Source organism: Photobacterium phosphoreum, assembly GCF_002954725.1.
Lineage (GTDB): Bacteria > Pseudomonadota > Gammaproteobacteria > Enterobacterales > Vibrionaceae > Photobacterium > Photobacterium phosphoreum.
On sequence record NZ_MSCQ01000002.1, the window covers coordinates 248,106 to 305,776 of the forward strand.

A 57,671-nucleotide genomic window follows, 5' to 3' on the forward strand; every position below is an offset into this window, starting at 1 on the left:
CCTTTAGTTTTCTCATTAAGTTTGACTCGTAATGCACGAATCACCTGAAATAATGAGGCTTCGGTAACAATACGATCAGGCCAACCAACTTTGAGTAAGTCATCTTTGGTTACAGGAGTACTATGATTTTCAATAAGATAGCTAAGAATATATTGTTCTGACAAATTTAACTTGAGCGTAGATTCGGGTGTTTTAAGTACTCCTTGGCTTGCGATAAAGCATACTTTTGTCCGAAATCTTATTTGCTCAATATTTGACATTTATAATCCTCGAGTATTATTTATTAGTTTGTCAATTTTATCATGAAAAAGATATAAAATAACTTATCGGTGTTAGAAATAAGCTCTAATACTATTTACATTATGAATTTTTGACATAAAAGACAATATATTCGGTGATGATTAACCGATTACAGATAAAACAATATGCTAATAAATGATTTTTCATATTATTAGATATTGTATTTATCAAGAAAGGATGATATTTACATTTATATATGTTAATACGGAACTTATAAATAAAAGAAAGAGTGTGAATGCTCTTTCTTTAAATTTAAATATTATCGTGACAATAAGAGATATTACTTTTGAAAAATCTCAGTAAACTCACGCTTCATTGGTGGGTTACGACGAGCTTTTTTCAATTGCTTACACATGTCTTTAACACAGTTAACCAGTACTTTATCAAGCATTGATGCTTTATATTCTGCTTGCTCTTCAGCACCCATGTCTTCTGGGAATTTTGTATCTTGCATCTCACCAAGGAAGTCAACGCCAGAGTAGCTTTGGCTTAATGCAACTAAAGAGTGAAATTGCTCAAAATTATCCAAAACATTTTGTGCGCTAGCAGGTAATGCGTTCCATGCCTCACGTGAAGTTGGCTCTGATACCTTATAAACGTTGACAAGCATATCAATCAACTCTGCTGGCACTTCTTCAAATTTTACGACTTGACGAAGTTCTGGAGAACAGTCATCTAATGTGTACACTGTTTCTTCGATGATTTGATCTTCGTTGCTATTAATTTCAGACATAGTTTTTCCTAACACATTATGTTTTTAGAAGAGGAATCCTATATTCCTACTGATAAATGTCAATATATGATTATAAAAGTCATAATAAAATTTATTTTAGTAAATAGTCATGATGTAATCACGTTGTTAAGGTTTTTTTTTTCAAAGAGGCATGTATGGCACGAACAATGCAATGTGTTTTATATTATATGCTTGCTATCATAAAGGATTTAATATGGGCGTGATGCGGATTTTAATTGCCGATGATGTCGTCAGTGAGCGATTATATTTAACGGCGTGTTTAACAAACCTTGGCCATCATGTTAAGTCAGTATCATCAGCGGCTGAACTTTTAAAATGTTACTCAGAATTTCAGCCGGATCTGTTATTAGTTGATATTGAAATGCCAGAACAAAATGGAATTGAATTGGTTCATACTATTCGACATCGATACCCAGAGTGGGTACCAATTATCTTTTTAAGTGGTCTTAATGATCCTCATATTATAGCCAAAGCTATTGATGTTGGCGGCGATGATTATTTAGTTAAGCCGATTAATCCGATTATTTTAGCAGCAAAAATGCAAGCAATGAGTCGTATTTCAATTATGCGACAACGGTTAGAACACACCACTGCACAATTACAAAAAGTAAATAAGTTGCTATTAGAGCAAGCAAATGAAGACCCATTGACCAAACTCGCTAATCGTCGTTATCTTGATCAAAAGTTGAAGGAGTTTATCGCGTTACATGGACGTAATAATTTACCATTAACAATTATCCTCCTTGATGTTGATTTCTTTAAATTATTTAATGATTTCAAAGGGCATATTGAAGGGGATAATTGCCTTAAATTATTGTCATCAAATTTGAAAAATATCTTTAATCGAGCGGGTGAGGTTTGTGGCCGTTATGGCGGTGAGGAGTTTATTGTATTAATTTGTAATTGTGATGAAAAACAAGTAATTAAAGAATGTCAGCGCTTAAAGGATGCGATCCAACGGTTAGCCATACCGCATGAAAATTCATTAATTAGTGATCAACTAACCGTGAGTCAAGGTGCTATTTCATGGGTACCGACAGGATTGGAATTGGTTGAAAATTTATATCAGGCGGTTGATACTTTATTATATCAAGCAAAAGAAAATGGCCGCGACCAATTTGTAACAGCAGAATATCCACATTCTTTAGTAAGCCATAATGAAAACTAACTTTTACTTGTCCATGGTCATAATTTGCGCATTTGAGCAGCTAACTACTTGCTGGTAAAGATAAACGTGCTAGTCTGGATAGAGCATTTTGACACTGTCTTGTATTAATGGTTTTTTGATTGATAAGTGTCGAGATCTTACGTTTACAAGAAAGCCATTGGGTGAGATGAATAGGATGATCATGGATATGCAATTAACAGAACAACAGGCTCGAGTAATTGGTTGCTTACTTGAGAAAGAAATTACTACTCCAGATCAATACCCTTTAACGCTTAATCTATTGACGACAGCATGTAATCAAAAATCAAGTCGTGAACCTGTTATGGCGCTAGATGAAGCAACGGTACTTGATACAATTGAAGAGCTTAAAGAAAAACGTATGGTGAGCGATGTATCCAGTTTTGGTAGTCGCGTTTCTAAGTTTCAGCATCGTTTTTGTAATACTGAATTTGGCTCATTACAATTTACTAAGCAAGAGCTTGCTGCAATGATTGTATTGTTATTACGAGGCCCACAAAGTGCAGGTGAAATTCGTACTCGCACTAACCGTCTTTGTGATTTTGCTGATACACAAGAAGCGGAAGCCGTACTTGAACAATTAGCCTCTGCCGAAAAAGGGCCTTATGTTGTTAAGTTGCCAAAAGAATCAGGAAAACGTGATTGTCGTTATATGCATTTACTGAGTGGTGAGATCGATCTTGATAATTATGTTCCCGTTAAGTCTGCTACTACGAGTAGTACAATTAATGAAGAGCGAATCATTGCGTTAGAGCAAGACGTTGAGCAATTAAAGTTACAACTGACTGAATTACAAGCAATGCTAGAATCATTGACAGAATAGTTTCTATTATTTACGAATACTGGTAGATTACTCAACCTGTATTCGTACAGCATTATCGTTTATATAGGCTCAGCATTATATGTTGAGCCTGTTTGTTTTATGGCTTGTTATCATGTCTACCATACCTTGGTTTGTTTATCTTATACGTACTCGTCAAGGGACACTCTATTGTGGTGTTACCACAGATGTTGGTCGTCGTTTTGAAGAACATCAACACAGTAAAAAAGGGTCTAAATATCTTAAAGGTAAAGGCCCTTTAACGTTAATGTGGTCACAACAGGTAAAATCTAAACGCGATGCAATGCAGTTTGAGTATCGAATTAAAAAACGTTTAACCAAAGCGCAAAAAGAAGATCTGATTCAGCAGAATACTTCTTTATATATGCTGTTTAGTGATTAAAACGTCAGCAGTATTTTTGTGTTTGTGTGTGCCATAAATAATCTATGGCCTGCGAACATTATTATTTAGAAATGATCACATTCATTAAGGTTTTTCCATGGCGATCAGTGCCACTATATATAAAGTAAACATGAACGTAGCAGACATGGATCGTCATGTTTATCTTGATGGTCAGCATACCGTTGCTTGTCATCCATCAGAAACATTACAGCGCTTTATGCTGCGTGTGCTTGCTTGGGGATTAAATGCAGACACCGACTTACAATTTACTAAAGGTGTAAGCTCTGCAGAAGAACCTGATTTATGGGCTAAAAATTTAGTTGATGAAATTGAATTATGGGTTGAGTTGGGTTTACCTGATGAAAAACGTATCCGTAAAGCATCACATCGCGCTAAGAAAGTGATTGTTTATGCTTATGGCGATCATGCTGCTCCAGTATGGTGGCAGGCGAATAAAACCAAAATCAGTGCATTAAAGAATGTTTCAGTGGTCTTTATTCGTGATGAAGAATTAAAAAGCCTAGAGCAATTAGTTGAGCGTTCAATGCAGCTACAGCTAACCATTGAAAGTGAGCAAGCATGGCTAAGTGATCAACATGGAACGAGTATTGCGATTTTACCTGAATGGTGGCAACGTTAACGAATACTCAATATAGTTTGGGTTATTAAAAATGATGGAATAAGTGCAGGCTTGTTCCATTTTTTTATGCTTATTTTAAGCGACTAGGCTTAATGAGTATTGTTATTATTCATTTATAGTCTGTTGAGTTAGCTCATGGTAGCGTGAGTATGACGCTGGTGATCAGAGAGAGAAGTAAAATACTACTTATTATGGGAGTTGGACGTTGAATATTAGCAATATACAACTATACGCTTTTGTCAGTAGGTATTTCTGACTATATGTTGGTGCATGATATTGTTAATAAGTGTCACGATTATTGAGATAAAATTGATATTACAAAAGGACTGTTTATGCCATCAGGAATTTATCGTTCAGCTAAAATTGTTTGGGATTATCATTTACTGCATCAGCCATTAGTTAAAAGTGATTGCTTGTTCGTACTGTGTAGCAATGACATTCGTGTCGCAGAACATGCCGCGCAACTTTTTTTACAAGGTTATGCGCCCTATATTGTCTTCTCTGGTAATGTCGGTGATATCACACAAGGATTATTTCCGTGCTCTGAAGCAGAACATTTTGCCAATATTGCTCGTGGAATGGGTGTGCCTAATGATTGTATTTATATTGAGCCTTTAGCAACCAATACTGGTGATAATATAATAAAAACTCGATTATTATTGGATGCAAAGCAACTAAATCCACAGCGATTTATTTTGGTACAAAAAACGTTTATGGAACGTCGTACATTAGCGACATTTGAAAAGCAATGGCCGAATAAGTCGGCGTTGGTTACCTCTCCACCGTTAATGTTTGATGAGTTTGCGAATGATGTCATTAGTTATGGAGATCTGGTGAATGTGATGGTAGGGGATTTACAGCGAATTCGTTATTATCCAGCATTAGGTTTTTCAACGGAGCAAACTATGCCTCAATCAGTGTGGCAAGCATATCAACATTTAGTTGCAGTAGGGTTTGATGATCATTTATCACCAGATCTTCCAAGAGATTAATCGCAAGTTAATAAAAAGGTGTGCTTCTTCATATTAAGAAACACACCTTTTTTATACGTTATAATCAGAGTTTATCTTAACCTGCAGCAACATTATCTTCTGGGTAACTTAATAAGGTTGGTTTTGGACGAGCCAACATATAAGCCAATGTTAATGGACCAAGACGACCAATGATCATCACGACAATTAATATGTATTTACCCGGTTCTGAGAGGGTAGCCGTTAAGCCAGCTGTAACACCCACAGTTGCAAAGGCTGAAATGGTTTCAAACATTACCTCATAGAACGGTGCTTTTTCCGTTAGCATTAAAGCAAACATTGCGATCAATAATACAATGCCACTCACCACAATAATCGCTAATGATTTAGTGACGGTTTGATTTGAAATGGTGCGCTTAAAAAGTACCACTCGGTCACGTTGTTTTAAGAATGACCATGTTGCTAAAATAGCCACAACAAAGGTCGAGACTTTAATACCACCACCGGTTGAGGTTGAGCCCGCACCAATCAGCATTAATAACATCAGCACTAATAACCCAGGTTCTGTGAAAGCACCAATGTTGACGCTATTAAAACCAGCAGTACGTACTGTCGCTGATTGGAAAAATGCAGCAAGCCATTGACCTGACGTATTTAAGCTTCCCAGCGTTTGCATATTATTGTGCTCAAGGAGCCAGATCATCACAGTACCGACAAATAATAATATCGGTGTTGCTATGATCATTATTTTTGAATGCAGTGATAAAAAATGAAAACCACGATGTATATTGCGTTGTAAATCGGAAATAACCGTAAAGCCTAAACCACCTAAAATAAACAACATCGCAATAGTAATGATCACCAAAGGATCATCTACATATTGGGTTAAATTATTCGAAAACAGCGAAAAACCGGCATTATTAAAGGCTGATATTGAGTGGAAAACAGCAGTAAAAAGCCCTTTATCCCATCCCATCATGGGTACCCAGCGTAGGGATAAGAAAAAGGTGCCGATGACTTCACATACAATCACAAAAATAATAATGTGCTTAACCAGTAAACGGATATTGGTGAATTTTTCTTGCCCGAGTTGCTCTTTTGTTAGCGATTGTTGGCGTAGACTAACGCGTAAGCCAAACATATATAACAAAACAGCAGATAAGGTCATTTGTCCAAGACCACCAATCTGCATCAGAATCATTAATAACACTTTACCACTGGTGGAAAAGTGGGTGCCAGTATCGACAACCCCAAGCCCTGTTACACTAATCGCAGACGTTGCGGTAAAAAGGGCATCAACAAAACTTAAACCTGAGACAGAAAAAACGGGAAGTGTTAATAAAATAGCACCAGGGATCAAAATTGCCAAAAAACTAAAAATAATGATTTTTGGTTCAGACCACCGCTTATTACGTTTGTCTGTTTTTATTGGGACATACATTGCTCGGTTAGGGATAAAACTCATAACTTTCTTAATGTTTCTGATAATACGTTTTCAGGGCCAGTAATAATTAAAATATCACCAACTTGCATTTCCATATCCATATCAGGCGCTTTACGTACCTCTGGGCCACGTTTAAGTGCTAACACTTGGGTTTCATCATTACTTGCACACGGATGTTGAGAGATAGGTTTACCCATATTGCGTGCTGATACAACGACTTCAGCTAATGAGATACCACTCCCAAGCTCTGAAAATTCAAATACGCGTTTATCTAACATGTTACGAGCAATACGAATACCCATATCACGTTCTGGTCTTATGATTTTATCTGCGCCAATTTTTGAAAGGATTTTACAATGGGGAGTATCTTTGGCCTTGACCCAGACCGTTTTTACACCAGCATCTTTTAATAATAATGTGGTTAATATATTAGCATTGATATTATCACCGATAGCAACCATAACGAGATCGTAGTCATCCAGTTTAAGTTCTGCAATAGTAGCCTCGTTTGAACAGTCAGCAACGACAGCCTGAGTGGCGATATTTGCGGCTTGACGGACACACGTTTCATTAACATCAATAGCCAAGACTTGCGCGCCTTGTTCGCTAAGTTCTTCACACAGAGCCATACCAAAGCGACCGAGACCAATAACAGCAAACTGTTTATCTTCAGGATTCATTCTTTTTCCCCACATTGCTTTCGTATAGTTTTTGAGTTGTTTTGTTGTCGATTGTAAAAACATGAAATTAACAAATTAGTCATTACTATGTTATCTGCGAATTATTGTCGCATTGTCATTGTGTACCATGATGACGATAGACATAGAAAATTCAAATTCCGGTTAGGTATGATTTTCGGATATTGCTCGTATTTTTTATGTAATTCAAGTTAATGAATTATAGCTGCTGTGTTTCTCTTTCTATCACAGAATGAGAAAGAAGTTATAACTCATTGATTAAAATTGTTTTTACATTGTTTTAATAAATTATTATTAATAATAGCATTGAAAATAGTAATCTTATATTTAGATCTGATTATGTTATTCACTCAATAGTTGCTGAATAATTAGTCGATATTGGCAGCTTTTACTCTTTTGAGGATCTTAAAAGCAGCATTATTAAGATATACATTTAGGTATAGGTAAAATAAATTCAAACCACCATCTTTTTTGATAAAAATTAACGTTATAAGGTATTTAGATGTATCTTTAGGTTCAAAGGACTAAGGTTTTTTTTTGCAAATATAAGCCATTATTCGAGCAATAATAAAACCACTGATTAATCCTCCCGTATTTGCTGCAAGATCCAACCATTCACCATAGCGATTAACGTAAGGTTGAATTAATTCAATTGCACCACTCCAGCAAAAGAAAAAAACAGCAATCCATAACCATTTTTTAGGTTTAACAAAAGCAACTGCAAATATTAACGTGGCATAAGCAATAAAGTGATGCGTTTTATCTGTTCCGGCGACTACTGGTAAATCGGCTTGAGGTGTTAAGGATAAGAAGGTGATTAGAACGAGTATTAGTAGGCTGATTATTTTCCAGTAGGCATGAAAAAATTGGCTAAAACGTGACATTATCAGTGAGTCTCTTAACTAAAGGTAGCCATAAATTATATCTGTGTCGATCAATGATAACAACAGTAATACAAACAGATAATTGCTTGGTGGAAAATTGGATAATGATAATGTCAGCCTTATTGATACAGGCGTTAATTATAATTGAATAGAGAGTCGTGAGAATAACATTCTATGATAGGTTATTGTCTTTAATATTATTAATTATTAGTAAAACTGGAACAGTAATGGCCAAAGTTCATATATCTCAATTGCACCATACCTTTCAGAGAGCACTGACTGATATGGTTGCAGGTGAGGCGATAGAAGCAAGAACATATAAAAAAGACCGTGGTATTGTGGTTTTAAAGCAAGATGCTGATCATTTTATCTTTAAGCAGTTTGGCTTTGATAGTAAAACACTTACTTTAGATAATACAAGTGTATTAAAGCAACTAAAAAAGTCTATTCCAAAAGAGTTCCCTCGTAGCAATATGGCGTGGATTGTTCATTTCGAGAGAATATCATCAATAGAGGCTTTGAGTGCAGATCATCATTCACAGCCAAGTTTGTTTTAGTTAAATGGCACTTAGTTGCTTGAACTAAGTGCCTTTATTTACTTAGCTGTAAATACAAACGATCTTATAAAGTCGCTTTTATCCATACCATACGGTGATCTGATGATACGTCTTTTCCAGCCCCTTTCTTGCCAATGCGGACATCATTAACAAGCAATCGACCTTGCTCATCATTTGCTGGCCAATATACGCCAGAAGCGGTGACATTAAGGTTATTTGATGGAATAACATGGTCGACTTGTAAACCGAAGTTACTGGTTAATCGGTTTGGATAAGGGTTATCTTGACGACATTCGCCATCACTGAAGCAGGTTTCAGCACCTAAACTAATAGGAGTCAGTTCACCATCCGTTGCTGTTTGGTTAACACGATGATGGTTTAGCAAACTTTCAATTGTTTGGCGGTAACCGTCACCTGCATAAGGATCTGCATTTAAATCACCCACAATCACAAACTTTTCACTTTCTGCAAGGCCACCCGTTGCGCCTTTATCATCGTAAATGAAATCGCCATTGGTAATGTAGTTATTCCAAAATTGAATTTCATCACGGTTTTGCATCTTATTTTTTTGAGTTACCGTATCAAATACCGGTGGTGTTGGATGCGACATCAAAATATGAATGGTCTGTTCACCATTAGCCGTTGGAATAATAATGGGAGCATCAACATGATTTTTTGATGATAAACGCAGATTTTCCCATTCGGTTGGGGTATACCAGTCTTCACCACACGCCATACCGTCAGGAATTGGATTTTTCGTATCATTGCAATTGGTGATTTTGGGCATTTCTGCTGAAGGCAGATCTTTCCACTTAAAGGTTTGGAAGGTACGAGTGTTAGCAGTGTCAATCTTATATTGTGACATGAGGGAGAAGCCATATTGGCCGTGATACACACCAAATCCCCATGCGTCATTTGGGCCTGAATTTATTTTCCCATCGTTATTAAGATCTAATCCACTCATTAAGCCGGTATTAGTAGCATAGCTCTCAAAGAAAGGGTATTTAATCGGCTCTAGCGTATCGCCACCATCAATACTATTTAGACTTTGACCAATAGAGAGATAATTATTCTGGAAACCTACTAGTGCAGCAGTGTTTTCACCACTACCATCATTATTAAACTCGGCCAATAAAATCACGTTAGGACGCTTTGTTTGAATAATTGCAGCAACATTACGGATTTGAATAATTTTAAGGGCTTTTTCTTTTTCAGTCGGAGTAAGAGTCTGGTTATTGAAGCCATTAATTAATGCTTGTTGCTCAGCGGGAGAAGTTTGCATTTCCTCTACGAGTTGTTCAAAACTGCTGCGATCAAACGAAAGGTTAAATGTAGCGATAGTGACATCATTTGTCGTGGGTTTAATGTCATTCGTATTATGACTATTACATCCGCTTAATAGTGCTGAAGTAATGGCAATAGCAGCAAGACTTTTAATTAATTTCATCCGTAATCTCAGTAAATTAGCAACAACGATCATTAGTTGACTCGAATTATACTGATAGATGTATTATTAATGGTGATCTCGGCAGCGTTTCTCTGCAACTAATACTGCTACTGCATCATGTTATTTGTCATTTTGGAACTAGGATCTATTATTGATTGATGGCTGTTTATTCTAGGTTAAGCTATTAACCGTAGCAATTAATGCGGTTAATAGTTTCGCATTTGTTACTTTTCCTGTAACAACGTCAAAATTATCATAAAAGCTAGGTATTGAGAGCGAGGCTTTTACATTTCCAGCAAAGTAAGGGGCAGAGTTAACTGCTGCTGTTAATACCGTATTTGCGCCACCAGGACCTGGTGACGTTGCGAGTAATACCATTGGTTTGTTTTGATAAACTTTAGGGTTAATGCGTGATGCCCAATCAAATAGGTTTTTATATGCGGCAGTATATGAACCATTATGTTCTGCAAAAGAGATGATTATTGCATCAGCTTGAGCGATACGATCTAAAAATTCTTGTGCTAATGATGGAATACCTGATTCGTTTTCACGATCACTACTATAAAGTGGCATCTCAAAATCATTAATATCTAAAACGTCAATATCAGCATAAGTTACCAATGATGCGGCATATGTTGCAAGGTGCTTATTAATTGATTGGCTGCTACTGCTTGCTGCAAAAGTAAGTAATTTCATGCTTTATTCCTAATTATAATGAATGTGTCATTATTTCGATGGTTAATAACGATACCTTGTTAATGTCGTTCCAGTGTATATTGATAGTTAAGATTAATTAATAGGATGAAAGTGTTTTAACTATTTCCATATGACTAATAATAAATTATTTGATGGCATCATCATTTTTGTTCAGGTTGTTAAAAGTGGTGCTTTTAGCTCAGCAGCTGAAGTGCTTGGGCATTCAAATTCACACATCAGTAAAGAAATTAATAAATTAGAAGCACGCTTGGGTGTACGGTTACTCAATCGCACTACGCGCTCGTTAGCATTAACTCCTGAAGGGGAGGCCTATTACCAAGAATGTACTCAATTAATTATAGATGCAGAACAGGCGTTAGGACTGATTTCACAAGATACTTTGAACCCCAAAGGAACGCTTAAAATAAGTTGCCCAGTATGGTTAGGTTCTCAATATTTACAGCAAGTCTTTAGTGAATATTTAACGTGTTACCCAGACATGCAATTAGATATTGATTTAAGTGATAAAACCGTAGATGTTGTTGCTGATGGGTACGATCTTGTTATTCGAGCTTCCGCAACGTTAGCGGAATCGAGCTTGATTTGTAAGCGGTTATTTAGCTGTAAAATTCATACTGTAGCTGCGCCTAAGTATTTACAACAGCATGGAACACCACAGCATCCTTCTGACTTACATCAACATAATTGTCTTTGTTATAGTAACTTAAAACATGCTAATCGGTGGCAATACACAGATGTTGAAGGTAAAGCATTTAATGTTGAGGTACAGCAAAAGTTACGATGTAATAATACACCAATGACAGTCGCTATGGCTGTTAATGGGATGGGGATTTGTCATGTCCCTGCATTTTATATCGAACCACAATTGCAAAGTGGAGAGTTGACAGTATTGCTATCAGAGTTTGATAGTACGATGGTGAATGTGTACGTTGTATATCCAAGTCGAAAACATTTATCCGCAAAAGTAAGGCGATTCATTGACTTATTAGAACTCAGAATAAACAAGTAGATGTTTTTTAAATCTATTGTCGTAAAGTTTTACATTTTTAGTCTTTTGTTTTTACGTTTTAGTGATATTTTCTAGAAGAATAATTTTTAGGAAAGGGATAACCACTATGAATAATGAAATTCGTCTTCGTGCTTTAGAGCAAACTGATTTACGTTTTATTCACCAGCTAAACAATAACCGCGCTATTATGTCATATTGGTTTGAAGAACCGTATGAGTCATTTTACGAGCTTGAAGAACTATACCGCAAGCATATCCATGACAGCACTGAGCGACGTTTTATTGCTGAAAATAATGATAAAGAATCAATTGGTCTTGTAGAACTGGTTGAGATAAATAGCATTCACCGGAGTGCTGAGTTCCAGATTATCATTGCGCCTGATTTCCAAGGTTGCGGATATGCTCGCGCATTAATTAACCGCGCATTGAATTATGCTTTTACGATATTGAACCTACATAAAGTGTATTTGCATGTTGCAACGGCAAACGAAAAAGCGATTCACTTATATGAAGAGTGTGGCTTTATTGAAGAAGGTCATTTAGTGAAGGAAATCTTCATTAATGGTCAATACACTGACGTTAAGCGAATGTATATGCTGCAAGACGAGTACCTTACGAGTCGCAGTAAGTAATTTTGATCACCCTGACAGTGCAATACTGTCAGGGTGATGACTGTTAACCAATATTGTATAAAACCACGTTACTTCCACTTATTATTATACGATTTCTTTGTGATGACTCTTAATCAATGATGAAGGTTGCCAAAAAGGTCTTTTTTCCATGACTTTTGAAAAAATAGGATCTTGATAATGCTGTTCTAGCCAAGCCTGTAATCGAGGGTAGGGAGCATGACGAAACCATTGGCGTTCAACATGAGAAAATTGACGAATAAAAGGTAAAATAGCATAGTCAGCGACACTGGGGCTATCACACATAAAAAAGCGGTGTTTGTTAAGACGAGCTTCTAGATCATCGAGAAAAGAACGACATAAATTACGATAAATAGCGACGTCAGGGTTGTGGTAACGGGTATTGGCTTTGTAGTGCTCGAGGGCTGCAATATACTTACAGTCATTACGAGCAATAAGGTTGATCATATCGGTAAATAAATGACAATTATCCGATAAGAGTAGGTTTTGTGGATCATGCTGACTAAGTGCCCAAATCATAATGTTGAGGCTTTCATCAATATAATCGCCATTATTTAAAACTAAAAGAGGGACGGTACCTTTTGGAGTAACCGTAAGCATTTCTGCAGGCTTATCTTTTAGTGAAATATCACGTATTTCTACATCTAACTCTGCCAAACGCAAACCTAAACGTGCTCGAATAGCATAGGGGCACTGACGCAGAGTGTAGAGTATTGGTAGTGTCATCTTGTCCCTCCTAAAAATGCTGTCCTTTAATGTAGCTAAGTTTAGTACAGATTCTTAATAATAAGATACCCTCCTCGATATTAACGCTACAGCGATCAAAAATAATGAAAAATAATCCTGTTAGAGACAGTAATGCTATGAGTATATTAACCATATAGTTTGATTACATATTATAACGGAATATAACAATGACAATAGTTGCTACGTTGGAACACTATCGATTACGTCAATACAATGCTTTCATGCAACAGCCCATGCCTACAGCAGAAGAACGTATTGCGGTTCTAAATCAATTAAAACAATTAATTACTCAGCATCAGTCACAAATTTGCCAAGCGATTGCCGCTGATTTTGGCTGTCGCTCTGCGAGTGAAACGGCACTATTAGAAATATTTACCTCTTTAGAATCTATTCATGATGCCATCAAGCGGTTGAAAGGGTGGATGAAACCTCAGCATCGACATACTTCTTTATGGTTTAAACCCGCTAAAAATACGGTAACTCCGCAGCCGTTAGGGGTTGTGGGTATTATTGTGCCGTGGAATTATCCGTTATTTTTAACTATTGCACCTATGGTTGCTGCGCTTGCTGCCGGTAATAGAGTGATGGTCAAAATGTCAGAAAATTCTCAACATTTATGCCAATTATTACAGTTATTATTTAAAGATGTATTTAGTGACGATCAGATTTGTATTATTGCTGAAGAGGGGCAAACGGGGATCGCTTTTTCACAGTTAAGGTTCGATCACCTAATTTTTACTGGCTCGACCACCACAGGTAAAGCGGTAATGGCTGTGGCTGCAACGAACTTAGTTCCTGTTACGCTAGAATTAGGCGGTAAATCACCCGTTATCTTGGCGGATGATTATGATGTGAATACAGCTTTATCGCGTATCTTAGGCGGTAAAATGTATAACAGCGGCCAAACGTGTGTTGCTCCTGATTATCTGTTGATTCCAGAAGCGTTAGAAAGTGAGGTTATTCGCCAAGCTCAAGCGATTATGGCGCAGCGGTTTACTGATATTGCCCACCCTGATTATACCTCGATTATTGATGACGGTTCTTTTACGCGTTTATGTAACACTGCTCAAGATGCTGTTCAACTAGGGGCAAAGGTAGTCAATTTGATTCCTAATTCGGTACCAGACCCACAACAACGTAAATTTCCATTACAGCTTATCTGTCAAACTACTGATTCAATGGTTGCCATGCAACGTGAAATCTTTGGGCCATTACTGCCAATAGTGACTTATAAAACACTTCAGCAAGCCTTGGATTATATTAATGCTAGAGAGCGACCACTGGCATTGTATTTATTCAGTAATGATAAAACAGTGCAGCAGCAAGTATTAGACCAAACACGTTCAGGTGGGGTTGCAATCAATGATGTTATGTTACATGTCGCGCAGGATGATTTACCTTTCGGTGGTATTGGCCACAGTGGTATGGGGCATTATCACGGTCGTGAAGGTTTTGAGCGTTTATCAATAATGCGTCCGGTGATGCATCAAGCCGCTTTAAGTTCAACTAAGTACCTTTATGCGCCTTATGGAAAAATCGGTAAACGATTAATTAACTTTATTATAAATAGAAAGCTGTCTCGTTATGAATAATGAAATAACAATAGCGTATGTTGGGTTTTGGCAACGAGTATTAGCCAGTTTGGTGGATACTGCACTTGTCGTTTTGATAACAGTACCACTTATGTATTTCGCTTATGGTGAAATATATCCACAAACTGATACCTTTGTGATGGGGCCGATGGATGTGTTGATTAATTACGCATTGCCCTTTATTGGCGTGATTTTATTTTGGGTATATAAGTCAGCGACTCCCGGGAAAATGGTGATTAAGGCGCAGATAGTGGATGCGCAAACAGGGTGTAAGCCTAGTGCGAAACAATCGGTGATACGTTATTTAGGCTATTTTGTGTCAACTATTCCATTGGGGTTAGGCTTAATGTGGGTTGGGTGGGACAAGAGAAAGCAAGGTTGGCACGATAAACTGGCTGGAACCGTTGTTATAAAAAAGAATGTTAATGTTTGAACAAGAAAGCCCCTGTTGATGTGATCAACAGGGGCTTTCTTTATTCGGATTTACAATAAAAAATTACTTCTTAGTGTAAGCCGAGATAATAACCATTTGCACACCGTCAGCACGGCCTTGGATGTGAAGTGGGTTATCCGTTAAGCTAATGTTACGTACAGGCGTACCACGCTTGATGATCATGCTTGAACCTTTAACTGGAAGATCTTTAATGATAGTTACACTATCGCCAGCTTGAAGGATTGCACCATTCGCATCACGGGTAGGGATTGAAGCTTGTTCTTCTTCAACAAGACCTTTTTCAGCCCACTCTTTAACATCATCTTCTACGTACATCATGTCAACGAGATCCATTGCCCAATCAGTTTTAGTGGAAAGACGTTTAAGTTGACGATACACCATAACTTGAACAGCAGGAACTTGACTCCACATGGTGTCGTTCAGACAACGCCAATGGTTTTCGTCAGTTGTTTCTGGATTCTCAAGCTGACCACGGCAAGTATCACAAAGTAGTACGCAACAACCTGCACTCTTGTCTTCAGAAGCAGGAACAGCGTATACCGCTAGATTATTTTCAGAAGAACATAGCTCACATTTTGATTCACTACGCGTTTTTAATGCTTGTTCGATAGTCATGGGAATTGTCCATTGATTTATTGTGCCGATATTATGCCGCTCTATTGTACAGAAGAAAAGCAAACATGTCCCTGATCACGAAATTTATAGTACAACAGACTGTTTAATATCCAGTGGGCTTTATTTCATTAACGCTGCAGTATCAGTTAATCATCACTTTTAACGATTGAGTTACGTATGTTGTGATTATTGAGATGATTTTCGGTGTAATAACGGTAATTTAAAACTGCTTATTATGCTGGTGGCGTTTTCATTTACATAAAAAAATGAAGCTTATCGCAGTGTGCTAGTTTCGATCAGCACATAAACAATGATAAAGGTAAGCTATAGCGATTATTATTAAGTCAAAGGAAAACAAGGATGTTTCAATATAAATACAGTGCGTTAATGTTAGCCATTACGGCAAGTGTCACTGCGCCCGTCTATGCATCCACCGATGCAGTAATATCGTCAAATATCGTTTCACCGTATGTTATCGGTGGCGATGATGTTGATAGTAATACTCCCGCCACTGAAAATTTTATGGCGTCACTGCGCAATAATAAGGCGGGTGAAACCCCTTTTTGTGGTGCGACTATCATTAGTGATCAATGGGTATTAACCGCCGCTCACTGTGTGGTAAAGGGAAGTGATAAAAATGCTGAGGTAATACCACCCTCTGATATTACGATTACCGCAGGATTAATAGATAATAGTGAGCCATTAGAAGATCATATTTTTTCTGCAACGCATGTAGTAGTTCATCCTGATTTTAGTCCTGTGGCTGTAGTAAAAAAAGATTCAGTTAGAGCCGAAGTTATAAGTACCGAATTAGATAATGATGTAGCACTGATTCGTGTTAATCGTAAATTTAAAGATGTTGCTCAAGTTAATTTACCAACACGGGAACAGTCTAGTGATATAGAAACCGAGTTAAAAAAACAATGGAATGATAGTGATTATCAAGGTTCGACAAGACATGATAAAAATCTCAAAGTACTCGGTTGGGGAGTCACCGATCCGTCTGGAGGTAGTGACTCAGGCTCTGATAATTTGCAGCAAGCGATGTTGAGTTTATTCCCGATAGATTTATGTTATAAGCGTATTGAATCGAATGATAATCCAGGATTAATTATTGATAGCCCTGCTAACACAACTAAATTATGTGCATTACCGTCTGAAATTACAGATCATATAGACGGTACTCCTTATGGTGTAGATGCTTGTTTTGGAGATAGCGGTGGTCCTATTTTAGCTCAAGATGATAATGATGAATGGTTACAAGTGGGTATTGTCAGTGGTGGTACTGTTGGAGATCTTGCTTGTGGTTCAATGACACGTCCTGGTTTTTACGCTCGTGTCGGTAATTATACTGATTGGATTGTTGAGAACAGCAGTAAAAAACCAATGCATCCAATTACCCCACCTGATTTTCTTTCGGATAAGTATAACGATCAAGATGGTGATGGCTGCAATGACAGCATTTCAGCGAACAATTGCAATATAGGTAAAGATCGCGACGGTGGCGGTAGTTTTGGATTTATTGGCTTATTATTACTTTGTAGCGGTGCGTTTTTTAGACGTTTAAAAGTTTAAATAACATAAAAACAGATACAGAAATACAATTAAATACTTATTAATGCTTCATATTATGATGATTTAAGTGGAAGTTAGCTTTATAAGCAAGCTTCCATTTTTTTTGGCTATTAAACATGAGCTTATTTTAAAAATATTGTATTTATAATACTTAGTAAATTGATTGTTATATTTTTCAAAAAGATGAGATTTATTACTGATGTGTTTATTCGTTATATAATAATCCAATGTATAAGTAGCATTTATTTAACAAAGAAAGTGTTTTGAATAGTGAAATAAACTAATAAACGTATTGATTGTTCTCGTGTTTATATTTTTAAAACACAAGGAGTTGGGGTGTTTTTGATATTTATCAATTGGTTATATTTATTTGTTATTGTTAAAAAAATATTATTAATTAATGATATGGTGTTTTATTATTTTACCCACAAAAATAGGGTTATCCACAGAAGCTGTGCATAACTCTGTGGGAAATGCGTTAAAGCTAGATTTGGTGCTGTCTCTGGCAAAGTCAATAGATAGTTAATTGAAATTTATTAATAACTATAAATTTATTGATTTAGTTCAATGATTAAACAGAAAGCTTGTTTTATGTTTCTTGTCTTAAAAAAAAGTTTAATATTTAAAATTTGAAATAATCATTTAACGGTTATTTATATTTAAATGTTGATATTGTGTTTCTCATTCTATAACACCAACATTTGTTAATGGAATGAATGTTTATTGAGTAAGTAATGATATTCCACATTGGAATTTAGAAGTAAAATAATGTGATCTATGTATTGAAATGGCGGATATTTTTTTATTTTGAGTGCTGAAATAATTATATTGAGCAGCTATCCATTATTGATGTAGTTATTGGTAATGGTTTTATTTCTTTACAATAGAGCGCGGTATGTCATTCTCAATTGTTCAACGTACTATTGCCGGATTTACGTTAATGCTGGCGCTTATTCTCATTATTGGTGGAATAAGTTACGGTAATACCAATAGAATCCATAGTCGATTACAACATGTTACTGAAGTATCAACACCGATGGTTATCTCTGCAAGCCAGTTATTAGCCAGTTTGCGAGAAAATCAATTAAAGGTGATTGATTATCAAACAACCACTAATCTGCACTTATTAGCCTTAAAAAAGGTTGATGTTAAAAAAGCAGAACACCGTTTTCGAGTCCTTGAACAACAAGCTCAGATCTATGCTGTTGATGCGAGAGCACAAACTGAATTAGCAACGGCATTATTAGCAGCCAATACTTTTTTTGCTTCATCAAATACAGCGATGGAACGTTATAACCAATGGCTTACTGTTAAAGCCCAGCATCAACGATTAAACCTTGAATTTATTCATCTTGAAGATACCTATCAATCAGCCGCTAATTTACTTATTCAAAGTGCCTCGCATAAGCGATCTTTACGCAACCGTGCCGAGTTAATTACTAGTGGCATCAGTCGTGATTTAAAAAATGTTCGTCGTGCAACGCCACAAACAGATCTCAAGATATTATCCGCAGTGTTAACCAAAGACATTGAAATGGCAAAACAAGGAATCGCACGAATTGACGTGGCTAAAGATGTTAAGGCACGTTACAGCAAAAACTTAAACCGTGTTTACGAACTCACGCTAGGGGCAAATAGTATGCTGGTCGTAATGGAAAAACAGCATCGTTTAGGTTCTCAATTGGTGGCGTTAAATGAAAAATCAAATCAACAAGTAACAGCGACTCAGCAAGCGTTAACAGCTTATATGGAATATGCTCAAGCGAATGCTAAAGCAAGTCAACAAGCAGCGGATGAAGCTGCAAATCAAGCAACATTGAGTATTATTCTTGCCGCCATTATTTCAGCTGTCATTGCTTTATTTGTTGCAGTGACGACGGCAAAAAGTATTCATACGCCATTAGCACGTATTAATTCAGTGCTCAAGAAAATGACTGCTGGTGATATGACCGAACGTACTAATTATCGTTCACGGTGTGAGTTTGGAGCGTTATCTGGTTCAATTGATCAGCTTTCAGCAAGCATGGCTGATATTTTAACTCAGATAAACGTTGGCTCAGCGCATTTAGTCTCAGAAGCAACAAAAACAGCAACGACCAGCGAAAAAGCCATGAATCGGGTTGAAGATCAAAAATCCCGAACAGATCAAGTTGCAGCTGCAATCTTCGAATTAGAAGTGAGCGCCAAAGAAATTTCACGTTCGTCAGAACAGACCGTTGAAGAAGTTAATGAGGTTAATCAAGCCGCGCAGCAAGGGCGAGAATTGGTATTAACCAGCCGTATGATCACCGAACAACTTGCCGTGGAAATGACAGAAGCCGTCGCCATTACTCAAAAGTTATCTGAATTTTCTAACAATATAGGCAGTATCTTAGGTGTTATTCGTAGTATTGCAGAACAAACTAATTTATTAGCCCTTAATGCCGCGATTGAAGCGGCACGTGCAGGCGATCAAGGACGTGGTTTTGCTGTTGTTGCCGATGAAGTGAGAGCGCTTGCTAATCGCACCCAGCAATCAACGGAAGAAATTCAGCAAATGATCACTAATTTGCAGCAAAACACCTTACAAGTATCGCAAGTGATGACACGTTCACAAACACAAACCGAACAATGTGTAGAACAAGCCCGTTCTACTGATGTTGCTTTACAAACTATCGTTGAACGGATGCATCTTATTTTAGAGATGGCCATTCAAGTTGCTCATGCGACTGAAGAACAAATCTCTGTGAGCCAAGATGTGTCGGAACACATTAATGGCATCGCTGCCGTGGCCTATAACGCTGAAAATGAAGCCAGAGAGTCCGCACAAAGCAGTGAAGTATTATCGCAACTTGCAGCTCAACAACGTCATTTAATTAAACGTTTTAAGGTCTAATTATGCAACTTTCATCAATGTCTCAACGTCCTCGTTTTTTGCTTAATACCTTAGCGAAAGTGATGTGTAGCGCGTTACTATTCATGCCAACGCTTGCGATCGCAGCGGTATCATCTACATCTACATCTACATCTACATCTACATCTACATCTACATCTACATCTACATCTACATCTACATCTACATCTACATCTACATCTACATCTACATCTACATCTACATCTACATCTACATCTACATCTACATCTATACGTGGTGAAGTGGTTATTGATTCATGGCGCAATGATGATGCCATTTGGAATGAAACGATTATTCCTGAGTTTAATAAACATTACCCCAATATTAAGGTGACATACCGATCACCTACCGACCCCTCGACATTTAATCAACAGTTAGATAACGATCTTGCTCAAGGTACGGCGGGTGATTTGATTGCGTGTCGTCCCTTTGATGGCTCATTGGCGTTATTTAAACAAGGTCATTTTAGTGATATCACCGAAATGCAAGGGATGGAAAATTTCCCCAGTTTTGCGTTAGGTCCATGGCAAACGGATTCTGGTGCTCAGACCTTTTGCTTACCAATGGCATCGGTTATTCATGGCTTTTTTTATAACAAAACCATTTTTTCAGATTTAAACTTATCGGTTCCAACAACAACGACTGAATTTAATCAGGTACTTAAAAAGATAAAAGCCAGTCAACGTTATGTACCGATAGCATTAGGCACGAAAGACAAGTGGGAAGCTGCAACAATGGGGTTTCAAAATATCGGCCCTAATTATTGGCAAGGTGAAGATGGGCGGTTAGGGCTAATTCAAGCACAAGATCGTTTTACTGATGTGCCATATCTTAATGTGTATCGTGCCTTGGCGAGCTGGAGACCTTATTTAGGGGATAATTACCGCCAACGCAGTTACGCTGATGCCATTGAGTTGTTTAAAAAAGGTAAAGCGGCTATTTATCCTACGGGATCATGGGATATTTCTACCTTTGCAAATAGTGTTGATTTTGGTGTTTTTCCTCCGCCAGTCGTTAATAAAAGTGATGAATGTTACATCAGCGATCATACCGATTTAGGCATGGGGTTGAATACTCAATCAGAAAAAAATCCTGCTGCGATAGCATTTTTGCAATGGATGACTACCGCTGAATTTGCAGAGCTACTCACCAATGGTATTCCGGGATTTTTCTCATTATCGAATCACTTTTTTGATGTTAACCATCCTATCGCCAATGAAATGATGACGTGGAGAAATAATTGCGATTCGACGATTCGTAATTCAGCCCAAATTCTTTCGCGCGGTAAGCCTGATTTTGAAGTTCAGCTATGGGAAACCAGTGTCGAAGTATTAAATGGCACCATGACACCAGAAGAAGCGGTTACCGCAGTACAAATGGGATTAAGTAGTTGGTATCAACCGCAGCAAGATGCTAAAACCTTGGCTGAAATGTGCCAAGTGATAACTTCTCGATCATCTTCAGATCAACAATCACTAGGTGCTAACAACACTTTATAGTTAAGATGCGTTTAATTGTGTCAACAGTCACTTATTCAATCAGGCTAACAGTGTGAATGATAAGGTAATTGTTAATACATGGTTGATATCTACAGGTTAGGCATATTACCATGCCGATATTTTCTTTTTGGATGATTTATCGTGTCAAAAATATTAGTTGTTGATGATGATGTACAGTTGTGTGAATTACTGACTGAAGTGCTAGAAGATGAAGGCCATGATGTCAGTTGTGTTCATTGTGGTGAATCGGCGATTGAGTATCTACAGAATAAAGGTGTCGATTTAGTATTACTTGATGTCATGCTACCGAATTTAGATGGAATGCAAGTTGCGCGGCGTATTTGCCAACGGTTTGCGACGCCTATTTTAATGTTAACGGCGCTAGGCGATGAAGCAACCATGCTTGATGGCTTGCAAGCTGGCGCTGATCATTTCATTACTAAACCATTTAAAGTGCCAGAATTATTGACACGCATTAGTGCTATTTTACGTCGCGTTGGTCTTGAGCGTCAACGACATCAGATCCGTTCGGGTGAGGAAAAGATGGCCGCTGAAATGTCACGCTTGCCATTAACCAGTACTGAATCTGAACTGTTAGAATATTTAATTAAGCATGATGGGATCGTAGTATCAAAAGCCGAATTACAAAAACAAGTGCTTAAAAAAGAACTGAGTCCCTTTGATCGTAATCTGGATATGCATATCAGTAATATACGCCGCAAAATTGTGTTAGCTGGAATGTCTAAATTACACATAAAAACCATTCGTGGCAGAGGGTATAGTTATACCGAAACAGTTAATTATTAAGTTAATAAAAGGATCGTGTTGTGGAAAGCCTCTGTCAGCGTAAAACATGGTATAAACCGCATCAAAAGCATGGTCTGGTTGTACGCCTTTTCTCATATTTTACGGTTAGCTTGTTATTAATATTATTACTGCAAAATTTAGCTGAAATTGCGTTAGTTAAAACGATGTTGCAGGTGCCAAAGAAAGTCCAACAAAATATGCTCGTTATGGCAGAGCAAGCCCAGCAACTTATTGATACGGGTAATAAGCAACAGCTAGGGCAGTGGGAACAACAACAGCCTTATTACTTGTTTGTACTTGATAAAGAACAACATGAAATGGGGGATAGAAAAATGCACCCTCATTTTGCGTTTAAACTTAACTATGCTCGCGGCATTAATACCCTGTTAGATTCACGTGTTAATCAACCTATCTTTGCGATTCCATTAAAAGACGGCAATCAACTGATGGTGCAATTGCCCTCTCAATTGCATCCGGCTAAATATTTTTCATTTTATTTTGGGTTGATTCAAGTTGTGATCGCAGTATTAATTTTGCTGATGTTTTCATTTCTTATTGCTCGTTATTTACAGCGTCCATTAAATACATTGCGAGAGGCGAGTCGCAGCCTTGCTAATGGTGATTTTTCCGTAAGAGTTGCTAATGCAGTGAGTGATAGTACGGTAGAGTTTAAATCACTCGCGACCGATTTTGATGAAATGGCGGAACAAATTCAGATGCTGTCTGAACGTCAGCGCCGCTTAATTCGAGATGTATCACATGAACTGCGGACACCGTTGGCTCGCCACAACTTATCATTACATTTAATGAGAAAACGGGTTGCACCTGAACATCAGCATCTTGTTGATCGCTTAGAACGCGAATCAGAGGAAATGAATCAACTGGTGAATGAAATTTTAGAATTTAACCAGTTACAAAATACAACGGAAAATGTCAATTTAATCCCGCTTGATGTTGAGAGTTTATGTTTAGCCACGGTGCCTGATATTGAAACGTTGCTTGGAAAACAACAAACATTAACGACAGCGATTGATAATAATATGCCATTAGTAATGGGTGATAGTCGTTTAATTGTGCGGGCTGTAAACAACTTACTGGGCAACGCGATGAAATATGCAGGTGAGCAGGCTCATATCCAGTTAATTTCAGCGCTGGTGGTCATTGAAGGGCAAGCATTTGTGCAGTTAAGTGTAGAAGATGATGGACATGGTATTGCTGAGCAACATCTCAAGCGTATTTTTGATCCATTTACTCGTATTGAAGGCGCACGTGATAAACAATCAGGTGGGTATGGGCTTGGCTTAGCTATTGTTAAAGAAGCAATGGCAGTAATGCATGGTGCGGTAAATGCCGAAAATCGTCAGCCGCAAGGGTTATCTATTCAGCTCTTGTTACCAGTCATGAATAAATAATAAAAATTATTAAATGATTACTATTTATAAAAGCTCACGAATTTATTAATTTTTTAGATAAAGTAGATTAAAGATGTCGATATTAATCTACTTTATCGATTTACTGTTTGATTATTATTCGATTTTAGATGGCTGTATGATTGAAGATTATGAATTTTTTCTTTTTAGGTGTTTTTTACTATAAATAAAGTGTTACATATTTATATATCACATTGATTTAAATCAACTAATAGTTCGTTTTATGATTTAACTGTTTGGATTATTCCATAAGCGTATATATTTGCGCTCGGAAGTTTTCAAAAGAGTAATATCATGATTAATAAGAAATATATAAAAAAAGCAATTGTGAGTGCTATCGCGCTAGGTATCGTTGGTTATGGTGCTATTGTGTACACTGTACATAAAGAAGATGTCACTTTAGCCAATAAACGCTTAGATGCCTTACCACTGCATAATATTGATGATCTCTCAGCACAAGCGATGCGATTATTAGCTGAAAAGGGCTGTGCAGATTGCCATACGCTCAATAGCCCATTGCCATTTTATGCTAAAGTGCCTGGCGTGAAGCAAACAATGCAAGTTGATATCGACAAAGCTAATCAATCCTTTGAGCTTGCACCTGTTGAACAAGCTGTTGAGCATCATCATGCGGTGAGTCAAGTTGCTCTTGCCAAATTAGAGTTTGTTCTTAACAACAATTCAATGCCAATTCCTAAATATCTCGCCATACACTGGCCATCAGCATACCTCAACAGTGCTGATAGACAGTTACTACTCGATTGGATCAAGCATCAACGCCAGCAATACTATCCAAACCCAACTGCCGCACCACAATTTAAGAATTTGGCTGTTCAGCCTATTCATACCGTATTTAAAACAGATCCTGCTAAAGTTGCGTTAGGTTTATCGCTGTACAACAACATTCACTTATCAGCCAACAATAAGTATGCCTGTTCGAGTTGTCACTCTATTCATACTGGCGGTACGGATAACTTACCGACCAGTTTAGGCATTAATAATCTTGATGATCCAATGAATGCGCCAACGGTGTATGACTCTGCATTTAATATGAGTCAGTTCTGGAATGGTCGTGCTGCTGATTTAGCGGCTCAAGCGGCGGGCCCTATTTTTAACCCCGTTGAAATGGGATCAAAAAACTGGGGTAATATCGTTGCTAAACTTAAACAAGATCCTCAATTAGTTAAATTATTTGATGCTTCTTATAAAGACGGTATGAACGGGGCAAATATCACCAATGCTATTGCTGAATATGAGAAAACATTAATCACCACCAATAGCCGTTTTGACCAATATTTAGAAGGTAATTTAAGTGCATTAACGCCTGAAGAAATCGAAGGCTTTAAATTGTTCTTAAAAACAGGCTGTCAAACTTGTCATGTCGGTCAAAGTATGGGCGGACAGTCATACGAGAAGATGGGTGTTTATAGTAGCTTCTTTGGTAACCTTAAAGGCAAACATATTGAGGGTGATAAAGGTCGTTATTTAGTTACCCACGATAAAAAGCAAATGCATTACTTTAAAGTCCCTAACCTGCGTAATATCGCGGTGACAGGGCCTTATTTCTCTGGTGGTCGCGCAGCAACTTTATCTGAAGCGGTCAATGCGATGGCGAAATACCAATGTAATACTGATTTTTCACCTAAAGAAACCAAAGCCATGGTCGCTTATTTAAAAACGCTAACAGGTGAATATAAGGGTAAGACATTAACCAACCCTAATTGCCATGATGTGAATGGTCAGCAAGTGTGTAGCAGTGCTAAAGATCAAGTCTGGAAACAAGTAACAGGGCGTAAATTACCAACTGAAACACAAGCTTAATTAAACCTCGCCTTTAGAGATCACAATAGCCGTCATTATTGGCGGCTTTTTTATGTTTGTAGGCCAGTTATCTAAAAAGGCAAAGGACAGCCATATCCTTGAACATTAACCATAAGTAATTACACTAAAGCATCGAGTTGTTTATAGTGAGGCGAATAGCAGTCTCAAGACAAAAACAGATATGGAAAAGGAACTCCTAGCGATGAAGATTTTTTGGTGTAAATTGAATAACGAAGAGAAAGCGCGGAGGTCATTTATTATGATTCCATTTATGTTTCTTATATTATTATTCCCTGATTCAACGACATTTTTTATGTTGAGTAAGTGGGAATTTACTGTATTAAGTGTAGTTGGAATGATTATTCAAGGTGGTTATTACAAATATAAAGTGCGAAAAGAGAATAAATCAAAGAAATAAAAAAAACAACAGGATGGCTATAAGATGGTACATCTAAAATTAGCAGCCTATAGGCGATTATAGTCTGCTAATTTGTGATTATTTCTCAGGTGTTTCAAGTGCTTTAACTGCGATGCTTAAAGTGTTGTGAATATCTGCATTGTTCTCAAGCATTCCTGAGCTTGCAGGTCCAAGCGCATTTGAATATAAGTCTCTTTGCTTTGTTAATGGTAGATCTAATTGGTCATATAAGGCTTGGCGAATTTTTGCATGCTGTTCTGGTGCATTATTCGATAGATCTACGAGGGTGTCATAAATGAGATGTTCGATTTGATTCATAGTAATTCCTTCATTACATAATGGCTAGTATATGCGTTATATCTCTTAAATGGCTAAACGTCCGAGATATTAATCACATAACGAATAAGGAGCTGTGCAGTTAATGCTTTCAGGCTATTTCTATATTGTTTAATGTGTTTCTATTCTTATAATTTGTCGTTTATTATCAGAATAACGATATTTGTTACTTCATTATATTAGTTCATTATTTGAAATTTTCGAATGTAACTTGTTAAAGTGTTTAATGATTATTAGTAAAAAAGCAGGTGCATGATCGGGACATGAAGAAAGTGAATGTTATTTTTGACGTAGCTCATTGTCATCGAGGTGGGAAGAGCAAATGCTAGTTATTTAACGAAAGACGTTGTCGTAAATAGGTAGCTTCTTCGTTATCGGTATACAATAGCCAATCAAAGGCACTTTGCCTCAAAGGGATTGACTATGTTGTGGTTTTTAATGGTAACGTTGCCGCTAGTGTTAGCAGGCATTCATAAATTGTTGTTGATGATTGGTATCTATCCTAAAAATAACAGCGTATTTATTATTCCCGCTATTATCATTTGTTACTGTATTTTCGCGGTCAGTTCAGCGTTTGATCGTGATGCTTTACCCGCAGTTTTAATCGCAATCTATTATATAGCGTTAACGGTAATTACAGTAAGAGCGACTATCCGTCGTTAATGTGATGATCGAATAAAATTCGCGTTTGTTTTATAACTCAATAGTAAAGGCAATTAAAATGAAGAAGCCATATCCTGCAAAAACCATTCAAAATGTTATTAACAGCGCTATTTATCACTTAAATTTACGTGATCATACTGAATATGAATTGCGTAAAAAATTAGAAGCGAAAACAGAACAGCAGGACTGGATTGAGACTGTATTACAACAAATGAAAGACTTCGGTTATGTAAAAGAAGATCTTCAGTTCGCGTTGCATTTTTGTGAGACAGCGTTTTCTAATGAACATGGGCAGCAATATATTAAGCAGAAACTAAAAACCAAAGGTATTCCTGCAACAATCATTGAAGAAGCATTAGTTGATATTATGGAGAAAAAACAAGTGTCTGAACTTGATATGATCAAAAGTCGTTTAGATAGTTATGATGATTTTAGTCAAACCACCAAAGAGAAAATAACCAACGATCTCACTAAGCGAGGATACAGTTTTCAAGATATTTCAAGAGCGATTGCGGAACATGATGCTGCCGATACGCTATTAACCAAAGCAAAAATCAAAGGCATGAATGCTGATCTTGAAACAGAAGTATTGAAGTTAGTCCGTAAGCTCAAAGGCAAAACAGTGATTAAGCAAGAGCTTAAAATGAAGCATGTTGATATTACTAACCTTGAGCAAGTCTTCTATGATTTAGAGGAAGCGGGTGAGGTCGATTTTTATGAAAATTGCCAATTAGTGTTAGCGAAAAAGCGGTTTGACCTGTCGAATTTTAAAGATAAAAGTAAAGCCTATGCTTATCTTTCATCAAAAGGTTATGGTTCAGATGAAATAAAAGAAGCCATGGCTGCTGCCAGTAATTAAACCTGCCGCACAGGCAGCTTAGAAATAACTAAAGTACACCGCGAACGTATTCTGCTTATTCACTGCCATATAGGTAGACATATGCGTTAGCCGCATGTTTATTCAATCTGACAAACACAAAACATTTCGCTAATAAACCATATTATTAATATTGTTAATAACTGTTTTCTAAATCGTTGTAGGTTGGGGCAGCGATGTTTACTATGTGCTACAAAGGATTTGTTGTTCGGTAAAATAAATGAAGAAAGATAAATACAATAATATTGCGGATCATATTTTTAAAGTAGATGCAGTAAAAATAGCGGTTTATGAGGTTATTACGCATAAGATGACAGCGTACAGAGCTGAGATTGTGTATGGCGTCACACCGAATACGTTGAATCGTTACGTTAAAAAATTCAATGCCGAGTTAACTTATTTACAAGCTTTAGGTTTAAAAGAAAAATAAATTATGTAAAGTCCAGTACCTACTGGACTTTACATCAGTGTGATAATGCTGCTTCATTATTCTCTCGTTCAAATGCAATCCAAGCTTCTTCTAAAGCGATTAGAGCTGCATTAATTTCTACTTGTTCTTTTTTTTGAATAATTAATTGTCTAACTTGTTTTTGCAGTGACAAAATATGCTGGCGTTTATCATTCATAAAGTAACTTCTTAATCCTTTTGCTTGATCCATACGCTAAACATCCGATCAAAATGTGATGGATAAAATAGTACATTTATTGTGGTTATTCTCAAGCGCTAGAAAGGGGGGATTAGCCGTGGTTATCAGTCAAATGATATGAAATGCATCAATTATGGTACAGGTTTGTTAATTATATAAATAACAATAGAACCAATAAATTATTGTCAGTTTTATTAATAAAAAAGAATGGTGTAAGGAAGAAGTACCCGTTATTAGTTAATGCTAATAACGGGTAGGGGGATCTTTATCGCATCACGTTTTTGAAGTGCTTCTTGCGTGTATATAAGAAGTCTACATCTGGTGGAAAGTCTTTATTATTTTTAGCATGCGTCATCATGTCAAAGACTTTAAATTCTGCTAATACAGCAAATGGGTAAGATTTAAATTCACCTTCACCATTGGCTTGTAAAGTAGGATCGTAATATTTACCATCTTTAAAAATAATCGCTTGGTCAATGATAGTTGCTTCATTGCAGCGATAACCTAAAACATAGCGATCACCTCGGCAATAAATCACATTCATATAGCTGTTATAGAATGTTTCATTTTCCGTTGTGGTACAGGCTGCTAATACCTCAGGATCCATTGCCTCTACCGTTACAATACGGACTTTCTCGGCAATAAAATTGCGTTCTTCTAGTTGTTGATGAATAGCTTCAAGACTTAATTGAGTCACTTTTAATACCGCAGAAATCAATAAAAACGGCCGAATTATACGCCCGTTTGTTGTGAATGTCTTTGAAAAAACAGTATTGAGTACGGAATAATCCACTATTGCGGTTACGTTAATCGCTTATTTTTATTGATTCATTAGTATAAAAATATTGAATTGATTATCAATTGTATTTGTTGACAAAAAATTTACGAATGCAAAGAATGTAAATTTAATGCAAATGGTAATGGTTATCACTTATATTCTTATTCTGAGTTTGGCGGCATCATTTGATGGTGACAAACAATCAAGACTACTTGAACAGCGAGTCGGTGCTGATATTGAGTATCTTTAAAAGCCTACAGAGGTTCGTTTTTAAAGATGCGGTATTAAGTCACAACGTCATTCAGTTGGTTTTATTCTCAAAGATACGGTAAGTGGAGATAACGGAATATGTTTTCTAAAAGTCAGCTAACACTATTGATTGGTGCAGTATTATCAGCACCGATTGCTCATGCAGAAATTACAAATACAGATGAGCATATGGTGGTCACTGGACGTGATTATGGCTATAAGGCTGACACGAATTCGACAGCAATGCGTATGGAGATGACTCAATTAGAAACGCCAGGACAAGTTGCTGTTATTGATGAGAAGCTAATTGATGAACAGCGTGCAAGTACATTAGGTGAAGTGTTACAAAACGATGCCAGCATTTCTGCGGGCGGCACCAGTCGTAACCGTGAACGTTTTTCTCTACGTGGTTTTGAATTAGGCAGTAGTAGTGGTTTCTTACGCGATGGTCACCAGCATTGGTCGCATTACCGTCAGCCTGTTGAATTATTAGAGCGTGTAGAAGTGATGAAAGGCCCTGCAGGTTTGCTTTATGGGCAATCAGCGCCGGGCGGCTTGGTTAACATGGTATCTAAAAAGCCAACTTACGACACTCAAATGAATTTTAGCCAAGATATTGGTTCAAATAACCATACTCGTAGTGTGCTTGATGTAAGTGGTTCGCTAAATGCAGATCAAACATTACGTGGACGCGTGGTATTAGCGAAAGAAGATTACGATTCATGGCGTAAATTCAGTGATGGCTCAACACCGTCAACCGATCGCTTTGTTGGTGGGATGTTCCTTGATTATGATGTCAATGATAACGTGACGGTGTCACTACATTATGATCGTACTCAAGATAACGGCAGCGTTGATTCAGGTGCTTACATTGTAGATGGCAAGCCAGTGATGGGTCGTGATCATGTGTGGGATGCACAGTGGTCTAAAATTGATAATGATGTTCAGAATATGGGCTTTGATGTTAAAGCACAATTAACTGATACATGGGCATTAAATACTGGTTTTAACTACCAAGATTTCGTACGTAACGATAAAGAAAGTTACCCAGATTTTAGTAACTTTGATCAAAATGGCACTATTAAACAAGGTGGTAGTGATCGCCATGATGAGTGGGCATTTAAAACCGCGTATACAGATTTTGTTGGTGAGTTCGATACATTAGGCGTGCAGCATCAGTTATTAATTGGCGCAAACTGGTTAGGGTATAGTTACGATCGTTTCCAGCGTTCATTTAATTCAGTGGATGTAAAACCCGGTGATACAGCTCCAACACCAACGTTTTCTAACGGTAAGCCAAAACAATCACATTCATCATACGATGCTTGGGGTTTCTATGCACAAGATATGATCACTGTGAATGATTATTGGCAAGTGTTAGCAGGGGTGCGTTTTGATCGCCAAGTGAAAGATGGATTAGCGGAAGAAGCAGTATCGCCTAAGTTGGCGGCAATTTTCCACCCAGCCGAAAATGGTTCTATTTACTTAGCATATTCTGAAAGCTTTGAGCCTCAAGGTGCGGTGTCGTCTAGTTCTAAAAACTATATCAATGATGGTTCTCAGTTAGATCCGTTACGTGGTAAACAATATGAATTAGGTACTAAGTGGGAATTATTTGATAATCGTTTATTCGCATCTGCTGCAGTGTTTAATATTACTCAAGAAAATACCGCTATTGATGTTGAAGTGGGTAATGGCTGGTATGAAAAAACGCAAGCTGGTGAGCGTGTTCATAATGGTGTAGAGGTTGCTCTGCAAGGTAAGATCACCGATAAATTAAGTATGAACGCATCAGCGATGTACCTTGATGCTAAATACACTAAAGATCAAAACTACCAAGGTAATCGTCCGGCAGATGTGCCAGAGTTTGCTGCAAGCGTATGGTCAACATATAACGTAACTGAGGCAACTGATGTTAACCTTGGTGTGATTTATGAAGGTTCTCGCTTCGGTGATGCAGCGAATACCTTTAAGAAAGACGGTTACACACGTGTTGATGTTGGTGTCGCGCACACTTACAAGTATGACGATAAACTGGATATCGTTGGTCGTGTAAATGTAGAGAACCTATTTGATACAGATTACATGGCCGGTGGCGGCTCAACTAGCAAAGACTATGTAGGTGCTACTGGTGTAACACTAGGCGAAGGCCGTAACTTCATGGCAACCATTGAGTTTAAATACTAAGGTTTACGCCAAATAAACAAGGGGAAGTATTAACTTCCCCTTGTTGTGATCTGAATGTAGCGGCTTATAAACTGTTAATCACAATTGTTATTGTTTATAGTTCGCGACCTTTGCAGTACTTTTTATTTTTAACATTCCCTTTTTTGTTTTTTTGGTTATTACAGATAACGATTGATTAAATATTATGAATTTTATTAAAACTAGCCTTGCTATTGTTATTCTCAGCGTCACCACTGGCGCTCATGCTTCTAATCTCGATAACGCACGTTCGATTGAGAACAAGACCAATACAGCATCTGCTGTGAGTCAGGATCACATTGATAAAAGTGCTGATTCTGTGTTGTCAATGAAAGCCAACATCGAGCAGTTACAAGAAGAAGTAAAAAACTTAACTATCTATCATGATCATTTAGCGCGATTGGTTCAAAATCAGGCGCAAGAAGTGGCTTCTATCGATCAACAAATTGCAGATATTAAACAGACTCGTCAGGGCGTAGTACCACTGATGTACCAAATGATTGATGGTTTAAAGACGATTGTTGAAAACGACAAACCGATTAAACATCAAGCCCGTTTAGCGCGAGTGAATAAACTTGAAACCATGATGTCACAAGCTGATATTAGTGATGCCGAGAAATTCCGTCGTATTTTAGAAGCCTACCAAATTGAAATGGATTACGGCACTAAACTCGCCGCTTACCAAGCGAAAATCACTCTTGCTGATAATAAAACGATTGAAGTGAATGTACTCCATTTAGGGCGTATTGCTTTGGTTGCGCGCAGTTTAAATGGTAGCCATTACTGGAGCTGGAATACAGCGGCTAAACAGTGGCAAGTGATTGATGCGAGCGAAGGTGCAAATATCGATAAGGCGTTTGCGATTGCTGATAACCAAGTTGCCCCAAGTTTGATTACTTTACCTGTTTCAGGTTTTACAACTAACGTAGAGAGTAAATAACATGAAACTAAAAGCGTTAGTTGCCGCCTTATGTGTCGCAAATATGCCATTTGCGGTTAATGCCGAATCGGTAGTGAAACAAGCACAACAAGAGCAAAGCCAACAAACTCAGCATAATATTCAACGTGAAGTGGGCTTTAACCACACTCAGCAAGATGTGAAAACACAATACAATGCGTTACTTGCTGAGCGTAATAAATTAAAAGCCGCTACAGAAGTATTAAGCACAACCTTTAGTGCCAATGAACAACACTTATCGACCTTAGAGCAACAATTACGTTTAGAAAGTGGCAGTTTAGGTGAGCTATTTGGGGTAGTGCGTCAAACGGCAAAAGACGTTCAAGCTGAACAACAACATGCAGTAACCGCTATTGATAACAGCCAAGATAACGCAGTTGTTAACGAGATAGTCGCCGCAAAAGTTTTACCGTCAATGGCTCAACTACACGGCTTATGGCAAGCAATGACTGATCAGATTGTTGCTAGCGGACAAATTGCTAAAGTGACCGTACCGTATATTAATGGTGATGGTGAGCAAAGTGATATTCAGGCATTGCGTTTAGGCAGTATTGGCTTAGTCGGCGACAACGGTTATTTACGTTGGGATGGCAGCCAACATGTAGCAATGGCGTATTTACAGCAACCTGAACATGCACCGACATTGGCTGATTACAATCAACTAATATCAACAGGCAATGACATGCTGGTGGTTGATCCTTCACGTGGGGTGATGCTAGAGCAATTAGCCCAAGCACCGACATTAATGGATCGTCTGCAAGCAGGTGGCGCGGTTGGTAAAATTATTTTATTGCTACTTGCTATTGGTGCCGGTATTGCGATTTTCCGCGGCACAAAATTGGCGATGATTCGTCAACAAATTAAAGCACAACTTAAACAACCGTCTAAGCCGGGTAATAATCCATTAGGTCATATTTTAGCGGTATACAACAAAGAACAAAGCCGCAGTGTTGAAGCATTAGAATTACGTTTATTAGAAGCGATTGTTGATGAACAGCAAGGATTAGAGAAAGGCTTATCAATGCTGAAACTGTTTGCTGCTTTAGCACCGATGTTAGGTTTGCTAGGTACAGTAACAGGTATGATTGAAACCTTCCAAGTGATCACCCAGTTTGGTAATGGCGATCCAAAAGTAATGGCGGGGGGTATTTCAATGGCACTGGTGACCACTGTTCTTGGCTTGGTTGCGGCAATGCCGTTGTTACTGGCACATAATGTTTTAAGCTCGCAAGCTGAGAACATTCGTATGATTTTAGAAAAGCAGGGTATTAGCCTTGTGGCGGAACAAGCCGAGAAAAACGATCAAAATGGTATTAAAAATTCTGGCATGACAACTGAACAGGCCGCCTAATGGATAGCAGCGTATTACAAAGCTGGTGGTTATCGCTGTCGCACTTTATGGCGCAAGGCGGTGTGATTCTATGGTGGTTAGCCGCTGTGGTTGCGGTGTTGTGGTTATTAGTGTTTGAACGGGTTATTTACCTTGTGTTTTACTTTCCACAACAACGACAGCAATGGATAGCATTATGGGCAGCACGTGCTGATCATCAATCTTGGTATGCACATGCAATTCGAGATGGTTGGTTGGCGGATGCTAAAATAGCGTTAAATAAAAACCTTAATTTTATTAAAGTGTTAGTCGCTATTTGTCCCATGCTTGGTTTGCTTGGTACTGTGACTGGGATGATTTCAGTGTTTGATGTAATGGCTACTCAAGGCAGTAGCCAACCTCGATTGATGGCATCAGGGATCTCACTGGCTACACTGCCAACAATGGCGGGCATGGTGGCAGCATTAGCGGGAATGTTTATTCATGCCCGCTTGGCAAAAGCATGCCAAATGCGTGAATTGAAATTAGAAAAATCATTAAGGAGTCAACAATGAGACTCAGTCGTCGCTCGTCAGTGCGTGAAGATGCACAAATAGATTTAACCTCGATGTTAGATATCGTTTTCATCATGTTGATTTTCTTTATTGTTACCAGTTCTTTTGTACGTGAATCTGGGGTTGAAGTGAATCGACCTCAAGCAAGCCATGTTGTTAGCCAAAAAGATGCGGGTATTTTTGTTGCTATTACCGCAGCCAATGATATTTACATAGATAAGCGCGTCGTTGATCCTGAACGAGTTCAAGCAACATTAGAACATATGTTAACTGAACAGCCAGATGCTGCATTAGTGATCCAAGCGGATGAACATGCTTATAACGGTACGGTCGTTAAGGTAATGGATGCTGCGAAAGGCGCAGGGGTGAAGAATATTGCTTTGGCGGCGGAGAAAAACTAATGATGCGCATATTGATGGCACTGCCATTGGCGCTGGCGATGGCTTTAGGTTTGTTTACACTAATGGCATGGATGGTGGATAACGGTAACCATCAACGTCAAGATAATTCACCGCCTTTAGCGTTTAACATGGTGATGGTAGAACACGAGCAAGCGGCACAACGTCGTCAGCGTGTTGCACCGCCGCCACCAGAGACACCTACGCCACCACCAGAAGCCCAACCATCGCAGTCACAAGCAGCAACATCAACGGCTATGCCGATGGCGTCGATTCCTAGCTTAGGCTTAGATACCTCGATTCATGGCTTAGCGGTGAATGCGCCTAAATTTACTGATTTCAGTAGTGCAGCAGCGATGGGTGATGGGTTAGGTAAATCGCAACAGGCGATGCCGCTTTATAGAGCAGAGCCGCGTTATCCTGCACGAGCTTTACGCCAAGGAAAAGAAGGCTATGTGGTGCTTAAATTTACCATTGATACCCAAGGTCGACCGATAGATATCGCTATTATGGATGCCAAGCCCCGTCGTTTATTTGATAAAGAAGCGATCCGCGCATTACGTAAGTGGAAATACCAACCACAAGTCGTTAATGGTACTGCCATGGCACAACAAGGGCAGACAGTACGTCTTGAATTTAGGTTAAACCAATAATGAAAAAATTAGCTTTTATTATCGCATTAACCTTATCGGCCTCATTGCCATTATCAAATGCTTATGCAAGTGGCGGTCAATTGTCACAAGCAACAGCTAACAAAGTGCAGCGCGCCAATAATTTACAGTTAGATGATAAGCTTGATCAAGCGGTTGCTATTCTTGCTGAAATGAATCCCAGTAGCGCTTACGATAAAGCTTATGTACAGAGGATGTTAGGGGTATTTTATTGGCAACAAGGTAAAACATCACAAGCAGTGAAATTACTGACAAAAGCGGTAAACAGTGGTCTATTGCAAGATGATCAGGCATGGACGACTGAACGTATGTTGGCGGATATTTTGCTGTCTGATGAGAAATACAGCCAAGCTTTGCCGCATTATTATAAGTTAACTAAAAATATTCCTGCGAAACAAAAAGGTGATGAGCTCTGGCTACGTATTGCACAAGCACATTATCAGCAATCACAGTGGCAGCAAGTTTTAACCGCAATGAAGCATTATGATGGTTATCGGATTAAAGATAGCATGTCACCTTTGTCGATTAAGCTTGGCGCACAGTTACAACTTCAACAGTGGCAAGGTGCATCAGCAACCCTGAATCGTTTGATTGTGCTGGAACCGAATAAGTTAATTTGGTGGCAACAACTGGCTAGCATTCAAATGCGAACAGGTAAAAATGCTGATGCATTAGCAACGTTAAAATTAGCTAAATACCAAGGGGTAGCACTGAGTCAGCAAGATCTTAAAGTGTTGGCACAGTTATATGCCCAACGTGGAATTCCAGAGCGAGCAGCCGAGCAAATAGCGGCCTTGAAGGATGCCAATAGTGATAAAACATTATTGATTGAACAAGCAAACTATTGGCAAATGGCACGCGAGTGGAAAAAAGCGATCAAACTCTGGACTAAGGTAGCAGCGAAAGATAATCACTATCGTTGGCAATTAGCGCAATTATTAGTTCAAGAAGGTGATTATAACCAGGCTTTGGTTGAATTAGATAAAGTGAAGCGTAAAGATAAACGTGCAGAGGTCGAATTAGCTAAAGTACGGGTCTATTACAAAATGAACAATCTCGATCAAGCGATTATACATGCTAAGCAAGCGGATAATATTCAACCGTCTTCTGCCGCTAAAAGTTGGGTTAAATATTTAGCGCAAATGCGTAAGATGGATATAACTACTTAACTAGATTAGCTATTATAAATTTATTATTAGATGTGTATTAAGGCGAGCCATTGAGCTCGCCTTTCTTATTTATAAGAACAGTAAAAAAAATAAAATAAAGATGTGACTTTTTTAATGTTTATCCAGTTTGAATTATGGAGCCACTAACAATAAGTGGTGAGTTGACATAAATAAAACAATAAACAATTAGGAGTAACATCATGAAACCAATAATTACAGTGGTATCCGCCGCTGTTGGCTTGCTCTTATCTTCAGTCACACATGCTGAAGAAATTACAATGTTTGACTATGAAGAGGCAACATCTGCTTATCAAGACGCTTATTTAAATGCTCAATTTGACTTGCAAAGCGGCAACCAAGATCAAACCAGTTATAGTACTGATGTCAGTGCTAATTACGATCAAGTCTTTTCATCGCCTGATAGAAATACCCGTGTAAACTTTATCGGTGATACCTCGATGAGCCGTGGTAGTAGCGATGGTGATAGTACAAAGAAGAACTATCAAGCGTTAGCATCATTAACCAATGATATGTATTTTAACCCGACTCAGAACAATGCTTTTTGGTACAGCAAAGCTGAGATTGGTGCACAAACAGATATGAAAGATCCATTTACTAAATTAACCGTCGGTTTAGGCTATGGGCGGGTAGTGAATGCGACGCCAATGGCAAAAACAATTCGTGTTATTGAAGAATTACAAGAACGCGGGTTATTAAAAGGTTCAGTTTCTCGCGCCACTTATCAAAATGTCGCTCAAATTATAGCGAAAGAGCCTGAGTACCGTAGTCGTTATGGTTCTGCCGATTATGCCGAATATTGGGTGGAAGCCATTGGTAAAGCATTAGGGACTAATTTAGGGCCTCGTGGTGCAATTAAATCGTATGATGTTTTAGTTAATGAGCGTATTTCAACCCGTAAATACGGTTGGTTAGTACGTGCCGGTGTCGGTGCGGTGTTAACCAATTATGATGGATCTGACACTAAGCCAGCATTAGAAGTCGGGGCAGAGTACCATTATCCTATAAATAACCAATTGCAGTTTTCCAATGAAGCAATATTAACCGCGATACTTGATGATGGTGATAATGGCTTTAATGCGTCAAATGCAATGTCATTAACCTATGAACTACGTGACAATATCGATTGGGAAAATACTTGGCTATTAAATTATTCTGAGAGCGATGGTTCAGAAGATTTAATGACTAATAGCCTAAAATCAACATTCCGCTACTATGTTTCTAATGTCATAAGTTTAACATTAACGGCTGGATTATTGAAAACAGATGATAATATTGATTATGTCCCCGGTGTAACTGATCGTAATGATGATGTGGATAAAACCCTTCAAATGGGTCTGACTTATCGTTTGAAATAAGCACTTATTTTTATATAAACACTGACTTCTTTTTTATAAGACAAGTTAGTGTTTTTTTTTGTTTATAGTAAATAGAACATCAAAATATGCATTTTTTTGTTATCAAATGGAATGTTATTTAGAATGGAATCTATTAATGAATGTACATAATAACGATCAGGGTAAAGAGTATCATTTGATTTCAATGTTTCAGTCTGATGAAACGGCGAGAAATGAACGGTTTCAGATGTTAATGCAGCCTTATTTACTATTATTACATAATCGATGTGTCTATAAAATTAGAGATAAAACGTCAGCAGACGATCTTGTTCAAGAAGTGTTAATTAGAGTATATAAAGCATTACCTGCGTATCGCCCTGAGGCTTTGTTTAAGACTTGGCTTATTAAAATCACAGATAATGTGTGTTATTCCTTTTTAAGCAGCGATTCTAGGTATAAGAAAAATATTGTCACAATGACTATCTTGGATAATTTTATTTCAACAAATAATAATAATATTGATTTGGAAATAGATTTTAATAAAATGATACCAAGTTTATCTATAAATGAACAAGAAATAATTAAATTACGTTTTTATAAAGATTTATCATTAGATGAAATAAGTCATATACTAAGAATTACAATGAGTGCTTGTAAAATGAGATTATACAGAGCACTACAAAGCTTAAGTTTACTTATTATATGAAATGTAATAATACAAACACTGAGCACTCAAGTATGATTACGTAGATTTCATTCTGTTAATAATTTTAATATCATAGTGTTAGGTCTAGTGAATGAAGTGCCTTTTATCTATTTGTCATAAAAAAATAAGTTATAATCTGTTTATTCTTGCTATTGCAGTATATTTTGGAACGGTATTAAATGTTCCGTTATGGCTAGCTTTTTATGAAATACTGTCTAAATTAGAAAGAGTGAATATCGGTTTTGTTATTTCACTTCCTATTTTTATTATCGCAGCACTTAATATTATCTTTCAGGCTTTCGCATGGCCTTATATCAGTCGTGTTTTTTTTGGTATTTTAACATTAATTTCTGCCATTACTGCTTATGCATCCTATCAATACGGTGTTATTTTTGATTATGGCATGATAGAAAATACATTTGAAACGAATAGCAGTGAAGCGTTATCTTATTTGAGTTTTTCTGGATTTATAGCTTTTTTTGTTTTAGGTATTATCCCTTGTTGTGTTATTTTTTTTGTGAAAATAAAAAAACAATCATTTTTTAGAAAATTTATAATGTATAAGATAATCTCGGTTATTGTATCTATTATGGTTATTTTATTAATAGCCTCTTTTTTTTATAAAGATTATGTATCAGTTGGGCGTAATAATAAATATATTAACCGGGTTATTAATCCATCATATGTCTATACAGGTATTAAGTATATTGATGAAACTTACTTTACTGAGCCTATTGCTTATCAAAAAATTGGTCTTGATGCTAAATTAGTAACGACCGCTACCTCAAATGGTAAACCGACGTTATTTGTGTTTGTTTTAGGGGAAACTGCCCGATCTCAAAATTATCAAGCTAACGGTTATCCTCGTCCTACCAATCAATATACCCAATCAGATAACATGATTTCGTTTAAAAACGTGACATCATGCGGTACGGCGACAGCGGTATCTGTACCTTGTATGTATTCAGCGATGGATCGTAATAATTATAATAAGCAAGTTGCCTATAACCAAGATAACTTTATTGATATTTTACATCGAGCGGGTATCTCGATGTTATGGAAAGAAAATGATGGTGGTGATAAAGGCGTCGGCGCACGTATTCGTAAAACCACATTAAAACGTGACGTACATAATCCATTATGCGATGGTGAATCATGCTTTGATATGGCATTGCTGAATAACTTTGATCAAGAAGTGGCACAGATGAAAGGCAGTAAGTTTATTACGCTGCATATTATGGGCAGTCATGGACCCACATATTATAAACGTTATCCTAAAGACCATACATTCTTCACTCCAGATTGCCAACGGGCTGATATTGAAAACTGTACCAAAGAACAAATAGTCAACAGTTATGATAATACTATTTTGTACACCGATTATGTGATTAGCCAATTGATTCAAAAGTTAAAAGGTTACAGTGATAAATACAATACAGCCCTGTTTTATATTTCAGACCACGGTGAATCTTTAGGAGAAGGTGGCCTATATTTACATGGTACGCCTTATAGCCTTGCGCCCAAATATCAAACAACAGTGCCAATGATGATATGGTTTTCAAAAAGCTTTACGCAAGATCGCGGTTTAAATCTAACGTGTCTTGAGCATATAGCTAACAATGCTAAAGGAGGGGATTACTCACAGGATAATGTGTTTAGCTCTATGCTAGGCATTATGAATGTAAAAACCTCAGTGTATAAACCCCAGCAAGATATCTTCCGCCAATGCCGTACTAATTAGGCTATTTATATAGATTCAGTGCGAAATTTTACAAATTATCCCCTAATGATTTTTATTAGGGATGATTATTATAGCCATCATTATTCTCGCACCTCCTTCCTTTGTTCCATTTTTCTAACCAACGTAAACAATGTAAATTGAATGCCAATAAGAACGATTATCAATTAAATTATCATTATTCCAGTTCCTTTATACATGATGTTAGTGATGGTGTTAAAAAATAAGGCAGTGCAATTATGGGCACGCCGATTACATATTTATATTTCAATGGCATTGCTACTGGTGGTGCTATTTTTTGCCATTACTGGGATCACTCTCAATCGACCACATCTTTTTGTCAGTCAATCACCGAATGTTGTTGAGCAACAGCTTGATATTCCAAATGAATTATTGCGTTCAGAGAAAGGACCGTTTTCACCTAACCGTTCTGCATTAATAGCATATCTAGCTAAACATGGTGATGTCAGTGGTACACCTTCTGCGATTGATATTTTTACTGATGTTGATGGCGGTGAATTATTGGAAGGTGAAATATCACTGGATTATAAAGGCCCGGGTTATAGCGCCACGGTTTTTATTGATATGACGACAGCACAAGCAACCATTGAAAGTACGAATTATGGTGTTATTGCGGTACTTAATGATCTGCATAAAGGGCGCAATAGCGGTGAAGTTTGGCGCTGGTTCATTGATATTAGCGCGTTGTTGATGGTGTTATTTGTATTAACAGGCGTGTGTTTGCTCATACCGAAAAAGAAAACATTCCAAACTGGAATGAAGTGGATGGGGCTGGGCTCTGTTATTACTTTACTGATTTATATTCTGGCTGTGCCATAGCCAATATTTGATTGTCGATTTTATTAAAGGTTCGTTATGACCGTGTATCACATGATTAAAAAGCCATTATTGGTAGCGTTATTATTGGCACCATTAGCAAGTGTGATTGCTAAGCCTATCCCTGAAAACGCACAGCTTGAAGTAGGTTTTCAGTTACCTGTTATTGAAACAACCATGTATGCCCGCCCTTATGTTGCGGTTTGGATAGAAGATGCAGATCGTAAACCCGTGCGTACAGTGCAACTGTGGGTAGGTAAAGATGAATGGTTGAAAGATCTACGTAGTTGGTGGCGAAAAGTCGGGCGTTATGATCGTGAGTTAATTGATGCGGTTACGTCAGCGACACGTCCTGCGGGTGAGTACAAATTTGTATGGGATGGCTTGAATGATAAAGGTCAACGTGTAGAACAAGGCAGTTACACCTTTTATGTAGAAGTGGTACGTGAACACGGTGGTCGTAATTATCTACGCCAAAAAATAGCGCTAGGCGAAAACGCGTTTAGCCATGTTATTGCACCGACGGAAGAAACCGGTGCTATTCAACTTAATTATAAACTTTGAGTAATAGTAACATTATGAAAAATAACAAAATGAAAGCGTTTTCTCTAGCATGTGCAGTTATTGCAGGATTAGCAGTATCAGCCTCGGCGAATGCCCACCCGCGTTGGGTATTACCATCGCATTTTACAGTATCAAAAGAGGGCGGTGATTGGTTATCTTTTGATGTTACCGCGTCACACGGTACATTTATTTATGATAAACCAGCGAGTACTGAAACTGCAGAAGTGATCATGCCTGATGGTCGTGCTGAGCGTCCTAATTTTACCATTCGTGGCAAACGTCGTGCGATTTTTGATTTCTATTTTGAAGAAGAAGGCACGCATAAAATTCAAATAAACCAAACACCAGAGTACTTCACACAATATAAAGCAGGGCGTCGTGACACAGTGAAATGGATTGCTGCGAATAAAGTTGAGCGCGATGCTGTATTACCCGCCAAATCACGTGACGTTGTCACTCAGGTCGGTTATACCCGCGCAGAGACTTATGTCACTGTGGGTAAGCCAAGTACTAAGGCAATGGAAATCACAGGTAAATACTTAGAGTTATTACCGATCACACATCCAGCCGATATTGTTGAAGGCGAACCTGTTACTTTTCAATTCTATTTTAATGGCAAACCTCAAGCCGGTGTTGTGGCTGAAGTAACACGTGAAGGCACGTTATACCGTAATCACCAAGAACAAATTGATGTGGTCAGTGATGCTGAAGGCAAGGTGAGTTTTACGCCAGCAACGGCGGGACGCTATATCATGAAAGCGAACTATCGCGGTGAAATTGCTAATAATCCAATGGTAGATACCGCGAACGTTAACGTTCATATTACCTTTGAAGCATCACTACAGTAATGACTTTTATGGTGCTGTTTCTGTTATGGAACAGCACTTTTTATTACCGCTACTCACAATTAGTTAGCAACAATTAATTACTGTTACCCACTATTAATTACTGTCACCCACAAAATGGGCAGATCGAGGTTGTTATGAAAAAGCATCTACCAATTATTAAGTTATCGCTATTAACATTAGGCTTATTTTCTGGCACTGCTCAGGCACATTTTCCATTAATGAGTTGTTGGTTTGAAAGCGATAAAGTGGCATGTGAAACCGGCTACAGCGATGGCAGTACAGCAGTTGATTACAACGTTAACATGTACGATTACGACGATAATCTTATTGCAAAAGTTAACACGGATAAACGTTCGATAGCAGAGTTCTCTAAGCCTGAAGCAGATTTTTATTTAGTGTTTGATTCTGGGCATGAAAGCCCTGTAGAAGTCGATGTTGTTGAGATCAAAGATAAATGATCCGTCAAACTGTTCCTTCAGATAATGGCGGTAAGGAAGGGAAATGGATCGGCGGCATTATCATTTCTATCCTGTTACTCGCCACGGTGTTATTGCCATATCATCAATATAAAACAACAGTCAAACAATTAGATGTTCATCAAGTTGCGATCACCGAGTTAAGTCCTGATGAACTTGCGATGGTGGCTGAATTGCGTCTTGCTCATGAAGAAATCCGTAATTTAAATCAAGATAGTCGCGAATTTGATAATCAGAACCATTGGCCGAATATGGCTGAGTTGTCTGAATTATGGTTAGCACCGTTTATTGAAGATAAAAGTTGGGAGCGCAAAGGCCGTCATCAATGGCAGCACCTTAATGGCGCACTTTATCAGGGTATTCGCAGTGAAAATCAAGGCGCATCATCAGTGGTTCTGAACAGTAATAGCCCTGAGCCTGATATTTGGTTAGCACTTTCTCGAGATACAACCCCTTTGGTTATTAACGACAATACTGTTTTTGAACCACAACAATTGATTGATAGTGGTTGGACGCAAATTGTCTTTAATAGCGACAGTGATAAGCAAGCGTCGGCTCATTAATCTCTTTGGTATTAGCTTGTAGTTTATAGCTTGTAATGTATAGCCTGCGGTGTATTCCTTTCTTAACGTTGAAGTAAAAATATTATGAAAATAGTCATTCAAACGGCATTGACTGCTGTTGCTTTATTTGTGAGTTTTTCTAGTGTTGCCGCTGAAAAATTAACCATCGGCATTACATTGCAGCCTTACTACAGCTATGTAAAAGCCGTGGTTGGTGATAAGGCCGATATTTTACCGCTCGTTGATGCTGGTTTTAATCCGCATAACTACTTACCACAGCCCAATGACTTACGCCGTTTAAAACAAATGGATGTGATAGTTGTGAATGGTGTAGGGCATGATGATTTTGCACTTAAAGTGATCGATGCTGCTAATCGTGATGATTTGGTGGTTATTAAAGCCAATAATGACGTGCCGCTATTACCTGCAATGGGACAATCTGTTGGTGATGGTGCGGTAAATCCGCATACGTTTGTTGGTTTATCAACCACGATTCAAAAAGTTTACACCCTTGCGAATAAATTGGCTGAACTTGATCCTAACAATGCCCGTGAATACCGTAAGAATGCCCGTGATTATGCAAAAAAGTTTCGATTGATGAAGCGTAAGGCAATGCTAACACTGGGTGATTTAGATACATCAGGTATGAAAGTTGCGACAACGCACAATGCTTACGGTTATTTATTACAGGAATTTGGTGTTGATGTTGCGGCAGTAATTGAACCTGCACACGGTGTTGAACCTAGTGCGAGTCAGTTACAAGATACAATAGAAAAAATAAAGCAATCTGGCATTGATGTGTTGTTTTATGAATTAAATATGCCAAACCGTTATGTCGATACCATAGAAAAAGCGACTGGGGTGAAGCTATACCGTTTTTCACATATGACGCATGGTCAATATGAAGCGGATAAAGTAGAAATTGAAATGCAGCAGAACTTAGTCACTTTAGTTGAAGCAATGCAATTTGCAGCAAGTAAGGATCAAGCATGAGTTTTGGGCCAAGTATTGAGATTGCAAACCTTGAGTTGCAATACGGTGAAAACCAGATTTTATCTAACATCAACCATACCTTTGAAGCAGGTCAATGCCATGTGGTGATGGGACCTAACGGCGGTGGAAAAACATCGTTATTACGTTCAATTTTAGGCTTAACACCGTTTAAAGGTCAGATTGATATTTTATGGGATGATGCCGCCAATAACGGTAAACCGGGTTCTGTCGGTTATGTGCCTCAAAAAGCGATGTTTGAACAAAGTTTACCGCTAACAGTGATGGATTTTATTTTATTAAATTTAACTCGTTCACCGCTATTTTGGCGTAAACGTCAGCAAGATAAGCTATTTGCATTGAGTCAACTTGAACGCGTCGGGATGGCGAATCGTGCTGATCGTCGCATGGGGCAGTTATCAGGTGGTGAGCAACAACGGGTTTTGTTTGCTCAAGCGTTATTGGATGATCCTGATTTATTAGTCCTTGATGAGCCAACAACTGGCATGGATGAACAGGGTGTACGTTATTTAGAATCATTAATCCATGAGTTTGTTGCACAAGGTAAAACAGTATTAGCGGTGCACCATGATGTAACCGCTGTGCGTCGTTTGAATGCCCAAGTGCATGTGGTTAACCGTATTCTTGTTGATTCTGGTCATCACTCTGACGTATTGATCCCTGAAAAAATCGAACGGCTATTTAATCATTATAGCCATACGCCCATTGCGGTAAATAAACACGAGGTCGCGTAATGGAATTATTACGTCATTGGGCACAATTAGGTGTTGATGCGGGTTTTCTAAGTGACAGCTTTTCATATGCGTTTATGGTGAATGCTATTGTCGCAGCCTTACTATTAGGTCCGTTATTAGGTGGATTAGGGACATTAGTGATCGCCAAGCGGTTGGCTTTTTTCTCTGAAGCGGTCGGGCATGCGGCATTAACGGGGATCGCATTAGGAGTGTTGTTAGGCGAACCACCTGAAAATCCATTTATTGGTTTATTCAGTTTTTGTATGATTTTTGCGTTACTACTGCATTTTGTTCGTAATAGAACCAACGTGCCTTACGATACCTTAGTTGGGGTATTTTTGGCATTAGCGTTAGCAGTTGGTGCAGCATTATTGATGTATGTTGCACGTAAAATTAATATTCATATGTTAGAAAACGTATTGTTTGGTTCGATTCTTACTGTGACTGATCAAGATTTATGGGTGTTAGCGATAAGCTGTAGTTTGATTATTGTGCTACTGATACCCACCTTTAATCGAATATTATTAACCTGTATTAGCCCTGATATTGCGCGTGTTCGTGGTTATAAAACTAATTTTTATGATTATCTGTTTGTGATGATGATAACCCTAGTCACGATTGCATCCGTTAAGATCGTTGGTGCGGTATTAGTGGGGGCATTGTTGCTGATTCCTGGTGCAACAGCACGTTTGTTAACCAAAAATATGGGTAGTTTTGTGTTGTTATCGGCGTTACTTGCCACTATCAGTTGTGTGGTGGGTACGATATTGCCAATGGAACTTAAATTGCCAGTTCCTTCGGGCGCCGCGATTATTATCGTTTCTGCTATTTTCTTTTTAACTGCCACCTGTTACCGCATTGTTCGTAAAGGGTAGTCGCTGTATTTTTTAAGGAATTAACATGAGTCATGTTCAGCTACACCCGATGCGTTTGTTCATCAAATCAGTTTGTGCTGTCGCTATTATGGTTACAGGTGCAGGTTATACACAGTCAGTTAATGCGGATGATATTTTAACGGCTACCCCTGTGACTTATATGTTGGCATCAGAGCTCACCCATGAAACAGGCATAACCACAACATTTCTACCGCCAAAACGTTATGGGATTGAACGCTTACCGAACTGGTTTGCTTCACAAGGTGACACGGTAACTAAAGACGCAAGTAAAAAAGCCCAAGCGGTGGTGACATTAGGCGCTATATGGCCGCAAGATCCACTCTATGTTTATGCGCGTCAAGGTAATATTAAGGTGGTTGAAATTGATGCTTCACAAGCGATATCACCTCGAGCACAAGGGGTTGCAGCGCTACGTTTGGATGATGGTTCAACCTCTCTTTATTCATGGTTAAATCCGACTAACCTCAGTCGTATGGCAGCGATTGTTAGTGAAGATTTACAACGATTATGGCCTGAAAAAGCCCAACAGATAGAGAAGAACCAGCAACAATTAATGCGTGATGTGCGCAATCTTATTAATAGCCAACAGCAAGTATTAATGGAAGCGGGTGTTGATTCTGTGGTGTTATTATCAAGTGAACTGGAAGATTTTGCTTCAGGTAATCAGTTATTTGTTGTAGATAGGCTAACGACGCCAGAGTTGGAATGGACGGTTGAAGATAAACAAAAACTAACGGCATTATTAACCGAAGATGAAACATTATGGTTATTGAGCACCAAGAAGCTAACGCCATCTCAACAAGCATTATTACCTGAGAATGTTCAGGTGTTGGTCGTTGACAGCGTTGATCGTTGGGGACGCACTGGTATCAATCATAATGCGCCACTTAAACGTTGGCAGATTTCTCTATAGTTCTTATTAAGAATTAAGCGTCTGTATTTTATATTGCCCAGTATATTACTGGGCTTTTTATTGGATTTAACGTCAGAATGAAACGTAGGCTAAAAATTAAACATTAACGATAAAATACCTAAAAGAATCAGCAGACTACCTGAAATTAAATCATTGTATTTTCCAACAATATTACCAATAACGCTATGACCAATATGGTTGCCAGCATAAGTAAGGAACATGCCAGTAACAAAAGTAAGCGTTACGACCAGTGTAATATTTAATTTGGTGATACTACCTAAAATACCCACGCCAATATTGTTGATAGACAATAATAATCCTAACATTACCGCGCCTTTGAAGTTGAGCACAGTGTGTTTTTTTTGCTGTTGTTGTTGCTGTTTTTTTATAAGATCACTACCAATGAACCAACAGCCCATTAAAATAAAGATCACTGAACCGAGTTCATTTGATACATGATTGGGAATAAGTTGAGTTATTAACTTACCACCTAACATTGAAATATAAGTAATGAATGCAGTGATAAAAGCAATAATGGCATTAGCTTTTAACGGAATTCGTTCGTTTTTTACGCCATAAGTAAGCCCTATAACGAAATTATCGAGATTCGATGAAAGGGAGAATATCAAAGCGAGTAAGAAAGACACGATAGTTCATCTCGTAAAAATGCTTTTATAAACTGAAATGAAGATTAACGCGATATATTTGTATGAATAGTAATTTTTCAGATATGGGTAAAGTTAAACATATTGCGATATTTATTATCTAATATCGCACTATATTAGTCGTGATGCAGTTTAAATGAAGCCAAGCAATCGGGCTTTTAGAAAGGCAGCTAAGGTTTTGTTGTCTTGGATTTCATTATTTACGATCTTTTTTTCGACCTCACTAACGGAGAGAGTGACGACATTAATGATTTCGTCATCGTCCAGTACACCTTGGGTTGCTGATAAACCTTGAGCAACATACAAATACTGTATTTCATCACAAAAACTAGGTACTGGGAGTAAGTGCCCTAAAGGTTGCCATTGGCTAGCGGCTAAGTTGGTTTCTTCTGCTAACTCTCGTTGTGCACAAACGAAAATATCTTCTTCAGCTTCAAGAGTACCTGCTGGAAACTCAAATAACCATTGGTTCACCGCTGGGCGATATTGATGAACAAGGACGAGATCACCATTACTATCAATGGGGATAATAATAACGGCCCCTGGATGTTTTATCGATGTGTAAGATATTTCTCTACCATCAGGCAACAAGTGGGGTTGTTCTTCAATACTGAAACATTTCCATTGATAGTGTTTTATTATGCTCATCATCGTTCTCTACTCATTGGTTGCTATTTGGTTATAGCCCCAACGTTTTGCGCGCATTAAGGCACTTTCTGCTTTGATATAATCATAGCTAAAATCTTGATATTCAATATTTGTAATACCAATACTAACCGTGATATTGATTTGATGTCCGGAGGTTAACTCTAATGTCCATTGACCTATTTCATCACGAATCTTAATCGCAAATTGCTCTGCTGCTTGAATGTTAGCATCTGGAATAATGATACAAAATTCTTGACTGCTTAAACGTGCAATATGCATATTGTCATTACAGACTTCACGAAGACATTTTGCTGCCATCATCAAGGTTTTATCTCCCGCATCAAGTCCAAAACGGTCGTTAACGTCTCTGAATTTATCAATGTTTATTAACAGCATTGAAATATCTCGACGGTAGCGCTTACAGCGAGACGATTCATTTTGATAAAGAGGAATTAAACCTTCACGATTGAGTAACCCGGTTAGGAAATCATTGGTGGTGGTTCTTTTAACTTGCAAAATAGCATCATAGCGGTGACGAGATAATAAAAAGGCCATTACGAAGATAATAGAATATGCACAGATATTTTGGAGCGCAGATGAAATCTGCATTTGTTTAGTGGTTATTTCAGACACACTCAGTACGATATACAGTAAACCAAAAATACTGCTGTACCACGTTGCGGTTCTGATTTTTAAGGCAAAAAAGCTCAGTAATGGAATGGTTAAGCCAATGGTATTACTGATATGGCGTGCGCCCGTAAAGTAAAATCCCGTTGAACAAATAAAGGTAGTTGCGATTAAAAAGATCCAAAAAAGAATAGTTGCTGAAAAGAGGGTTCGATTTAATGCTGTGAGGGTGTAACACAATGTCATGCCGAGTATACCAGCAACAGTAAAATAATGGGCTTGTTGTGATACCAAATAAGTGAAGGAAATAATGCCGCAAATAGCACCAGCGAAAGGAAATAATAATGAAAGTTGTTTTTTTAATGTTTTCTCACTAAGTTCAATATAAGCAAAGTTTGTTGCCTGAAGTTGAGTGCTTTTAATCAGTGTAGCCATGATATAGAACGAACCCTTATAACATTACAAAAATATATGCAATACATAATGAATTATTCTGGGAAGCATATCAGTATTGTTATTGATGTCTAATTATTTTTTTAATTTAATGTAAGTTAATATATTAAGAAGGGATCTTCTTGTTACTATTGCTGGTTATTGATAATACGTCTTATTTGTAATTGTTTAGGTTTAAAGTATAAAAATCAATAACATATGTTTTTTTGATATCATTTAACTGTTTTTTATCTTAAATAATTAGAAATGAGATCTGTAGCCATGAATATTTATTCTATTTTGGTATAAATGAAAGTGTATCTAATAATGAGTAGGAGCGACAATGTTTCCAGAATATAGAAACTTGATTTCATCACTAAAAGGTCATGATGTGCATTTTGATCGTCTATTTAATAAGCATAATGATTTAGATGATAAGATTAAGGTGATGACATCAGCGAATGGTTTTGATGAGACTCTTATAGAGCAACTGAAAAAAGAAAAGCTGTTATTAAAAGATGAAATATTGGTTTATTTACAACAAAAAGCACAATAACAATAATAAAAAAAGAGAAGCTTAGGCTTCTCTTTTTTGTTGTGACTATATGATTGTTACTGAAGAGATAAAAAATTATCGATCAAATCTGCGGTTATTGTTGGTTTTTCATTGGTGATACCATGTGCTGTTTTAGGTAACACAATAATAGGAGCTTGAATGTATTGGCTCAGTTTTATACCACTCTTCAACGGAAAAATTTGGTCATTCTCTCCCCAGATTAACAATGTTTGAGGTAATTTCTTCGGATCATATTGGTGAATGCGATCTCTGTCATTAGGCAATGTTTTAATTAATTGAGTGCGTTGTAATTTCCACTGTGAAAAATAATCGTGGTAGATTTGATTGGCAATAAAATCAGGGATTATTTTTTTATCAATAAAGACGTTATCGTAAAGACGTTTAACACCGTCGCCATTGTTAGGCACAAATAATTCTTCAGGGGATTGTATGCCAGCGCGTTGTACTAAATCACTCAAATCTTGATCATTAAATAATGGCCCAGGGCTAGCAATGATCACGGCTTTATTGATTCGCTCTGGTGTTAACATCATGTCATAAGTGATAAAACCGCCATAAGAAATACCTGCGACATCAATTTTTTTTAGTTTTAATTTATCGACTAATTGCCAAATAGCATTGGTTTGGGTCGCTAATTGAGCTGAATTATCGCTATAAGATTCACCAAACCAGAGTAAATCTGGAGCAATAACGCGGTATTTTTTACTCAGTTGTATCATTTCAGCTTTCCACGTTGCAGCAGCAGTTCCACCAAATCCATGTAATAGAAGGAGTGGCTGACCTTGTCCTCCTTCCCAATAGGTTAAATTACCACCCTCACGGAGGGGTATTTGTTGCTTACTGAACCCTTCTTTTTTTAGCGATGATTGATCGTGCTCTGTTTTCCAGCGTACAACTTCACAGCCGGTTGTTACGGACAGTAAGATCGACAGTAGAATAAAATAATGCAGAAATCGTTTCATTGATGACTCAAAACGTAGGAATTTCAATAATTATACAATGTTTTATTGTTTGGAGATAATCTTTATTTATCACAATAAAAATAAAATTTGTGAGATACATCTTTGTTTTTTGAGTTAGCGTTATGTCAAAATTAAAAATTATGTGAATCAGCATATTGCTAAAGAAAGCAATCGATAGCATAATATTTTACTATAATAAATTTTTATACAATATCGTGTTATTACCATACGGATATGTATTAATATTTAGATTGAAACTATGTATTAACGACTAGGAGACACCATGCGTGTATTAGTTACTGGCGGCATGGGCTACATTGGTAGTCATACTTGTGTACAAATGATTGAAGCGGGTATGACCCCGATTATTGTTGACAATTTGTATAACAGTAAAGAAACAGTATTAGAGCGCATTCAAAACTTGACGGGTGTAACACCTGCTTTCTACAAAGGTGATATTCGTGATCGTGAATTCTTAGACGGTGTGTTTGCTGAAAATGACATCGATGCTGTGATTCACTTTGCTGGTCTTAAAGCTGTTGGTGAGTCAGTAGAGAAGCCACTAGAATATTACGATAATAACGTAAGTGGTACATTAGTACTTGTTGAAGCAATGCGTACTGCTGGCGTGAATGCGATTATCTTTAGTTCATCTGCTACCGTTTATGGCGATCCTGCATCAGTGCCTATTACTGAGGATTTCCCAACTAGCGCAACTAACCCATATGGCCGTAGTAAGCTAATGGTAGAAGAGTGTCTTGCTGATATTCAACATGCATATCCTGAAATGAGCGTGACATTACTGCGTTACTTTAACCCAGTAGGTTCACATAAATCAGGCACTATGGGTGAAGATCCACAAGGTATTCCTAATAATCTAATGCCATTTATCTCTCAAGTTGCAGTTGGCCGTCGTGAGTTCTTATCTGTTTTCGGTGACGACTACCCAACAATTGATGGTACTGGTGTACGTGATTATATTCATGTGGTTGATCTTGCAGATGGCCACCTTGCAGCATTAACGCACAAAGGCCGTGAAGCCGGTTTGCATATTTACAACCTAGGTACTGGTAACGGTAACAGTGTGTTGCAAATGGCAAAAGCGTTTGAAAAGGCTTCTGGTGTAGAAGTACCTTATAAAATTGCACCACGCCGTGCGGGTGATATTGCTGAATGTTGGGCAGATCCTGCGAAAGCAAAAGCTGAACTGAACTGGGAAGCAAAACTAACACTTGATGATATGACGCAAGATACATGGCGTTGGCAGTCAACCAATCCAAATGGTTACCCTGACGCAGAGTAAGATCTTACCGTTAGCAATATAAATATTATATTATTAAAACCCAACAGATATTGTTGGGTTTATTTTTAATAGCATTAATGAAAAATAACAACATTAATTCCCACCTTAAATAACAGTCTTATTTTTTAGATTAACGATAAATAAGTAAATTAATTTAAACCTATTATTATTAAAACTTCCTCTATTATTATAAATTAAGCTTGCTATTTAACGCTTCGTAATAGCGTGTGATATTTTTAGATAGCAAATCAATGAAAACTGCCGATTTAGGTGGGGAATATAATGAAAGTCATTAATTTATTAGGCGACATTAAGATTGAAAGCATTAATGGGAAAAGTTTTATTATTAATGGAAATAATAGATTATCTGTCTTGGAAAATGGAATAGTATTACAAGTGGGAACAATCGTATTCTTAAATAATAATACTGTTGTTACTATTGAAAGTGTTAGTGGTTCATCGATTAACTTATTAAATAGTGATCAGGTTGAATTTATTGATATTAATACTTTACTCGATTCTAATCGTATTCAATTGCCAATTTATAATGAATTAATTAATAATTTATCACTTCCATTATCCAATAACGAAACATTAAATTTAGAGCAAGAAAAGAGCGATAAAGATATAAGTTCATCAATAACTAATGATAGTGTTATTGATTATGATAATGATCAAATGCTTGCAGTTGCTGGTTTTGAAACATCCTATTATCCGATAAAAAAGACAGATGAAAAAGATGATAGTTATGAACATATTAATCATATTGAAGACCCGTTTACTGTTGGCGCTATCATTACTGCCTCAATCACCATCGATAATATTACTGCAGACGACATTATCAACATCGCAGAATCCAAAACGGACATTATCGTACATGGTAGCGTTGGTAATGATGTGAAGGTTGGTGATACTGTTACCGTGTTGGTCGGCACTCAAAGTTACATCACCACAGTGCAAGCAGATAATACATGGACGGTGAACGTTCCCGGTCAAGTATTAGTTGATAACGGCACTGATAATGTTAAAGCCACAGTAACCACCACTGATATTGCAGGTAATAGTGCTACTGCCAATGCTGACCATTCTTATACTGTTGATACCACCATTGCTGCTGCGATTGTGATTGATAGTATCTCACACGATGACGTTGTTACCGCGGCTGAATCTTCTTCTTTGCAAGTTATTACAGGTACTGTAGGGGATGATGTTAAAGCAGGAGATATAGTGACGGTGTCACTGGATGGTGATGTTGTCGGCACTACTACTGCTATTGAACAAAATGGTCAATTGGTATGGTCATTAAGTGTTGATGGGAAAACGTTATTACAAGCAGATGTTGATCGTATCAGTGCTAGTGTAACTACCGATGATATTGCTGGTAATACTGCTACCGCAAATACCAGCCACAATTACAGCATTGATGTCAAAGCTAGCATCACTATTAATCCTATTACTGGGGATGATAAGATCACCGAAGCGGAAGCACATCAACCAACGTTACCGATCTCCGGAACAGTAGGACAAGATGTACAAGTGGGTGATCAGGTGATTGTTAGTGTCAATGGTCATGATTATACCACCAGCGTTCAAGCGGGAAAGATATGGTCAGTTGATGTGTTGGGACGTGATATTTTACATGCTGATACAGCCACTGCGACAGTAACTACCGATTATGGTTTGCCTCATGAAGTGACCGCGACGACGACGGAAGACTACACCATTGAAATTACAGCAGGTATTATTATTAGCTCGATAGCTGGTGATAATATTGTTAATAATCAAGAGACTGAATCGAAAGTTCCAATAACAGGGTTAGTCGGAGGAGATGTTAACACTGGAGATATAGTTACTGTTACGATCAATGGTATAACCTATACCACGAAGGTTAGCGCTGATAAAACATGGGTTGTTGATGTAGATGGAAGTGCTTTAGTTAATAACAAAAGTGATGATGTTCATGCATCTGTGATCACCAATGATGGCGCAGGGCATCAAGCAACAGCCACTACAGAAAAACCTTACACCGTTAATACCACTATTGCGGCTTCAATCACCATTGATAACATTACTGCCGATAACATTATTAATATTGCAGAATCTAAAACGGATATTGCCGTACATGGCACCGTTGGTGATGATGTTAAAGTCGGTGATACCGTCGTTATAACAGCTGGCACCCAAGTTTACAGTACCACCGTACAAGCAGGTAATACATGGACGGTGAATATACCCGGTAAGGTATTGGTTGATAATGGCACTGATAATATTAAAGCCACAGTAACAACCACCGATAGTGTCGGTAATATCGCCACTGCTAATACTGACCATCTTTATACTGTTGATACCACCATTGCGGCTTCAATTTCGATTGATAATATTACTGCTGATGACATCATCAATATTGCAGAATCTAAAACGGATATTGCTGTACATGGTACGGTAGGTGATGATGTTAAAGTCGGTGATACCGTTACTGTGATAGTGGGTAGTGAAACTTATACCACCACAGTGAAAACAGGAGATAAATGGACAGTTAATGTTCCCGGTCAGGTGCTGGTGGATAACGGCACTGATGATGTTAAAGCTACAGTAATAACTACCGATATCGCAGGTAATACCACCACGGCCAATGCTGAACATCCTTACAGCGTTGATACCACCATTGCCGCTTCGATTGTGATTGATACTATTTCACACGATGATGTTGTTACCGCTATCGAATCTTCTTCTTTGCAAGTTATTACTGGCACCGTAGGCGATGATGTAAAAGCGGGGGATACCGTGACGGTGGCATTGGATAATAATGTGTTAGGCACCGCCACAGTCATTGAGCAAGATGGTCAGTTAGTGTGGTCATTAGAGGTTGATGGTGAAACCTTATTACAAGCAAATGTTGATCGTATCAGCGCTAGTGTGACTATTGATGATGTTGCTGGTAATACTGCTACCGCAAATACCAGCCACGGTTACACTATTGATATCAAAGCCAGCATCACTATTAATCCTATTACTGGGGATGATAAGATCACCGAAGCAGAGGCACATCAATCAACATTACCTATTACTGGAACCGTAGGTCAAGATGTACAAGTAGGTGATCAGGTGGTTGTGAGTGTTAATGGTCATGATTACACTACTACTGTTCAGGCTGGAAATACTTGGTCAGTTGATGTGTTGGGGCGTGATATTCTGCATGCTGACGAAGCAACTGCGACAGTAACGACTAATTATGGATTGCCTCATGAAGTAACTGCGACAGCGACTGAAGATTACACCATTGAAATTACGGCAGGTATTATTATTAGCTCGATAGCAGATGATAATATTGTTAATAAGCAGGAGTCTGAAGGAACAGTGCCTATAACAGGCTTAGTCGGAGGTGATGTTAACGCTGGAGATACTGTTACCGTCACGATCAATGACATAAGTTATACCACGACAGTCAGTGCTGATAAAACATGGGTTGTTGATGTCGATGGCAGTGTTTTAGTCAATAACAGCAGTGATGAAGTGCATGCTTCTGTAACCACCAATGATGGCGCTGGACACCAAGCGACCGCTACCACAGAAAAGCCTTATACTGTTGATGTCATTATTGCTGCTTCAATCTCTATTGATAACATTACTGCCGATGACATTATTAATATCGCAGAGTCTAAAGTAGATATTGCTGTGCATGGTACGGTAGGTGATGATGTTAAAGTTGGGGATACAGTCACAATTACTGTCGGTGCTCAAACTTACACCACTACAGTGCAAACGGGTAATACATGGACCGTTAATGTTCCCGGTCAGGTGCTTGTTGATAACGGTACTGATAATGTCAAAGCCACAGTAACGACTACCGATATCGCAGGTAATACAGCCACCGCCAATGCTGACCATCCTTACACGGTTGATACCACTATTGCAGCTTCAATCACGATTGATAATATCACCGCTGATGACATTATTAATATCGCCGAATCTAAGACGGATATTGCCGTACATGGTAGCGTTGGTGATGATGTTAAAGTCGGCGATACCGTCATAATCACTGTCGGTACTAGAACCTATACCACTACTGTGCAAGCGGGTGGTACGTGGACGGTGAATGTTCCCGGTCATGTGCTGGTGGATAATGGCAGCGATAATGTTAAAGCGACAGTAACAACCACTGATATTGCAGGTAATAGTGCTACTGCCAACGCTGATCATCCTTATTCGGTTGATACCACTATTGCGGCTTCAATCACTATCGATAATATCACCGCTGATGACATTATTAATATTGCCGAGTCCAAAACCGATATCGCTGTGCATGGCAGCGTAGGTGATGATGTTAAAGTCGGTGATATCGTTACCGTGACAGTAGATGCTGAAACTTATACTACTGCCGTGCAAGCTGGTAATACATGGACGGTGAATGTTCCCGGTCATGTGCTGGTGGATAATGGCACTGATAATGTTAAAGCAACAGTAACCACCACTGATATTGCAGGTAATGTTGCCACTGCTAATGCTAACCATCCGTACACTGTTGATACTACTATTGCAGCTTCAATTGTGATAGATAGTATCTCACATGATGATGTTGTTACCGCGGCTGAATCTTCCTCTTCGCAACTGATTATAGGTAGTGTTGGCGATGATGTTAAAGTTGGGGATA

Annotated in this window: 58 protein-coding genes (1 of these 58 only partly in view); 41 read left to right on the forward strand and 17 right to left on the reverse strand. The window is 38.0% G+C overall.

Features of this window, described 5'->3' with window-relative positions:
• A partial coding sequence (locus BTO21_RS13230; protein WP_211298260.1) for a winged helix-turn-helix domain-containing protein occupies window positions 1-260 on the reverse strand: 260 nt, incomplete at its 3' end.
• A gap of 320 nt (window positions 261-580) precedes the next feature.
• A complete protein-coding gene (locus BTO21_RS13235) occupies window positions 581-1,033 on the reverse strand; it encodes a DUF3069 domain-containing protein (RefSeq protein WP_045032352.1) in 453 nt (150 codons plus the stop codon).
• Window positions 1,034-1,247: 214 nt separating this feature from the next.
• Between BTO21_RS13235 and BTO21_RS13240 the strand changes: the two genes are divergently transcribed.
• From BTO21_RS13240 to BTO21_RS13260, 5 genes are all read left to right on the forward strand, one after another.
• Window positions 1,248-2,222, forward strand: coding sequence for a GGDEF domain-containing response regulator (locus tag BTO21_RS13240; protein WP_045032350.1), 975 nt, complete (start codon window positions 1,248-1,250; stop codon window positions 2,220-2,222).
• A 181-nt stretch (window positions 2,223-2,403) separates the two neighbouring features.
• Window positions 2,404-3,063 (forward strand): YceH family protein, encoded by a 660-nt coding sequence (locus BTO21_RS13245; protein ID WP_045032349.1) that lies wholly within the window; start codon window positions 2,404-2,406, stop codon window positions 3,061-3,063.
• Between the two features lie 112 nt (window positions 3,064-3,175).
• On the forward strand, window positions 3,176-3,463 hold the full coding sequence (locus BTO21_RS13250; protein WP_045032358.1) for a GIY-YIG nuclease family protein: 288 nt from the start codon (window positions 3,176-3,178) through the stop codon (window positions 3,461-3,463).
• Window positions 3,464-3,560: 97 nt separating this feature from the next.
• Window positions 3,561-4,103, forward strand: coding sequence for a YaeQ family protein (locus BTO21_RS13255; protein ID WP_045032347.1), 543 nt, complete (start codon window positions 3,561-3,563; stop codon window positions 4,101-4,103).
• 332 nt (window positions 4,104-4,435) lie between these two features.
• The gene (locus BTO21_RS13260; protein ID WP_065193158.1) at window positions 4,436-5,095 is read left to right on the forward strand and encodes a YdcF family protein; all 660 of its coding nucleotides are present in this window, start codon (window positions 4,436-4,438) and stop codon (window positions 5,093-5,095) included.
• A gap of 76 nt (window positions 5,096-5,171) precedes the next feature.
• Here BTO21_RS13260 and BTO21_RS13265 read toward each other — a convergent pair whose 3' ends face one another.
• The 3 genes from BTO21_RS13265 to BTO21_RS13275 form a co-directional block, all read right to left on the reverse strand.
• A complete protein-coding gene (locus BTO21_RS13265) occupies window positions 5,172-6,539 on the reverse strand; it encodes a TrkH family potassium uptake protein (protein WP_045032345.1) in 1,368 nt (455 codons plus the stop codon).
• A complete protein-coding gene (locus tag BTO21_RS13270) occupies window positions 6,536-7,198 on the reverse strand; it encodes a potassium channel family protein (protein ID WP_045032343.1) in 663 nt (220 codons plus the stop codon). The genes BTO21_RS13265 and BTO21_RS13270 overlap by 4 nt, the downstream gene beginning before the upstream one ends.
• A gap of 542 nt (window positions 7,199-7,740) precedes the next feature.
• Window positions 7,741-8,100 (reverse strand): VanZ family protein, encoded by a 360-nt coding sequence (locus BTO21_RS13275; RefSeq protein WP_065208891.1) that lies wholly within the window; start codon window positions 8,098-8,100, stop codon window positions 7,741-7,743.
• 227 nt (window positions 8,101-8,327) lie between these two features.
• On the opposite strand from BTO21_RS13275, the gene BTO21_RS13280 reads away from it, so the two are divergent.
• Window positions 8,328-8,657, forward strand: coding sequence for a hypothetical protein (locus BTO21_RS13280; RefSeq protein WP_105026857.1), 330 nt, complete (start codon window positions 8,328-8,330; stop codon window positions 8,655-8,657).
• 64 nt (window positions 8,658-8,721) lie between these two features.
• On the opposite strand, the gene BTO21_RS13285 is transcribed toward BTO21_RS13280, so the two are convergent.
• The gene (locus tag BTO21_RS13285) at window positions 8,722-10,104 is read right to left on the reverse strand and encodes an endonuclease/exonuclease/phosphatase family protein (RefSeq protein ID WP_045032341.1); all 1,383 of its coding nucleotides are present in this window, start codon (window positions 10,102-10,104) and stop codon (window positions 8,722-8,724) included.
• A gap of 171 nt (window positions 10,105-10,275) precedes the next feature.
• A complete protein-coding gene (locus BTO21_RS13290) occupies window positions 10,276-10,800 on the reverse strand; it encodes an NADPH-dependent FMN reductase (RefSeq protein ID WP_045032340.1) in 525 nt (174 codons plus the stop codon).
• A gap of 130 nt (window positions 10,801-10,930) precedes the next feature.
• On the opposite strand from BTO21_RS13290, the gene BTO21_RS13295 reads away from it, so the two are divergent.
• Entirely contained in the window at window positions 10,931-11,830 is a 900-nt protein-coding gene (locus BTO21_RS13295) for a LysR family transcriptional regulator (RefSeq protein WP_045032338.1), read from the forward strand.
• A gap of 106 nt (window positions 11,831-11,936) precedes the next feature.
• The gene (gene speG, locus BTO21_RS13300; protein ID WP_045032337.1) at window positions 11,937-12,461 is read left to right on the forward strand and encodes a spermidine N1-acetyltransferase; all 525 of its coding nucleotides are present in this window, start codon (window positions 11,937-11,939) and stop codon (window positions 12,459-12,461) included.
• An 84-nt stretch (window positions 12,462-12,545) separates the two neighbouring features.
• Here the strand turns inward: speG and BTO21_RS13305 are convergent, their stop codons facing one another.
• Entirely contained in the window at window positions 12,546-13,205 is a 660-nt protein-coding gene (locus BTO21_RS13305; protein ID WP_045032335.1) for a glutathione S-transferase, read from the reverse strand.
• A gap of 188 nt (window positions 13,206-13,393) precedes the next feature.
• Between BTO21_RS13305 and BTO21_RS13310 the strand changes: the two genes are divergently transcribed.
• Window positions 13,394-14,818 (forward strand): coniferyl aldehyde dehydrogenase, encoded by a 1,425-nt coding sequence (locus BTO21_RS13310; protein ID WP_045032332.1) that lies wholly within the window; start codon window positions 13,394-13,396, stop codon window positions 14,816-14,818.
• The gene (locus tag BTO21_RS13315) at window positions 14,811-15,251 is read left to right on the forward strand and encodes an RDD family protein (RefSeq protein ID WP_045032330.1); all 441 of its coding nucleotides are present in this window, start codon (window positions 14,811-14,813) and stop codon (window positions 15,249-15,251) included. The genes BTO21_RS13310 and BTO21_RS13315 overlap by 8 nt, the downstream gene beginning before the upstream one ends.
• Before the next feature lie 63 nt (window positions 15,252-15,314).
• On the opposite strand, the gene BTO21_RS13320 is transcribed toward BTO21_RS13315, so the two are convergent.
• The gene (locus tag BTO21_RS13320) at window positions 15,315-15,887 is read right to left on the reverse strand and encodes a PhnA domain-containing protein (protein ID WP_065192494.1); all 573 of its coding nucleotides are present in this window, start codon (window positions 15,885-15,887) and stop codon (window positions 15,315-15,317) included.
• 360 nt (window positions 15,888-16,247) lie between these two features.
• Here BTO21_RS13320 and BTO21_RS13325 point away from each other — a divergent pair, with 360 nt between their 5' ends.
• Together BTO21_RS13325 and BTO21_RS13330 are read left to right on the forward strand one after the other, a co-directional pair.
• Window positions 16,248-17,462, forward strand: coding sequence for a trypsin-like serine protease (locus tag BTO21_RS13325; protein ID WP_065194082.1), 1,215 nt, complete (start codon window positions 16,248-16,250; stop codon window positions 17,460-17,462).
• Window positions 17,463-18,357: 895 nt separating this feature from the next.
• On the forward strand, window positions 18,358-20,337 hold the full coding sequence (locus tag BTO21_RS13330; protein WP_045032328.1) for a HAMP domain-containing methyl-accepting chemotaxis protein: 1,980 nt from the start codon (window positions 18,358-18,360) through the stop codon (window positions 20,335-20,337).
• A 22-nt stretch (window positions 20,338-20,359) separates the two neighbouring features.
• Here BTO21_RS13330 and BTO21_RS20265 read toward each other — a convergent pair whose 3' ends face one another.
• Window positions 20,360-20,620 (reverse strand): hypothetical protein, encoded by a 261-nt coding sequence (locus BTO21_RS20265; RefSeq protein WP_244906773.1) that lies wholly within the window; start codon window positions 20,618-20,620, stop codon window positions 20,360-20,362.
• Between BTO21_RS20265 and BTO21_RS13335 the strand changes: the two genes are divergently transcribed.
• The 4 genes from BTO21_RS13335 (at window position 20,598) to BTO21_RS13350 (ending at window position 25,912) form a co-directional block, all read left to right on the forward strand.
• A complete protein-coding gene (locus BTO21_RS13335; protein WP_420874936.1) occupies window positions 20,598-21,854 on the forward strand; it encodes an ABC transporter substrate-binding protein in 1,257 nt (418 codons plus the stop codon). The genes BTO21_RS20265 and BTO21_RS13335 overlap by 23 nt on opposite strands.
• 141 nt (window positions 21,855-21,995) lie before the next feature.
• Window positions 21,996-22,661 carry a response regulator transcription factor gene (locus tag BTO21_RS13340; protein WP_065192497.1) on the forward strand — a complete coding sequence of 222 codons (666 nt, stop codon included), beginning with the start codon at window positions 21,996-21,998 and terminating at the stop codon, window positions 22,659-22,661.
• Window positions 22,662-22,681: 20 nt separating this feature from the next.
• A complete protein-coding gene (locus BTO21_RS13345; protein WP_045031083.1) occupies window positions 22,682-24,073 on the forward strand; it encodes an ATP-binding protein in 1,392 nt (463 codons plus the stop codon).
• A 312-nt stretch (window positions 24,074-24,385) separates the two neighbouring features.
• Window positions 24,386-25,912, forward strand: a complete 1,527-nt coding sequence (locus tag BTO21_RS13350) for a cytochrome c peroxidase (RefSeq protein WP_052672694.1) — start codon at window positions 24,386-24,388, stop codon at window positions 25,910-25,912.
• Window positions 25,913-26,408: 496 nt separating this feature from the next.
• Here BTO21_RS13350 and BTO21_RS13360 read toward each other — a convergent pair whose 3' ends face one another.
• Window positions 26,409-26,648, reverse strand: coding sequence for a PAS factor family protein (locus BTO21_RS13360; protein WP_268830707.1), 240 nt, complete (start codon window positions 26,646-26,648; stop codon window positions 26,409-26,411).
• Window positions 26,649-27,089: 441 nt separating this feature from the next.
• Between BTO21_RS13360 and BTO21_RS13365 the strand changes: the two genes are divergently transcribed.
• The 3 genes from BTO21_RS13365 (at window position 27,090) to BTO21_RS13375 (ending at window position 28,636) form a co-directional block, all read left to right on the forward strand.
• Window positions 27,090-27,329 (forward strand): hypothetical protein, encoded by a 240-nt coding sequence (locus BTO21_RS13365; protein ID WP_045031087.1) that lies wholly within the window; start codon window positions 27,090-27,092, stop codon window positions 27,327-27,329.
• A gap of 58 nt (window positions 27,330-27,387) precedes the next feature.
• Window positions 27,388-28,188: a RecX family transcriptional regulator gene (locus BTO21_RS13370; RefSeq protein WP_045031089.1), complete on the forward strand. Its 801-nt coding sequence runs from the start codon at window positions 27,388-27,390 to the stop codon at window positions 28,186-28,188.
• A 238-nt stretch (window positions 28,189-28,426) separates the two neighbouring features.
• A complete protein-coding gene (locus tag BTO21_RS13375) occupies window positions 28,427-28,636 on the forward strand; it encodes a hypothetical protein (protein ID WP_045031091.1) in 210 nt (69 codons plus the stop codon).
• A 34-nt stretch (window positions 28,637-28,670) separates the two neighbouring features.
• On the opposite strand, the gene BTO21_RS13380 is transcribed toward BTO21_RS13375, so the two are convergent.
• Window positions 28,671-28,865 carry a hypothetical protein gene (locus tag BTO21_RS13380; RefSeq protein ID WP_045031093.1) on the reverse strand — a complete coding sequence of 65 codons (195 nt, stop codon included), beginning with the start codon at window positions 28,863-28,865 and terminating at the stop codon, window positions 28,671-28,673.
• A 253-nt stretch (window positions 28,866-29,118) separates the two neighbouring features.
• Window positions 29,119-29,550 carry a hypothetical protein gene (locus BTO21_RS13385; protein ID WP_045031143.1) on the reverse strand — a complete coding sequence of 144 codons (432 nt, stop codon included), beginning with the start codon at window positions 29,548-29,550 and terminating at the stop codon, window positions 29,119-29,121.
• Between the two features lie 429 nt (window positions 29,551-29,979).
• Here BTO21_RS13385 and BTO21_RS13390 point away from each other — a divergent pair, with 429 nt between their 5' ends.
• The 19 genes from BTO21_RS13390 to BTO21_RS13480 all read left to right on the forward strand — a co-directional run bounded on the left by BTO21_RS13390 (window position 29,980) and on the right by BTO21_RS13480 (window position 47,806).
• Window positions 29,980-32,067 carry a TonB-dependent siderophore receptor gene (locus tag BTO21_RS13390; protein WP_045031095.1) on the forward strand — a complete coding sequence of 696 codons (2,088 nt, stop codon included), beginning with the start codon at window positions 29,980-29,982 and terminating at the stop codon, window positions 32,065-32,067.
• 184 nt (window positions 32,068-32,251) lie between these two features.
• The gene (locus BTO21_RS13395; RefSeq protein WP_045031097.1) at window positions 32,252-33,025 is read left to right on the forward strand and encodes a DUF3450 domain-containing protein; all 774 of its coding nucleotides are present in this window, start codon (window positions 32,252-32,254) and stop codon (window positions 33,023-33,025) included.
• A 1-nt stretch (window position 33,026) separates the two neighbouring features.
• Window positions 33,027-34,394 (forward strand): MotA/TolQ/ExbB proton channel family protein, encoded by a 1,368-nt coding sequence (locus tag BTO21_RS13400; RefSeq protein WP_045031099.1) that lies wholly within the window; start codon window positions 33,027-33,029, stop codon window positions 34,392-34,394.
• On the forward strand, window positions 34,394-34,927 hold the full coding sequence (locus BTO21_RS13405; RefSeq protein WP_045031102.1) for a MotA/TolQ/ExbB proton channel family protein: 534 nt from the start codon (window positions 34,394-34,396) through the stop codon (window positions 34,925-34,927). Before BTO21_RS13400 ends, BTO21_RS13405 begins: the two co-directional genes overlap by 1 nt.
• Window positions 34,924-35,328, forward strand: a complete 405-nt coding sequence (locus BTO21_RS13410; protein WP_045031104.1) for an ExbD/TolR family protein — start codon at window positions 34,924-34,926, stop codon at window positions 35,326-35,328. Before BTO21_RS13405 ends, BTO21_RS13410 begins: the two co-directional genes overlap by 4 nt.
• Window positions 35,328-35,978, forward strand: coding sequence for an energy transducer TonB (locus tag BTO21_RS13415; protein ID WP_045031106.1), 651 nt, complete (start codon window positions 35,328-35,330; stop codon window positions 35,976-35,978). Before BTO21_RS13410 ends, BTO21_RS13415 begins: the two co-directional genes overlap by 1 nt.
• Entirely contained in the window at window positions 35,978-37,165 is a 1,188-nt protein-coding gene (locus BTO21_RS13420; RefSeq protein ID WP_045031108.1) for a tetratricopeptide repeat protein, read from the forward strand. Before BTO21_RS13415 ends, BTO21_RS13420 begins: the two co-directional genes overlap by 1 nt.
• Window positions 37,166-37,365: 200 nt before the next feature.
• The gene (locus BTO21_RS13425) at window positions 37,366-38,541 is read left to right on the forward strand and encodes a DUF481 domain-containing protein (RefSeq protein WP_045031110.1); all 1,176 of its coding nucleotides are present in this window, start codon (window positions 37,366-37,368) and stop codon (window positions 38,539-38,541) included.
• Window positions 38,542-38,677: 136 nt separating this feature from the next.
• On the forward strand, window positions 38,678-39,226 hold the full coding sequence (locus BTO21_RS13430) for an RNA polymerase sigma factor (RefSeq protein ID WP_045031112.1): 549 nt from the start codon (window positions 38,678-38,680) through the stop codon (window positions 39,224-39,226).
• Between the two features lie 91 nt (window positions 39,227-39,317).
• Window positions 39,318-40,967, forward strand: a complete 1,650-nt coding sequence (locus BTO21_RS13435; RefSeq protein WP_105026858.1) for a phosphoethanolamine transferase — start codon at window positions 39,318-39,320, stop codon at window positions 40,965-40,967.
• Between the two features lie 207 nt (window positions 40,968-41,174).
• Window positions 41,175-41,804, forward strand: coding sequence for a PepSY-associated TM helix domain-containing protein (locus BTO21_RS13440; RefSeq protein ID WP_045031113.1), 630 nt, complete (start codon window positions 41,175-41,177; stop codon window positions 41,802-41,804).
• Window positions 41,805-41,855: 51 nt separating this feature from the next.
• Window positions 41,856-42,365, forward strand: a complete 510-nt coding sequence (locus BTO21_RS13445) for a DUF2271 domain-containing protein (protein WP_420874937.1) — start codon at window positions 41,856-41,858, stop codon at window positions 42,363-42,365.
• Window positions 42,366-42,376: 11 nt separating this feature from the next.
• A complete protein-coding gene (locus BTO21_RS13450; protein ID WP_205068430.1) occupies window positions 42,377-43,213 on the forward strand; it encodes a DUF4198 domain-containing protein in 837 nt (278 codons plus the stop codon).
• Between the two features lie 134 nt (window positions 43,214-43,347).
• Complete coding sequence (locus BTO21_RS13455; protein ID WP_045031120.1) at window positions 43,348-43,671, forward strand: hypothetical protein; 324 nt, start codon at window positions 43,348-43,350, stop codon at window positions 43,669-43,671.
• Complete coding sequence (locus tag BTO21_RS13460) at window positions 43,668-44,252, forward strand: DUF6162 family protein (protein WP_045031122.1); 585 nt, start codon at window positions 43,668-43,670, stop codon at window positions 44,250-44,252. Before BTO21_RS13455 ends, BTO21_RS13460 begins: the two co-directional genes overlap by 4 nt.
• Window positions 44,253-44,336: 84 nt before the next feature.
• On the forward strand, window positions 44,337-45,245 hold the full coding sequence (locus tag BTO21_RS13465) for a metal ABC transporter solute-binding protein, Zn/Mn family (RefSeq protein ID WP_045031124.1): 909 nt from the start codon (window positions 44,337-44,339) through the stop codon (window positions 45,243-45,245).
• On the forward strand, window positions 45,242-45,997 hold the full coding sequence (locus BTO21_RS13470; RefSeq protein WP_045031125.1) for a metal ABC transporter ATP-binding protein: 756 nt from the start codon (window positions 45,242-45,244) through the stop codon (window positions 45,995-45,997). Before BTO21_RS13465 ends, BTO21_RS13470 begins: the two co-directional genes overlap by 4 nt.
• Window positions 45,997-46,872 (forward strand): metal ABC transporter permease, encoded by an 876-nt coding sequence (locus tag BTO21_RS13475; protein WP_045031127.1) that lies wholly within the window; start codon window positions 45,997-45,999, stop codon window positions 46,870-46,872. The genes BTO21_RS13470 and BTO21_RS13475 overlap by 1 nt, the downstream gene beginning before the upstream one ends.
• A 25-nt stretch (window positions 46,873-46,897) precedes the next feature.
• Complete coding sequence (locus BTO21_RS13480) at window positions 46,898-47,806, forward strand: metal ABC transporter substrate-binding protein (RefSeq protein WP_045031129.1); 909 nt, start codon at window positions 46,898-46,900, stop codon at window positions 47,804-47,806.
• A gap of 89 nt (window positions 47,807-47,895) precedes the next feature.
• On the opposite strand, the gene BTO21_RS13485 is transcribed toward BTO21_RS13480, so the two are convergent.
• From BTO21_RS13485 to BTO21_RS13495, 3 genes are all read right to left on the reverse strand, one after another.
• Window positions 47,896-48,453, reverse strand: a complete 558-nt coding sequence (locus tag BTO21_RS13485) for a manganese efflux pump MntP (protein ID WP_065192512.1) — start codon at window positions 48,451-48,453, stop codon at window positions 47,896-47,898.
• 150 nt (window positions 48,454-48,603) lie between these two features.
• On the reverse strand, window positions 48,604-49,119 hold the full coding sequence (locus BTO21_RS13490) for an NUDIX hydrolase (RefSeq protein ID WP_045031144.1): 516 nt from the start codon (window positions 49,117-49,119) through the stop codon (window positions 48,604-48,606).
• A gap of 9 nt (window positions 49,120-49,128) precedes the next feature.
• Window positions 49,129-50,181 (reverse strand): GGDEF domain-containing protein, encoded by a 1,053-nt coding sequence (locus BTO21_RS13495; protein WP_045031131.1) that lies wholly within the window; start codon window positions 50,179-50,181, stop codon window positions 49,129-49,131.
• Window positions 50,182-50,521: 340 nt separating this feature from the next.
• On the opposite strand from BTO21_RS13495, the gene BTO21_RS13500 reads away from it, so the two are divergent.
• Entirely contained in the window at window positions 50,522-50,734 is a 213-nt protein-coding gene (locus BTO21_RS13500) for an HP1242/YdcH family protein (RefSeq protein WP_045031133.1), read from the forward strand.
• A 56-nt stretch (window positions 50,735-50,790) separates the two neighbouring features.
• On the opposite strand, the gene BTO21_RS13505 is transcribed toward BTO21_RS13500, so the two are convergent.
• Window positions 50,791-51,717 carry an alpha/beta fold hydrolase gene (locus BTO21_RS13505; protein ID WP_045031134.1) on the reverse strand — a complete coding sequence of 309 codons (927 nt, stop codon included), beginning with the start codon at window positions 51,715-51,717 and terminating at the stop codon, window positions 50,791-50,793.
• A gap of 283 nt (window positions 51,718-52,000) precedes the next feature.
• Here BTO21_RS13505 and galE point away from each other — a divergent pair, with 283 nt between their 5' ends.
• Together galE and BTO21_RS13515 are read left to right on the forward strand one after the other, a co-directional pair.
• Window positions 52,001-53,020: a UDP-glucose 4-epimerase GalE gene (galE, locus tag BTO21_RS13510; protein WP_045031136.1), complete on the forward strand. Its 1,020-nt coding sequence runs from the start codon at window positions 52,001-52,003 to the stop codon at window positions 53,018-53,020.
• 282 nt (window positions 53,021-53,302) lie between these two features.
• Window positions 53,303-57,671, forward strand: partial view of an Ig-like domain-containing protein gene (locus BTO21_RS13515; protein WP_052672695.1) — the start only. Its footprint extends 5,651 nt past the window's final position; 4,369 of the gene's 10,020 nt are visible here — the first part of the coding sequence; its start codon is at window positions 53,303-53,305; the stop codon falls past the right edge of the window.

Coding starts and splice junctions, on each gene's coding strand:
- BTO21_RS13445 (WP_420874937.1), top strand. CDS start 41,856: ATGATTAAAAAGCCATTATTGGTAGCGTTATTATTGGCACCATTAGCA.
- BTO21_RS13295 (WP_045032338.1), top strand. CDS start 10,931: ATGACTAATAATAAATTATTTGATGGCATCATCATTTTTGTTCAGGTT.
- BTO21_RS13275 (WP_065208891.1), bottom strand. CDS start 8,100: ATGTCACGTTTTAGCCAATTTTTTCATGCCTACTGGAAAATAATCAGC.
- BTO21_RS13420 (WP_045031108.1), top strand. CDS start 35,978: ATGAAAAAATTAGCTTTTATTATCGCATTAACCTTATCGGCCTCATTG.
- BTO21_RS13505 (WP_045031134.1), bottom strand. CDS start 51,717: ATGAAACGATTTCTGCATTATTTTATTCTACTGTCGATCTTACTGTCC.
- BTO21_RS13290 (WP_045032340.1), bottom strand. CDS start 10,800: ATGAAATTACTTACTTTTGCAGCAAGCAGTAGCAGCCAATCAATTAAT.
- BTO21_RS13375 (WP_045031091.1), top strand. CDS start 28,427: ATGAAGAAAGATAAATACAATAATATTGCGGATCATATTTTTAAAGTA.
- BTO21_RS13235 (WP_045032352.1), bottom strand. CDS start 1,033: ATGTCTGAAATTAATAGCAACGAAGATCAAATCATCGAAGAAACAGTG.
- BTO21_RS13325 (WP_065194082.1), top strand. CDS start 16,248: ATGTTTCAATATAAATACAGTGCGTTAATGTTAGCCATTACGGCAAGT.
- BTO21_RS13270 (WP_045032343.1), bottom strand. CDS start 7,198: ATGAATCCTGAAGATAAACAGTTTGCTGTTATTGGTCTCGGTCGCTTT.
- BTO21_RS13440 (WP_045031113.1), top strand. CDS start 41,175: ATGGTGTTAAAAAATAAGGCAGTGCAATTATGGGCACGCCGATTACAT.
- BTO21_RS13455 (WP_045031120.1), top strand. CDS start 43,348: ATGAAAAAGCATCTACCAATTATTAAGTTATCGCTATTAACATTAGGC.
- BTO21_RS13460 (WP_045031122.1), top strand. CDS start 43,668: ATGATCCGTCAAACTGTTCCTTCAGATAATGGCGGTAAGGAAGGGAAA.
- BTO21_RS13360 (WP_268830707.1), bottom strand. CDS start 26,648: ATGAATCAAATCGAACATCTCATTTATGACACCCTCGTAGATCTATCG.
- BTO21_RS13435 (WP_105026858.1), top strand. CDS start 39,318: ATGAAGTGCCTTTTATCTATTTGTCATAAAAAAATAAGTTATAATCTG.
- BTO21_RS13490 (WP_045031144.1), bottom strand. CDS start 49,119: ATGAGCATAATAAAACACTATCAATGGAAATGTTTCAGTATTGAAGAA.
- BTO21_RS13425 (WP_045031110.1), top strand. CDS start 37,366: ATGAAACCAATAATTACAGTGGTATCCGCCGCTGTTGGCTTGCTCTTA.
- BTO21_RS13240 (WP_045032350.1), top strand. CDS start 1,248: ATGGGCGTGATGCGGATTTTAATTGCCGATGATGTCGTCAGTGAGCGA.
- BTO21_RS13365 (WP_045031087.1), top strand. CDS start 27,090: ATGTTGTGGTTTTTAATGGTAACGTTGCCGCTAGTGTTAGCAGGCATT.
- BTO21_RS13305 (WP_045032335.1), bottom strand. CDS start 13,205: ATGACACTACCAATACTCTACACTCTGCGTCAGTGCCCCTATGCTATT.
- BTO21_RS13475 (WP_045031127.1), top strand. CDS start 45,997: ATGGAATTATTACGTCATTGGGCACAATTAGGTGTTGATGCGGGTTTT.
- BTO21_RS13370 (WP_045031089.1), top strand. CDS start 27,388: ATGAAGAAGCCATATCCTGCAAAAACCATTCAAAATGTTATTAACAGC.
- BTO21_RS13430 (WP_045031112.1), top strand. CDS start 38,678: ATGAATGTACATAATAACGATCAGGGTAAAGAGTATCATTTGATTTCA.
- BTO21_RS13465 (WP_045031124.1), top strand. CDS start 44,337: ATGAAAATAGTCATTCAAACGGCATTGACTGCTGTTGCTTTATTTGTG.
- BTO21_RS13280 (WP_105026857.1), top strand. CDS start 8,328: ATGGCCAAAGTTCATATATCTCAATTGCACCATACCTTTCAGAGAGCA.
- BTO21_RS13395 (WP_045031097.1), top strand. CDS start 32,252: ATGAATTTTATTAAAACTAGCCTTGCTATTGTTATTCTCAGCGTCACC.
- BTO21_RS13255 (WP_045032347.1), top strand. CDS start 3,561: ATGGCGATCAGTGCCACTATATATAAAGTAAACATGAACGTAGCAGAC.
- speG (WP_045032337.1), top strand. CDS start 11,937: ATGAATAATGAAATTCGTCTTCGTGCTTTAGAGCAAACTGATTTACGT.
- BTO21_RS13265 (WP_045032345.1), bottom strand. CDS start 6,539: ATGAGTTTTATCCCTAACCGAGCAATGTATGTCCCAATAAAAACAGAC.
- BTO21_RS13285 (WP_045032341.1), bottom strand. CDS start 10,104: ATGAAATTAATTAAAAGTCTTGCTGCTATTGCCATTACTTCAGCACTA.
- BTO21_RS13245 (WP_045032349.1), top strand. CDS start 2,404: ATGGATATGCAATTAACAGAACAACAGGCTCGAGTAATTGGTTGCTTA.
- BTO21_RS13470 (WP_045031125.1), top strand. CDS start 45,242: ATGAGTTTTGGGCCAAGTATTGAGATTGCAAACCTTGAGTTGCAATAC.
- BTO21_RS13405 (WP_045031102.1), top strand. CDS start 34,394: ATGGATAGCAGCGTATTACAAAGCTGGTGGTTATCGCTGTCGCACTTT.
- BTO21_RS13400 (WP_045031099.1), top strand. CDS start 33,027: ATGAAACTAAAAGCGTTAGTTGCCGCCTTATGTGTCGCAAATATGCCA.
- BTO21_RS13320 (WP_065192494.1), bottom strand. CDS start 15,887: ATGACTATCGAACAAGCATTAAAAACGCGTAGTGAATCAAAATGTGAG.
- BTO21_RS13415 (WP_045031106.1), top strand. CDS start 35,328: ATGATGCGCATATTGATGGCACTGCCATTGGCGCTGGCGATGGCTTTA.
- galE (WP_045031136.1), top strand. CDS start 52,001: ATGCGTGTATTAGTTACTGGCGGCATGGGCTACATTGGTAGTCATACT.
- BTO21_RS13480 (WP_045031129.1), top strand. CDS start 46,898: ATGAGTCATGTTCAGCTACACCCGATGCGTTTGTTCATCAAATCAGTT.
- BTO21_RS13495 (WP_045031131.1), bottom strand. CDS start 50,181: ATGGCTACACTGATTAAAAGCACTCAACTTCAGGCAACAAACTTTGCT.
- BTO21_RS13410 (WP_045031104.1), top strand. CDS start 34,924: ATGAGACTCAGTCGTCGCTCGTCAGTGCGTGAAGATGCACAAATAGAT.
- BTO21_RS13500 (WP_045031133.1), top strand. CDS start 50,522: ATGTTTCCAGAATATAGAAACTTGATTTCATCACTAAAAGGTCATGAT.
- BTO21_RS13350 (WP_052672694.1), top strand. CDS start 24,386: ATGATTAATAAGAAATATATAAAAAAAGCAATTGTGAGTGCTATCGCG.
- BTO21_RS13310 (WP_045032332.1), top strand. CDS start 13,394: ATGACAATAGTTGCTACGTTGGAACACTATCGATTACGTCAATACAAT.
- BTO21_RS13390 (WP_045031095.1), top strand. CDS start 29,980: ATGTTTTCTAAAAGTCAGCTAACACTATTGATTGGTGCAGTATTATCA.
- BTO21_RS13260 (WP_065193158.1), top strand. CDS start 4,436: ATGCCATCAGGAATTTATCGTTCAGCTAAAATTGTTTGGGATTATCAT.
- BTO21_RS13380 (WP_045031093.1), bottom strand. CDS start 28,865: ATGGATCAAGCAAAAGGATTAAGAAGTTACTTTATGAATGATAAACGC.
- BTO21_RS13330 (WP_045032328.1), top strand. CDS start 18,358: ATGTCATTCTCAATTGTTCAACGTACTATTGCCGGATTTACGTTAATG.
- BTO21_RS13315 (WP_045032330.1), top strand. CDS start 14,811: ATGAATAATGAAATAACAATAGCGTATGTTGGGTTTTGGCAACGAGTA.
- BTO21_RS13250 (WP_045032358.1), top strand. CDS start 3,176: ATGTCTACCATACCTTGGTTTGTTTATCTTATACGTACTCGTCAAGGG.